Source organism: Pelagibaculum spongiae (genome assembly GCF_003097315.1).
GTDB classification, from domain to species: Bacteria; Pseudomonadota; Gammaproteobacteria; order Enterobacterales; family Pelagibaculaceae; genus Pelagibaculum; species Pelagibaculum spongiae.
In genome coordinates this window covers 1,268,774-1,326,444 of sequence record NZ_QDDL01000001.1, presented here as the reverse complement: position 1 = coordinate 1,326,444, position 57,671 = coordinate 1,268,774, and the positions used below count along the sequence as shown (strand labels likewise).

The window sequence follows — 57,671 nt, the reverse complement described above, 5'->3', positions numbered from 1 at the left end:
GACGCCTGAAGCGACTGAAGCGGTTTGTGATCGTATGATGCCCGGGTTTGGTGAATTGATGCGAACTGAGTCTTTAAAGTTTGTGCCGACCGCCATTTTATCTCGTCAAACTGCAGGGTTGCGTGGCAGTTCTTTAATTGTCAATTTACCTGGCAAGCCTAAATCCATTCGTGAGTGTCTGGATGCGGTATTCCCTGCGATTCCTTATTGTATTGATTTAATGGACGGGCCGTATCTGGAGTGTGATGCATCAGTTATTAAACCATTCCGGCCTAAAGCAAAATAATTATTAAGTATAAAAAGCTCCAGTAGGAATATAAAGGCTTGCTGGGGCGGGTCAGCAAAGGATAGTTTCATCAGCCAAGTTTTAAGGTGCTTTCTTTGATGTTATTGGCAAAGTATTTAAACTCTGATTTCTTCTTCTCGTTGCCTTATGATGGTTTGAAAATGCTCGTCGTTAAGAAGATTTTTGTATTTTATTTTGTCATGAGTTATTTCGTCTTCTCTAATTAAAAAGGCGTGAAGGATTTTATTTGATGATAGGTGGCTTTTAAGCTCGTTACCGGTGATGTGAGTATCAATTTTTTTGAGCTCGAGCTTACTTCTTTTGTGAACAATGGCGTCAATTAGCTTAATCATTCTCATGCTAAGATGAATGTTATTAATCAGCGGCTGAAGTATTTCATCACCGTAGCCAACGCTATGATAAAGATCTTCTTCATGCCTTTCATCATTGATTTGACTCATTAACTTCTCACCCAAAAGTATGATTCGTTTTTGCATTTTTTCATATGCCTTCATGGCCAAAATTTCATCGCTGCCAAACAATGGCCACAGGCTAGCTTCATTGTGGATTAACGTCTTGGTTTCAGATATTAGCAATGTTGATTTTGGTAGCATTCGAATATTGGCAGAAGCATTGGCGACATCTTCAATCCAATGTTTGTATTCACATATTGAATGCTGAAGTTCGGAGTAGAACCGCTGCTTAAGGATTTTTTCATTTCTTCGTTTGTAATACGCAGGCCCAAACAGTGCAACCAAGACAGCCAAAAAGGTTGAAATAGCAGAAATAGCACTCCATCCGGCATTAGTAAGCGCTTCGAAGACGGCAACCATCCAATTGCTCCAAACTTCCCATTCCATTGATTTTTACTCCATATCTTGTGTTTGTTAGAAGGTTTTTAGGTAAAGCATTTAATGGTAAAATAAAAACTAAATGCTCAGGCTGTTTCCTCGGTTATATTTCAGGAGTTGTTTCTAATTGGCTGCAGTTTTTTCATCTTAAATTTCATATTTAGTGATTCTTGCCAGAAAAATGGCTGAAACAGAAGTTTCAGCCATTTGTATTTTACTGCTTAAACACCCAATTTAAACCGCTACCCAGTCGCTCTACTCGTACCTGACCAGTTTTTAGCTTTAATTGTATTTTAGTAAAGCGCTTTTTCATTAAATACATCGACAAAAATTTACTGGTTAATGGGGTGTCTTCCAAATTGTCCAGTACATGCTGCGGTACTTCGATTGCACCCATCTGGCTCCAGGTTTTATCGGTAATGCCGCGTTCTTTTTTAAACTGACGCATACCGTCGGTGCTGTGCAGAATTAAAGGCAGAATTTCTTCATTGCCTGATTTGTCTTTCAGGGTAATGGTCATATCTGCCGGAGAACAAAAAGCGTTAAAGCCTGAAAGCTCGGCTGTCCAGTTAATGCCAGCCATGCGGGCTTTTAACGTACCGCTGTTTTTGAAGTAATCCAGATCTTCGTTATCGCCCAGTGTTAATTCAGTGGTATCACCCGGACGGTTGTCGATAATCTTTCCTTTCAAGGGCTGGCCAGTGACTTTAAAAGTCCAGTCGGTAGCAGCCATCAGGTTAATATCTTTTTCCCAAAAACCGCTATTGCCCAGCTCATCTTGTCCTTCAATGCGCATGGTGCGATAAACCGCGCCAATACCGACTTTGTGAATGGTGATTTCATCGGTAATGGTGCCATTAATTTTGGGCTGATGAATCCAGTCAGGAGCGGGTAGTTGCCGGGCAGGATTTTTCACACCGCGTTGATCTTCCCAGCTGTAGCGAAAGAATACCCAATCAGAACCGGCAATATCAAAATCATAAATCCGGCTGAAAATATCACCATATTTATTCATCACCATAATGCCCGAGCCACTGGTAGAAAGGCTGGTCATTTTGAACTTGCCTCTTAGCGGCCCGCACACTTCATAGCTGTAGTCGCTGGGCAGCCAAGGGTCGAGCAGGCTGATTCTTTGTTGGTCATCATAAACAGCATAAATACTGGTAACGCCGGTACCGATCCATTGTGGATTGCCTGCGGTATCGACGTGATGCTTATCCTCTGAAGGGGTCAGATAGCTAACATCCCAGTCCAGATATTTTTCAGGCATTTTCATACCGCTACCTAGCCAGAAGGGAGGGCCCCAGCGCTTGGTCCAGGTAAATTTAGATGGATCATCTTTTAAGCCTTTTTTCATGGTCCAGATACGTTGCTCGCTATCTATCGCCACGATGTATTCGTCATCTGAGGAGATTTCCTGAACATCACCGGCTAAATCTTTTGGCAATTCCAGTTGCTGCCAGTTTCCCATTAAGCCGCTTTGCCAGTAATTAGGTTTGATAAATATCTGGCCATCTCGCGCAGCTGAGTACCACATGCGGTTGAATGACTCGGTATAGGATTTCAGCCAAACATGTTCTGGCAGAGTACTGGTGTCTACGGCAGCGTAACTAATACCGGGGATGGATATTGAGAGTGCGATCATGCTCGCAGTGATCGCTAGTGGAAATCGCATATGCAGCTCCTGACGGCTTATTGTTATAGTTTGCCATCTAATATAGCGCCGAATTTGTTAATTGCCTTGGCTGAACCAACATTGATAATGGTAAAAACAGCGAAAGCGGTGAAAATTGAGCAGATACAACAAAATGATATGGGTGTTGAATGGTGTAAGAGAAGTATTTGCTTTGAGAGAAGTGTAAAAGTAATCTCTGTAGGATCTTGTGGTAGTTAGCCACAAGAGCTGCAGTGTATCTTTAAGATTTTGAGAAGAAAAATGAAGAACAAAAAAAGAAGCCTTCGAGCAAAGGAAGCTCATGCAGAGCAATTGCTGAAAATCAGTACATCATTGTTAATCGCATTTTTGCTGGTAGTTCTGGTGGTACCTTTAACCTCTATCGCTTCCATGATATTTAATGGGTCTATTAGCTTTAACTTTGCTCAGGATGGTAACGCACCTTGGCTAGCGTTTGTTTTTCTCGCCATAGAAACTACCTTGTTGGTGCTTGTCAGCAAAACCAAGAAGTGGGCGTTGGATATTTATGATGAAATCTATCCTGATGAAATCTATCCTGATGAGATTAATACCCAAACACCAACGTCTTAACAATCACTGGCAGCACCTTGTCATCAGCCAATGGTTTGCCGATATCGATATAGCCACCATCACTGACGTCGATACAATCGAGGCAGATAACGTCTTTAGTGCCATAACCCAATTTGGCCTCCAGAGTTTGCCCCAGCACTTTGCCGAAGTCATTTTCCAGAATGACAATTAAAGGCTGTGGCAGCTTAATCATTTGTTGCATGCCATCGATGATGGTATCAGCCAATTGTTGGATAAATGGGAATGACGGATTTTTTGGCCCTTTAAATGCCAGTGCAACATGTTGCGCACTGGTTTTCTGTGTACCGTTTTTTTGGTTAGCGGCTTGTTGGTCTGAAACATCTGCCAAATTAAACCAGCTGAGTTTCTTTTCAATTACCCGAGCCATTTCTGGTAGCGATAATTGTTCATCTTCGTCGGTTAATCGAAGTACCGGTACATTAATCAGCGGGAACACATCACGGGAAAAACTGATGGTACTACCAGAAATATCCGTGGCGTGAGAACCCGCGCCGATCACCGTTGCCCGTAAGGTTTCTGCCGGACAAAAAGATTTTACCTGGCTTAGGAGCAGTGATTTTTTAATCGACTGGCCGAGTAAAATGCCGATATCGTGATAAGCAAACTCGTCGGTGGCGACCACTTCTTGGGTTTGATCGGGTTGATCGTAAATATGAACCGCAACACCGCCAGAGGCAGAAAGATAATCTAATTTCCAATCTCGATTGAGGTCAGAAGTTCGACTAAGCATTAATGACAGTTGTGGCGATTCTGTTTTAAAGCCCATCACTTCTTCGAGAATGCCGGTCATGCGCTGAACTACTTTGTCGATTTCAGTGCGAGAAATTAGATCGCCCGCATTTAAATTCAAACCGATGCTGCTGGCCAGTTGTTGTAATTTGTCTGAGATATAAGCAATGGTTTTATGGTGGGTGCTATTGCTTGGTTCAAAGCGCATCAGTCGCCCGCCAATATCAAGGCAAGTAGTATCGAGCACATTGCCATGGTCAAACACCGCAATATTGGTAGTACCACCACCAATGTCGAGGTTGGCGACTAGGCAGTTTTGGTCATCAGAATATTTGGCTGCGCCAGCGCCTTTGCCGGCAATAATACTTTCTAGGTCTGGCCCGGCGGTCGCCACTACAAAATCTCCAGCAAAGTTAGACAACATATCTGCAACTTCACGGGCGTTTTCTTTGCGGGCTGTTTCGCCGGTAATAATCACTGCGCCGGTATCAATGTCATCGGGGTGAATGCCGGCTTTTTCAAATTCATTGCCAATTAGCGCGGCGACTTTTATCGCATCTATCTGGTGATGGGAAATGAGCGGAGTGAAATGTACTTGGCTGCGGAACAATACTTCACGCCCGACAATTTCAACCTTGGGGATCATCGCCCCGGGAGAAACGTTTTCTAAAGACATCTCTGTGAATACTAATTGAGTGGTCGAGGTGCCAATGTCGATGCCGGCGCTAAGAATTTTCTGTTTCATAAGGATTGAGTCAGATATGCCGCGAAGAAATTATAAGCAGAATTATCGCGCTGGATTGAGAATGATTAGCGGTCTTATATCAATAATGTTGGGATTTGTGGTCAAGAGTTTGATTTGAGCGATAGCGGTTTTTTTACGGTATCTATTGATGGGCGTAATACCATCGCTCTAAATCATTGAACCGCCATCCTGGCTCTTTATGACATACATTACATCCCTGTAAATCGTCATACCGCCATCCTGGCTCTTTATGACATACATTACATCCCTGTAAGTCGTCATACCGCCATCCTGGCTCTTTATGACATACATTACATCCCTGTAAATAAAATGCCGACCATGGAGGTCGGCATTTTTTCGCGCTTTTTAACAGTTAAAGCTGAGCTGAATTAGCTCAATTCAGCTTGTGCTGCTGCAATGGCTGCGAACTCTTCTTCAGGTGCTTGAGCAACCAAGTGCTTGCTGCTGTAGAAGGCAAAGTACGCAATCATGACTGCGTAGAATGCACCACTCCACAGAGCTGCTTGCCAGCTTACGAAGAAGGTAGAAATGAACGCCAGAATCGACAATACAAATGCGATACCGGAAGTCACCATACCACCTGGAGTTCTATAAGGACGCTCCAGATCTGGTTCTTTAACACGTAAAACCATGTGAGACAGGGTCATTAATGCATAAGAAATAGTGGCACCGAAAACTGCCATGGTGATCATCAAATCGCCTTGCTCAGTCAGTGACAGTACAAAACCAATGACACCAGGTACGATCAGCGCGCGCGCTGGTACATGCTTTTTGGTAGTGACTGATAACCAGCGAGGAATATAACCTGCACGCGACAGTGCAAATACTTGGCGGCTATAACCGTAAATAATAGAGAAGAAGCTGGCGATAAGACCGGCTAAGCCCACTACGTTAACGTATTTAGCGGCAAAAGAATCTTGGCCATAAACGGCTTGCAATGCTTCTACTAATGGTGCGCCAGAAACGCCCATAGCTGCTGCACCTGCACCACCTGGAGCTAAGAATAATACCAAGGTACCGGAGATCAACAGGAAGATCATCGCAGTGATAATACCTTTAGGCATATCTTTCGCTGGATCGTCTGCTTCTTCTGCTGCCAGAGGCACGCCTTCAACTGCCAGGAATAACCAGATAGCGAAAGGAATACAACTCCAAACACCCATATAGCCATTAGGCAAAAATGCGCTTGCACCGATAGCTGCTTCATTTACTGGAACATTAAATAAATTCGCAGCATCGAAGTGAGGAATCATGCCAATAACAAAAACCAACAAAGCAGACACTGCTAATGCGGTAATAACCATCATTATTTTTAATGCTTCACCGGCACCAAATAAATGAATGCCTACGAATAACGCATAAAATGCAGCATAAACAAATGGTCCGTTTAAGCCTGTTAATGCTTCAACATAACCACCGATGAAAATTACGATTGCTGCTGGAGCAATCATATATTCAAGTAGAATTGCTGTTCCTGTCATATAGCCGCCCCAGCGACCTAATGCACGACGAGCAAAACTATAACCGCCACCTGCAGTAGGCAGAGAAGCAGAAAGCTCAGCAATTGAAAGCACCATGAATAAATACATAATTCCCATTAGAATCATGCCAATAAACATACCGCCAAAACCGCCGACGCCCATACCCAGGTTCCAACCTGAGAAGTCACCGGAAATTACGTATGCAACACCCAAGCTCGCCAGAAGCATCCATCCGGCAGCGCCTTTCTTTAATTTACGTTGTTCCAGATAGTTCTGGTCAACTGAATCATAACCCGTATCAGACATACCCTTATAACCCCATGCTTTGAGAAGGATTACCGCACTAAAGTAAAATCATCCTGATTTCACTAGCATTTATTTCCCGATTGAACTTTTAAAGCAAATGATGAAAGTGCGATGAATTAAAGGCGCTTGCATTAAATGATTTTGACATCCAAGAGTTTAAATAAATATTTCGCATACTTTCATTTGAGAACATTTGTTTAAAATTCTTGTTGGCCGGAAAGAACAACGAGACCAACGCTGAGATTAACAATGCTAAATTTTCAAAATCTGACATGACTCAATGATTATGGAAACTTATAGCTAGAAATCGTTAATATTTTTTGCTTAAAAGTAGAGGGCCTAATGTTTTAATGTAACGCTTTGTAACTTTATCTTTTTCATTCATATGCTTGAGTTTGTTTCTAGCAATTATGTTACAGAACCATGATTTATCGATAAAAGCGATAGCTGAAAAGTGATTTTTAAAGATTTAGAGAAAAAGAAATTACAAACGAAAGATTCATTTGTTATGCATTTTAAGTAATGCAGAATAACTTAATTGGTTGTAGCGGTGAAATACGATGCTGTGATTGCTGTATTGATTTCTTGTGTATATAAATGATGGGCTGGCCGCATTAGATTCCTGTCAGTTGCATCTTAATAGTGGTTTTTGCTGCTTTGATTTTAAGAGGTAGGCCTTGGGTTAGATTAAGCTATTTAACTTACCTAGAAATAATAGGTGCTTAAATTAAGACACGGGTTAAAGTGTTTTGGCTTTTTCTGCATCTAATACAGTGACTGAGTCGCAGGCAGATGGGGTAAGGTTAAAATCTGCTTGTGAGCAGTTTGTCCGAATGGTCTGGTCATGATGGTTTCGCAACGTTATATTATAACAATTAGTCTATGTTGATGATTTGGAGTCTTGTTGATGAAAGCCTGTTTTAAGTTGGTAGCGGCTGTTGTTTTAATGACCACTGCATCGGTTGCTTATGCCGCCGACAATCTTTCTGCCCACCAACATGGTGCTGGCAGTCTAGATGTAGCCGTGGAAGGCAACAGCGTTTTAATGGAGCTGCGGGTTCCTGGTCAAGACTTACTCGGTTTTGAACAACTTAAAACAGATCAACAGAAATCTAAAGCGCATCAGGCGGTTGCACTATTAAAGCAGCAATGGTTCAGTTTCAACGCGCAAGCCAATTGCCAGCTAGTTGAGGCCGAGGCTGAAATTGAAACGGAAGGTGAAGATGATCATGGGCATGAAGAACACAAAGACCATGACGAACACAAAGATCATGACGAACACAAAGACCATGTCGATCACGAAGATCATGAAGAACACAAAGATCATGACGAACACAAAGACCATGTCGATCACGAAGAAGCTGGTCATATAGAATTTCATGCCAGCTGGTTGTATCAATGTCAGCAGCCTGAGCAAATCAACAGTCTGACCAGTAAGCTGTTTGAGCGCTTTCCGGGCAGTCAGCAATTGAAGCTACGCATCTTGTTGCCAGCAGGGCAAAAACTAGGTCAGTTAACGGCTAAAAATAACCAGTTCAACTTTTGAAAATGACATCATCTGTATTGGAAATTAATCAGCTGCGCTTTGCTTGGAATTCGGGCAAAGCAGCTGATTCAAAATCAGCAGTTAACCCTGAGTTAGCTGCGTCACTCTATTTGCTGGATATTCCGCATCTATCATTGGCGCGTGGTGAGAAATTATTCTTACGCGGGCCAAGTGGAAGTGGCAAAACAACTTTATTGAGTTTGATTGGTGGAATACTACAAGGCTATCAAGGCGAATTATCTTTGTTTGGCCAACCATTGGCTGATTTAAGCCCTTCGGCAAAAGATAAATTTCGTGCGGATCATATCGGGTTCGTTTTTCAGCAATTTAATCTAATGCCTTGGCTAACCATGCGTGACAATGTTTTGCTGAGTTGCCAGTTTTCTGCTCGTCGAAAAAAAGCAGCAATTGCTGAACATGGTTCGATATCTCAAGCCGCTTCGGTACTTTTAACCGGGCTTGGCTTGTCTGAAAACTTGCATGATCGACCGGTACAGCAATTGAGTATTGGCCAGCAGCAACGCGTTGCAGTTGCCAGAGCATTAATCGGCAATCCGGGTTTGTTAATTGCCGATGAGCCCACTTCCGCTTTAGATCATTCCAGCCGAAATGCCTTTATGGATTTGTTATTTGAACAATGCCAGCGCAGCGATTGTGCGCTGATGTTTGTCAGTCATGATCCGAGTTTGGAGAAAGGCTTTGATCGATGCATTTCTTTAGGGGACATCAATAAGAGCTTCCAGCCACAACGGGAGATTATTTGATGTTTAAACTTGCATTGCAAAGCCTGTGGAACCGACGATTGACCGCCGCTCTAACCATTTTTTCAATCACCATTAGCGTGGTTTTATTGTTAGGTGTCGAACGAATGCGTTATGAGGCGAGAGATAACTTTACTCGTACCATCGCGGGCACTGATTTGTTAGTGGGCGCTCGCTCAGGTGGCATTCAGTTGTTGCTGTACTCGGTGTTTCACATAGGAGATGCCACTAACAATATGCGCTGGTCTTCAATTGAAGCGATTCGCAAGCAAAAAAAAGTTGACTGGGTGGTGCCTTTGTCGCTTGGTGATTCGCACCAGGGTTTTAGGGTTGTCGGCACCGAAAAGAATATTTTTAAACGCTATAAATTTGGTAATAAGCAATCGCTAACTTTTGCTCAGGGGCAAACATTCGATGGGGTGTTTCAAGCAGTTTTAGGTGCTGATGTTGCCAGCCAGCTGAACTATCAAATTGATCAAAAAATTGTACTCAGCCATGGTGTTGAGAAAAATTCTCTGCAACAGCATCAGGACAAACCGTTTTCTGTTTCAGGCATTTTACAGCGAACAGGTACGCCGCTTGATCGGGCTATTTTGGTATCGCTACAAGGAATAGAAGCGCTACACATTGATTGGCTAGATGGTGCGCCAGCAATACCAGGCTTTTCGATTTCAGCAGATCGAGTTAAACAAATGGATCTGCAACCGAAAGCCGTTACTGCGGCTTTTGTTGGTTTGAAGTCTCGAATTGCGGCATTTTCGGTACAGCGTTGGATTAATGAATATTCGGGTGAGCCATTAATGGCTGTTTTACCCGGTGTTACGCTACAGCAGTTATGGCAATTGATTAGTGTGGTGGAAAAAATACTGTTGGCGATTTCACTGTTGGTGGTGGTAGCTGGGTTGTCGGGCATGCTAACGGCAATTTTAACCTCCCTGAATGAACGGCGTAGAGAAATGGCGATTTTGCGAGCAGTTGGCGCTAGGCCGCTACATATTTTCATACTGCTGGAATTAGAAGCACTTTTTTACGGATTGATTGGCTGCTTGGCAGGGCTAGCCAGTTTATATTTGTTGCTGGGGTTGCTCGGGCCGCTATTACAAAGCCAATACGGTATTACCGTCGGCTTTGACTGGCCTCGTCAGAGTGAATGGCTCATGTTGTCTGGTGTGCTGGCCGGTGCTGCTTTAGTTGGTTTTATTCCTGCTTGGCGCGCCTACCGAAACGCACTTTCAGATGGTTTAAGTTTGCATTATTAACGGCTGGTGATGACAAGCCTGCGTTGTTAAGTCGCGGGATTAAGTGGATTAAATGAATTCAAGAGTGAGAGGTTGATTGTGAGAGCTATTTTATTAAGTTTGCTGCTGTTGCCGCTATTTTCGTCTTTTTCGTTATTTGCGGCAGATGATGCAATTAAGGTTAAAACCCTTTACTGGGATCAAATGCGGCCACCGGTTTCAGAAGAAATCAAAAAACGTTTTGATGAGCAAAAAATTACACCGATAGAACTGCGAGACTATCTCCAAGAGCTCGGGCTCAAGGTGCTGCCAGAATTGAATGGGCAACTGGTTCGTATTCCAGGTTACCTAGTGCCGTTAGCTGCCGGTGATGCTGGGAAAGCAACTGAATTCCTTTTGGTGCCAACAGTGGGCGCTTGCATTCACACACCACCACCGCCAGCCAACCAAATGGTTTACATGAAGTATGCCGAAGGGAAGGCGTATTCTGACAAAGGTTGGGAGCCCTTTTGGGTCTATGGTGTGCTGAGCGCATCCAGCAAGCAGACAGAATATGCGGAAGCGCTCTATTCAATTGATGTCACCAAAATAGAAGCTTACCAACCTGAAATAAAATAACGCTTAGTCATCTTTTTGTTGCATAAGCCTCGGTTTGCCGGGGCTTTTTTATGAAAAAGAGAAAAACGAAATCAAGCTCAAGTCAACTTGTGTTAGTAAAACTGTTAGCTAGAGCTCATTTTTCAATATTGCTCGGTAAGCTTTAATTCTCCCTTGATCCGCATCCATGGCAGACGACCTATTTTGGTGAATATTCGCAGCCGCTCAAAAGGAAAGCCCATAAGTCTCTTAATGGAGGTTGCTTTTGAGTTATCTGATTGACCAACAATAAAACAGGTAAATAAAACTCATCTTATAGAGTTGTTTATTTTTTTGCTGGCTGAAAAAAACTATCAGTAATGCGAATTCAGGTTCAGTTGGTTTCTGCTTAAAAAACAAGTAACAGGAGCAAATTAATGTTAGTAACGTGGGGTTGTTATGCGGATATCTGATTACGGAAAATATAAAGGAATAATTGTCTCAGTTGCCTTATTTCTTTTACTAGATGCATCGGTTTTGCTGCTGAATTTCTATATTTCATTTGAAATTGCCGATGATGCGGTGGGTGTAAACGTTGCGGGTCGTCAGCGGATGCTTTCCCAGCGGATGATGAAGTCATTGTTGGATATTAAAGTATCGCAAGATGCCGATGAGTCGGTAGTAGAAGCAATCAATGAACTACGCAATACCACGGTTTTATTTGATACCACGTTAGAAGCCTTTCGAACTGGTGGAAATACTCTAGGTACTGCGGGTAGTCAGGTTGAAATCAATCGAGTGGACTCTGAAGAAGGTCGGCTGGCGGTAATTGATGCTGGGCAAATCTGGCAGCCTTATTTGGAAAAGGTTGATGACTTACTGTCGGTTAATCCGATAGAAAACCTAGGTTTTTTTAGTGAGCGGCTGGAAGAAGCCATTGAATATGGCAGCCAAAAAAACCTGGTTTTATTGAAACTGATGAACACCTTAACCACTGATTTGGAGCAAGTCGCCAGTTCCAAAGCCACTCGTTTGCGAATTATCCAGACTATTGGTATCTCGCTGGCAATCATCAACTTCTTCATCATCATGTTTCACTTTGTTCGGCAGTTAAGAGAGTCGGACGAGCGAGTTGATGCGGCGCGGGGTGAAACGCAGGAAATTCTTGATACGGTAAACGAAGGTTTATTTCTGCTGGATAACGATTTGATTATTGGTGAGCAGCATTCGCGAGAATTGAAGACCATTTTTGGGCGAGATGATTTTCCAGGTCAATCGTTTGATTCGTTGTTAAAAAATGTGGTTTCTGAAAAAGATCTATCAACGGCACATAGTTTTATCAAGCTACTGTTCCGGCCTAATGTTAAGGCAAGCCTGATTGGTGACTTGAATCCATTAAATGAAGTTGAAATTCATATTTCTAATGATGAAGGCGTGTATGAAAGTAAATTTATCAAGTTTTCTTTTTCGCGGGTTCATTCTGAAGATTCCAGCTTGAACATATTAGTTACCGTTAGTGATATCACGCGCCAAGTTCAGCTAGCTAAAGAGTTGGAGTCAGCCAAACAGCAAGGTGAGCAGCAAATGGAAATGCTGACTTCTATTATTCATGCTGATTTTGATATGTTACTGATGTTTATCGATAACTCTTATAAAACCTTTGAACAAATAAATGAGGTTTTACGAGAAAGCTCTAAGTCACGTTCACAACTGCAAGACAAAGCCAATGCGATTGGCGCTTTGGTTCATGGTTTTAAAGGTGAATCATCGGCATTAAGCCTTGATCAGTTTGTGTCGCTTGCCCATGACTTTGAAGATCAGATTGCAGCCTTGAAAGGCAAAGCTGACTTGACTGGTAATGACTTCCTTAAGCTAACCGTAATGCTTGATCGAATGATGGATCAGACCGAAGCAACTGAAAAGCTGGTCGATAAATTGAGGCTGGTGGCAGATAAATCTACTGAAGATTGTAATCAAAAAGTGGCCATGTCAGATCGCCATAATTGGGATCACTTACATGAGTTAACTGCTTCAGTAGCAGCGAGACAAGGAAAACAAGTCGAACTGATTCATGCAGGATTGAATGATCATGTTCTAGAACAGGATTTACTGCAAAAGCTTAATTCGATCACCATTCAATTTATTCGCAATGCAATCAGCCATGGTATTGAACTACCAGATCAGCGTATTCAGGCAAGTAAGAAACCGGTTGGAAAAATATTAGTTCGTTTTGCCAAGCGTAATGATGGTTCGTATGAATATGTATTCCAGGATGACGGTGCTGGTTTCAATTTAGAAGCAATTCGAGCGCGTGCTATTGAGGCAGGAATTGCTGACGAAGCACAAGCAGCAAGAATGGATCACAAGCAGCTTATCTCGATGATCTTCGAGCCAGATCTGTCTACTCAAGGTCAGGTTGATAGTGATTCAGGCCGCGGCGTAGGAATGGTTGCAGTTAAAGACATGGTCAATGAGTTGGCCGGAAAAATGACAGTTGGTTTTAGAAAAGGCGTTGGTAGTACCTTCTCGATTTCGATTCCACCACAACTTGCAGGCATTGAAATAGTTGATGAGATTGAAATGACGGGGAATATTGGAGAGATTGCTGTAAATGCTTAAATTAATGACGGTCGATGATTCCAATATCATCCGAAATAAAATTCAGCGAGCTTTTGATTCTGGCAGGTTTTCTATGGTTGCTTCTGCTTGCAATGGCAAAGAAGCAGTCAGTTTGTTCAAGGTGCATCAGCCTGATGTGGTGACCATGGATATCACCATGCCAGAAATGGATGGCATCGCTTGTATCCAGCACTTAATGGCAATCAACCCAAATGTTTCTATTCTGGTGGTTTCTGCTTTGTCAGACAAAGCGACGGGGATTGAGGCACTAGAAAAAGGCGCTCAAGGTTTTCTAATTAAACCATTTACTGAGCAACAGCTTAGTGAAGCATTAATCGAATTGACGGAGCATTTAGATGTCTGAAGCAGTGTTACAGGTTTTTATTGATGGTGTTATTCGGTATTTCGAACATACCTCCGATAAAGAAGTAAACGTTGGGACACCGTACTTAATTGATAATACTAAGCCAGCAGCGCTTGATTATACTGGAATTATCGGTGTATCAGGCCCGAGCAAGGGCTGCGTTTATTTTACTGCGCCTAAAGTTTTGCTGAAGCACTTGCTGTTGAGTATTGGTGAAAATGATACATCTGAAGGCAATATTATTGATATTGTTGGAGAAGTTGCCAATACCATTTCAGGCAATGCCCGGCGAGAGTTTGGTCAAGAGTTTATGATATCCGTTCCAGTCGTGGTCGAAGGTTACCCTTCAGCAATTCACTTGCCGCAAAACACACGCTCATACGTTATACCTATAAGCTGGAAGTCTTATAGCGCATCGGTAGTGATCTGCTTGCAAAGCAGTTAACCAGATTTGGTTGCTTTTGAATTAAAGCTTAGAGTTGCCAGCGCCATATTTTTTGTTAAAACAAAAGTATGGCGTTTTTTTATGCCTGACTAGCGCTTAATTCGTTCATAACAAATGAAGCTTTCGTTTTGTTGTTGTCGCAAGTGGATTTTTCTGACTATCAAACTGGTCTTACCAGTTCGTCGGTGTAAACTTTGTTTTATTGTTGTAAAAAATACACATAACATTCATGTTTAATTGCGTATAAATTTTATTTTTTTCTGATTGTTAATTAAAGTTTTTAAAAGCAATAGGTTGCATTTGCATCGTTTTAAAATTAAAAAGTGAAGAATAAATACCCATTAAATTTGTTGATTTACGGCAATTCGTGAGAGTTTGTCGGCTGACTTGAGTCAAGAGGTCTAAGTCGATAGTGCTCTAATTTCTCCTGTTATATCGGCCTATACCCAAACTACTTCAAAATCTGAATTTAAGGTGGTTTGGGTATAGGCAGATGTTGAATTTAGACTCCTATCACGAAGGCCGAAACATGCAACTCAAAACTAGATTGTTTGGCAAGGTATACCAATTTGCTAGCATCAAAGAGGTTCTCGCAAAGGCCAATGAGATTCGCTCTGGTGATATTCTTGCCGGTGTAGCAGCAGAATCCATTACCGAAATGGTGGCCGCTAAGGAAGTGCTCTCTCGCATGACCGTAGCAGATCTTCGAAACAACCCTGTAGTTCCTTACGAAATAGATGATGTAACCCGAATTATTCAGGATGACATCAACGAGAGAATCTATGCGGGGATGAAAAACTGGTCTGTTTCCGAACTTCGGGAGTGGATTCTTGATTTCGACACTACTGGCGAGATGTTATTACGTGCCAGTCGCGGCTTAACTTCAGAAGTGATTGCTGCCGTATGTAAATTAATGACTAATGCCGATTTAATTTACTCAGCAAACAAGATTGAAGTGTTGGCGACTTGTAATACTACGATTGGTAAACGCGGCACACTTTCAGCGCGTTTGCAGCCAAATCACACTACCGATGATGTTGATGGCATTCGCATCTCAACTCTGGAAGGTTTGAGTTACGGTATTGGTGATGCCGTTATTGGTTTGAATCCGGTTGATGATAGTGCTGATAGTGTTTATCGCTGCCTGCATCAATTTGAAGAAATCAAACAGCGCTGGGAGATCCCAACTCAGAATTGTGTATTAGCCCACGTGACTACCCAGATGGAAGCGGTACAGCGCGGTGCTCCAGCCGATATGATTTTCCAGTCGATTGCCGGTTCGCAAAAAGGTAATGAAGCTTTTGGCTTTAACCTTCAGAACTTGAGCGATGCTGAACAATTAATGCTAAGTCAAGGTACTTGTACTGGTCCGAATGTTATGTATTTCGAAACAGGACAAGGCGCGGAACTTTCTTCTGAAGCGCATTTTGGTGCTGACCAGCAAACCATGGAATCTCGCTGTTATGGCTTGGCTCGTCATTATAATCCTTTCCTAGTAAATACCGTTGTTGGTTTTATTGGACCGGAATATTTGTATGACGGCAAACAGGTTATTCGTGCCGGTTTGGAAGATCATTTCTGCGGCAAAATGCACGGCCTGCCAATGGGCGTGGACGTTTGCTACACCAACCATATGAAAACAGACCAGAACGATAACGAGTCGTTAGCGGTATTACTGACCGCTGCTGGGTGTACCTATTTAATGGGCATTCCTGCTGGCGATGACATTATGTTGATGTATCAGACTACTGGTTATCACGATGTTGCAACGATGCGCGAATTATTCGGCAAAAGACCTATTCGTGAGTTTGAGTTGTGGTGCGAAAAAATGGGCTTTATGGAAAACGGCCGCCTGACCAAAAAGTCCGGTGACGCTTCTATTTTCCTGAAGTAACTGCCGAGGAGTAATACTTGATGATTTCAGAACAAGAACTGAAAAGTCTGATCGGCAAAGTGCTTTCGGAAATTAACCCGGATGAACTCAAGCCAGAACTGCTTCAGTCCCAAATAGAAGCTGCTACTGCAAGTGTCGTTAAAAGCACTAATGAAAGTGCAACGATAATTGATGATGTAGCAGATGATCAATTAGTCGATATTACCGAGATAGATACTTCGGAATATATGGCGATTGATAATCCAGAAAACCGTGAAGAATACATGAAGCTGAAGGCTAAAACGCCTGCTCGCTTGGGTATTGGCCACGCAGGGCCACGTTATAAAACACTGACTATGTTGCGTTTTCGCGCTGACCATGCGGTAGCAATTGATGCGGTTTTTAATGATGTACCTGACGAATTTATCGAAAGAAATCAGCTGGTTTCTTTGCAAACCCGAGTCGATGACAAAGACATGTATGTCACACGTCCAGACCTCGGAAGAATTCTTAACGATGCCAGTATTGAAAAGCTGAAAGCAGAAATGAGTCGCGATGCACGATTCAATGAAGCCCAGGTGCAAATTGTTGTGTGTGATGGTCTTTCTTCAACAGCGATTACTGCCAATCTGGAAAACATCCTGCCTGCATTAAAGCAGGGTCTGGAAGGTTACGGGTTAAAAGTCGGCAAGCCGATATTTGTTAAATACGGCCGTGTCGGTGCAATGGATCATGTTACCGAAGTTACTAATGCCGATGTCACTGTTTGTCTGGTAGGAGAGCGCCCTGGCTTGGCAACCGGTGAGTCTATGGGCGCTTATTTGACCTGGCGCGGAACGCGCGGAATGCCTGAAGCAAACCGTACCGTAGTTTCCAATATTCATAAGCGTGGAACACCGTCTGCAGAAGCAGGTGCCCATGTGGCGAATATTGTGAGAAAAATTGCTGACCAGAAAATGAGTGGCGTTGAGCTCAAGCTCTAGCATTAAAAAATTGAGGATAAAAACATGAAAGGCGATCGTCTCGGTGCATCGGTACTTAGTGTAAAAATGATCCCAAATGTTGATGAAGCTATGGCCAAGCAGTTAAAACTGCCCCAGGGCTGGCGCTCAATCGGTTTGATTACTTCAGATTGCGATGATGTGACTTATTGCGCACTAGATGAAGCAACCAAGCATGCAGAAGTAAAAGTGGTGCTGGGTAAGTCATTCTACGGTGGCGCTGCCAATGCGAATACCGCATTAGCGGGTGAAGTTATCGGTATTTTAGCTGGGCCAAATCCAGATGAAATTCGAAGTGGATTAAATAGAGCAATTGACTGTATTGAAAATGAATTTGCGTTTTATAGCGCAAACGATGAAGACAGCATTTGTTATTACGCACAGACCGTATCTCGCACCGGCGCTTTTTTAGCGGACATGGCGGAAACCGAAGAAGGTGGCGCGCTAGCTTATTTAATTGCCCCTCCATTGGAATCTATGGTCGGTATTGATGCTGCATTAAAAGCGGCTGATGTTCAGTTGGCGACTTTATTTGAACCGCCTTCAGAAACCAACTTCGGTGGTGGTTTGCTGACAGGTTCGCAGTCTGCTTGTAAAGCAGCTTGTGAAGCATTTGCTGATGCCGTTATCGCGATCGCTGACGAACCAAAACTTTTTTAATCAATGCCTGAACCAGACGGAATTAATTCATGAGTCAAGCAGCAGGTTTAATTGAAACCTTGGGATATCCCCCGGCCATTGAAGCGGCAGACGCAGCTGTTAAATCAGCTTGGGTCACCGTGGAAAGTATTGAGCTGGCAAAAGCTGGTTTGGTGACAGTAATTGTTCGTGGTGATGTTGCAGCGGTACAAGCTGCTGTGGCAGCAGGCAGTGAAGCGGCGGCAAGAGTGGGTACGGTGGTTTCCACCCATGTGATTCCACGTCCATCAGAAGAGCTTTGCGGTATTTTATGGACGCCAGGTTCCATTGCCAATCAATCCGCATCCAGTGTTTCAAGTAATGTGCTGACGCAGGAAACAGACCTTCAAGATGCAGAGGTTCAAAGAACAAAGGCTAAACAAGTAGTCATTGTTAATACCCCTGATATTGAAACTGCGCAAGTTGTTGAAAAACAATCTGAGCAGGTAAAGCCTGAGCCAGTAGAAAATTCTAATGTAATTTCAGAGACAACAGTAATGGATGCCGAGCAAGAGCAACCAGTGACTGATGAAACTTTGAGATTGCAGAAAACAATTAAGTTGCGGCAATTAGCCAGAAACTTCGAAGATTTTTCAATGAGCCGAAATGAAATTAAGTTCGCTAAGAAAAATCAGTTAATCGAAGCCATTTTGGCGCATTTAAGCAACGGTAATTCTAAATAGTAGGTGAGCTGATATGGAAGGACTGGACAGAGATTTACTGTCGGTTCAGGAAGTCCGCAACTTGATTCGCCGGGCGACTAAAGCCCAGCAAGTTTTTGCAGATTTCGACCAACAAAAGGTTGATAGCATTTGTCGTGAACTGGCTTTAGCTGGTGAGCGTGATGCGGTACGTCTGGCAGAAATGGCAGTTGCAGAAACTGGATTCGGTAAGGTGGAAGATAAAACCACCAAAAACTTGTTGGCATCCCGCATTTTGCTGGAATCCATCAAGGATATGCGGACCATTGGAATTATCGAAGAAGTTCCAGAAAAGAAGCTGATTAAAGTGGGTGTTCCTTTTGGCGTTGTAGCGGCATTAATTCCGTCGACTAACCCAACCTCAACCACCATTTATAAAGCTATTATCAGCTTGAAAGCTGGTAACGCGGTCATCATGAGCCCGCATCCTGGTGCATTAAAATCTATTAGTGAAACGGTTCGTATTTTAAAAGAAGTACTGCATCGCTGCGGTGTTTCTGAAGATATGATCGGCTTGATGCTAACGCCTACGCAAGAAGGCACCAAAGAATTAATGAGCAATTCAGGTACCGGAATTATTCTGGCAACTGGTGGTTCTGCAATGGTTCACGCAGCCTATAGCTCAGGTAATCCTGCGCTGGGTGTTGGGCCGGGTAATGTTCCTGCATTTATTGAACGGTCTGCTGATATCGAAAAAGCAGCACGTCATATTGTGCTTTCCAAGACTTTTGATTACGGCACGGTTTGCGCATCTGAGCAGCATGTTGTTACTGAATCTTGCATTGCAGAAAAAGTGAAGCAGGCATTAGTAAATGAAGATTGTTATTTCCTGAATCATTGGGAAATTGCAGCAATGGAAAAATTACTGACCAATGCTCGCGGCGGATTAAATGCCAAGGTGGTTGGTAAAAGTGCAATGGTTCTGGCTGAAATGGCTGGCATTACCGTTCCTGAAGGTACTCGAGTATTAGTTGCCGAGCAGCCGGTGGAAAATGTGGGTAAAAAATATCCATTTAGCTGGGAAAAATTATGCCCAACTTTAGGTTTCTATGTCGTTGAAGATAGCCACCAAGCTTGTAATCACTGCATCGAATTATTGACCTATATGGGTGCAGGCCACACTTTAGCCCTTCATACTAAAGATGACGCCTTAGTCCGCGAATTCGCGTTGAAGAAACCAGTGTCCCGTTTAGTTGTAAATACGCCATCTACCCATGGTGGTGTTGGCGCAACGACCGGAATTTCACCAGCATTCACACTTGGTTGTGGCAGTGTTGGTGGTTCCGCGACCTCGGACAATGTAACTCCGCTTAATTTGTTGAATATTCGGTATGTCGCTTATGGCATTTGTGAGCCAGAAGAATTGGCTGCAGCGCCAGTATGCTCAAGCACTGCTGAATCTTGTAATCAGGCAGCTGAAGTCGATGTCGACCAGTTGACCAAATTGATTATGCAACGTTTACAAAATATCTAATTTATACCTGACAGGAGAAAATTATTATGTCAATTACTAACGCACTGGGAATGATCGAAACCAAAGGTCTGGTTGGCGCTGTAGAAGCTGCTGACGCAATGGTTAAAGCAGCTAACGTAACTCTGGTTGGTAAAGAGATGGTTGGCGGTGGTCTGGTAACTGTAATGGTTCGCGGTGATGTTGGCGCGGTTAAAGCAGCAACTGACGCAGGCGCAGCAGCAGCTGAGCGTGTTGGAGAGCTGATCTCTGTACACGTTATCCCACGTCCACATAACGAAGTAGAAATTATCCTGCCTCAAACTCAGGTTAAGTAATTTTTTAAATCGATATTTTATGCATGAAGCGCTGTGTGCTTAAAATTTCGATTAAAAAGAACACCTGCCAGGAAAGTGCTGCAGCTTGATGTTTTTTAAGTTGCAGCGCTTATTGGGTAGCTGTTGGTTTTTTCCAGCAGCTATCTAATTGAAGTAATTGAATGGCAGCTAGTGCTGTAAGGCACAAACAAATCATAGAAAATACTACAAAGCGCAAAAAGAGACTTTAATCTGAATCTTTAGTTTTAATCTGAAAAGGTTCAGGTCAATAGTTTTGGACTCAGTTGAATAGCACGCAGTTGGTTTCTTATAGGAATTAATTGCAGTACAGGCAAAGAAATGAATCAGCAGCAAATCGTTCAGATTATCGACAAGGTGATTGCCGAATTTCAGGGAAAAAACACTATTCCTGTTGAAGCATCAGGTCGGCATGTCCATCTTTGCCAGAAGGATGTAGATATTTTATTTGGTCGTGGCCATCAGCTAACGCCAAAAAGAGAATTATCCCAGCCAGGTCAATACCTGTGTCAGGAACGAGTCAATCTTATTGGCCCTAAAGGCATGTTGCAAAACGTTGCTGTGTTAGGCCCAGCTCGCCCAGAAACCCAAGCTGAATTATCACGTACCGATGCTCGAATTGTTGGTGTAGATGCCCCAATCAGGGAATCAGGTAATGTGAAAGGTTCGCCAGGTTTAGTAATGACTGCCGGTACTAATTTTGTCACCTTAAACGAAGGTGTCATTGTTGCACGCAACCATATTCATATGACGCCAGAAGATGCCGAACGTTTAGGTGTTAAGGATAAGGATGAAGTTGACGTGAAAGTACAATGTGGCCGCGGCATTACGTTTAATGATGTATTGGTTCGAGTTAATTCTCGTTTTTCATTATCCATGCACATCGATTTTGATGAAGCGAATGCGGTCGATCTCATGCCGAACACTGTTGGTGAAGTGATCGCGAGATCCTGCTAGTCGGTTCGTTTTAAATAAATTTTATTTTAATTAGGCCAGTGTTTTATTTGAAATCGCTGGCTTTTTTGAAAGTTTGATAAAGCGTATGTGGCTAGCGTAGTTTCTGCGTTAGACAGCTGCTTTATTAGGAGTATTTCAATTGGCTAGCAATTTTGATTGCGAAAAGGTAAAACGCCGAATTGAGGCTGTCGAAAAAAGCCTTGAAGAAGTGGGTGAAATTACTGATCCATCCAAACTGGTTGTTGGTGTCGATTTAGGTACCGCATATATTGTTTTAGTGGTGCTAAACGAAAATGGGCAAGCTGTCGCAACTGAGATGCAGTTTGCCCAGGTACTTAAAGATGGCCTAGTGGTCGACTTTATGGGCGCCCAAAGAATTGTTCGCCAACTTAAAGAAAAGCTTGAACAGCGTATTTGTGAAAAAACTGGCAGAACTAGTTTTGAATTGCAATATGCCGCAATTGCCATGCCTTCCAATACCGCAGAAGCAGAATGTAAAGCCCATAAGTATGTGGTTGAAGCTTGTGGCTTAGAAATTATCAATATGCTGGATGAACCGACCGCAGCAAACCGTGTGTTGGAAATTCAGAATGGCGGCGTGATTGATATTGGTGGTGGCACTACCGGTTTATCGATATTTAAAGATGGCAAAGTCATTTACACCATGGACGAGCCAACCGGTGGTACCCATTTATCTCTGGTATTAGCGGGTAATTTCCGTATTCCATTTGATGAAGCCGAAACATTAAAAAAAGACAGTTCTCGCCATAGAGAAATTGTTGGTATCGTGCGGCCAGTAATTGAAAAAATGGGCACTTTGGTAAAAAACCATCTAGTGGGCCACGAAGTTCATAACTTGTACTTAGCCGGTGGTACTTGTTGCTTACCTGATTTTGAAAATATTATTGAAAAGCAAACAGGTGTAGCAACTCATAAACCAGTTAATCCATTTTTAATTACACCGCTAGGTATTGCAATTAGTGCTATGGATGCAATGCAGTTGAAAAATCAGGCAGCTGGAGGCCGTGTTTAATCATGATTAATGAGCAATTAATAGATCAGATTACGCGTACCGTGATGGCGGCTTTGTCAGATAATAGTGTGTTACAGGCACTGCAACCAAAGCAGGCATTGCGCGTTTTAGGTGCTATTCCAGAAGATTTATCTGATTTTGATTGCTATGAACTGCAGCCATTTTCACAAGGTGGTGGCGAAGATCAGCAGCCGATTCTAATTAGTGAAATGGATTTGCCTTTCTTAAGCCTGCTGGCTGAAGCCAAAGCAGAAGACGCTCGAGTTGAAGCCATTTTAAATGCACTACTTAATGGTGTAGATGTTTGGATATATGAACCAGGCGTTTCTTTTTTACAATGTCAGCAAACGGCTAACCCGGTTGTATTCTCATTGTTAGAAAAACGACTTGAGTCAATTTTTGCTTTTGGTGTTAGTAAGTACGTGCGCCAAATCACAGAAATCGAAGCACAATCTGGCAACAATGCGCCCCGAATTGACTCGGGAAAAATGCAAGAGGTTGATGTTAAAAAACTTTCCTGTAAGGATAAGGTTTGTTCAATTAATCAACCAGAGCTCTTGATTTCTGCCAAAGCCATATTAGATGGCAAGCTGATTCAAGAAAAGCAACTTCGCAGGCTCCACGAGCAAGGGCATAGTCAGGTTCAATTATGCACAGGGGCGATCATTACCCCTTTAGCCAAAGACTATATCAAGCTGCACAAACTTCGGGTTTACACCGCCGAAGAGCTTTAAATAGCGTGGGCAAAAATAAAACGCCATTCCAGCTATCTGGGATGGCGTTTTTTATATGGCAAAAAAATACTCAGTAGTTTTCAGGTACAGATGATTGAGTAATCTTTCCAATTAATGATTTCGGTAATACTCGCGCCAACCGGATAAGCCAACGAAGTGTAAAGGGAAACAAGAAGTCATTCTTTTGTTTTTGCATACCACGAATAATGTAATTGACTGCTTGTTGCTCAGTTATTTCAAATGGTGCAGGAATACCATCAGAAGCGACTCGCTCCGTCGCAACGAACCCTGGGTGTAATGACACCATCTTGATGTTCCATGGCTTTAATTCAATTCTGCAAGAATCAAACAATATTCGACCGGCAGATTTAGCAGCAGAGTATGGGCCTTGCATGGGTAAGCCGACGAAACCGGCTAATGAATTGGTTTGAGCAATCAATCCATGTTTTTGCGATTTCATTTGTTCAATTAGCGGAATCAAATAATTGACCATAGTGTCGTAGTTGATCCGCATGTTCTGTTTGACTTCATCGGCGCTAATCGTAGCCATGTTCATTGATGGCCCATCTCCGATGTTGAGCAACGCAGCATCTATATTGCCAAATCTGGCTGCCGCGGATTTAACAATTGCGCTTGCTGCATTCTGATCCAAAGCATCAGCGGTAATAGCTAAGCATTGGCCGCCATCGGCTTCGATAATTTGCTGCACCTGTTGTAGTAAGTCGCTACGCCGGGCAGTAATGATGATTTGATTGTTTTGTTGTGCCAGCTTGATCGCTATTGCACGGCCAATTCCCGAAGACGCTCCAGTAATCAGTACAGTCTTGTCCCTAAGCTGCATAGTTGCCTCTGTGCTAGATAGTCATGCTATCCAGAATTTTCTTTTTTATTTGTAAGCAGGTTAGCAAATAGTGCCGGTTGAAAGCTATAGAAGCTCTTTTCAAAAAAAGCTGACACTTTCAATATTTTTTGTATGTTTTTATTTATTCTATAGCAACAAATTTTCATGATTTAATGTCACATTATATTTTCATCTTGTTAAAATGCTACGTCAGGCATGAAATCGGTGTATTTAAAAAACATACAAAAGCAAGGGTTGAATGACTATGCAAATAGTGACTTTATCTTTGAGATTTATATGTTTTCCTCGTTAGTAAAATCGATGATATAAAAAAGTATAGAGGTATGTTGTGTTTAAATTATCAAAAACTTCATTGGCGGTGGTGTTGCTTGGGTTGCAGTCTTTTTCTGTTTCGCATGCTTTTACTCAGAGCGGTGCTGGTGCAGCTATTGTTGGAAATGGAACGCCAATGGGCCATGAATGGCTGACTAAAATGTCAGCTTTTGAAACCATCGGCCAATCATATGAAGGTCAGTATATTTCTGATGACCCGAGACGTAGTTGGCAGAAAGGTTTAGCTAAAAAGCCCAACTTACATATTGCAGCTCAGGCAGAACTAAACCGGTTAAAGCAACAAATTGTTGATGAAAATCGTTATGACTCGAAGTATGAATTTATTCGATCGGCGATTATCGGCCAGCGTTGGGTTGATATTGGCGGCTTTAGTGTTGCCAAAGGTCTGATCGGAAAATATGATTGTTTTGACCTGGTGGCACAAGAACCAGCCGAATTACAACAAGACCATTTCATGCGTCGATATGATGATATCGGTGGCCAAGGTGCGATTAATGCAGCGACTCGTGGACAACAAAGATTTATCGATCATTTCATAAATGCAGCCATGGCGTCACAACAGCAAATCAAAGTATGGGATGGTGGTGGCTATTCGAAAAAAGTCAGCGTTGACTATCGCTACTTCCTCTTTGGCCGTGCAGTACATATATTCCAAGATTCATTTAGCCCTGAGCATACTGTTCGCTTACCAGTTGATAATTATGAAATGGTTCGCCAAGTAAAAAGCTACTTATGTGCTGAAGGCTCCGAACAACATAGCCATGCAATCAAAGATCAGCTGACTTATGAGTCAGGCGATGTGATCTGGAATGAAGGCACTCGTGTTCAAACTGGTTGGGATAGTTATAATCCAGGAAACATGAAAGCAGTTGCTTTAACAGCGACTGAAGCCAGTAAAGATTTATGGGCGGCTTTTTTAAGAACCACTAGTGTGCCAAAGGCACAGCGTGAAGCAGTTGCAATGCAAGAAGCACAATCATTAGTGAATAACTGGCTGTCATTTAACAAGGCAGAAATGTTGGGTTGGTATGGCAACCTTTCCAATCGAGATGATAGTTATGTATTAATGGCGATGGAATCAGTTAGCCAAGGCGCTAATCAGCAGCAATGTATGGTTGGCCTTGGAGTTGAATCAGGTAATCAGCAGGAAAAGATTGAGCAGTTTGAGCAAGGTCGTGAAACCTGCTTGTATAACATTGAAGCTGAACCTGGATACGAAGATCTTTACGACCCTTATATGGGAATTCCGCTGAACTGGCGTTGGAAATATTCTAGCTGGCAAGATGCGCCAGAAGGTTTTCAGCTGCCACAGCCGGTTGCCAATAGTGGTCGTGATGTGACGATCCGTAGTCAATACAATGGCCACGCTATAACTGCTCCAGACGGATTATCTGATAACAATTGGATTTATAATCAATCAGGCTCGCCGGTTGTTTTCACTCAAGTACCTAATGGATTAAATCCAAATAGTTATTATTTCCGTGCCAGAGATAATGCCGATTTATTCTTAAGTTACCGTGAAGCTACTGGTGCGGTTAAACTTGAAAACTCGCCTAAGGAAGCCAGTTTTACTACGCAGTATTTAGGTGATGCAGCTTACTTGCTCAATGATTATTGGCAAGATCACATGTGGTTGAACAAACGCAGTAAATCGCCATATGTTACCGATGAATATGGCCGAGGTGATAAAGAAGCTCGTTGGTCGATAGAGCAGGTTGACTAGATAATTAACGGTCAAGTTCTGATAAGGGGCTTGACCGTTTTAATTTTTTTATAAAGCTAAGTTATTTTTTAAATGAGGCTATTTCATTGGCCATACGGATTTTCTAAATCATGCTGAACAATTAACCTTTGCAGCCTTGGCCGAGAAACACCTAGAACTTCACAGGCTTTACCTTTATGCCAGCGAGTGCTTGCTAGAATACGTGCTACATGTTCTTTTTCGATATCTTTCAGGCTAAGTTCAGTGAGCGGTCGTTGCTCACTGCTACCAACGGATGGATTGTTATTGGACTGAAGTGATAAATGCTCTGGCATAATCACATCGCCTGGACATAGCGCAACAGCTTTAGTGAGCGCATTTTCTAGTTCACGGACATTGCCCGGCCATTGGTGGCCCATTAATATATTGGTTGCAGCATCGGTTAAATGAGTGACTCGCCTTTCCATATTTCGATTAATTCTTTTTAATAATGTTTCAGCTAACGGTAGTAAATCTGACATCCTTTCTCGCATTGGAGGCAAATGAATATTGACTACCTGCAAGCGGTAAAACAGATCTTCTCGAAAGTTTTTTTCTTGAACGGCTTGTGCTAGATCGACATTGGTTGCTGCAATTACCCTAGCAGTACTTTTCATAGGTTTGCTGCCACCCAGCTGAAAATATTCTTGCTCTTGTAATACGCGTAATAATTTCGCTTGAATTGTCAGTGATAATTCACCGACTTCATCGAGAAATAAAGTGCCGCCATCCGCTAAACCGAACTTGCCGGTTTGGTCTTGTACCGCACCAGAAAATGATCCTTTTTTGTGACCGAACATTTCTGATTCGAGCAAAGTATCTACTAATGCCGCACAGTTGACTGCAACAAATGGCCCATCAGATGTTGGGCCAGAGCTGTGAATTGCTTTAGCCACCAGTTCTTTACCAGTTCCTGATTCACCAGTGATTAAAACGTTAGCGCTAGTAGAAGCTAAGCGGCCAATCATTTTAAATACTTTCTGCATCGCCTTAGAAGAACCGACCATAATTGAGCATGGTTGCCCCGGTTCGCAGTTATTACTACTAAAAACTTCTTTATTTTCAGCCTGTCGATAATTTAAAGCACGATCAATCGCTTCGTCTAATTCATCCAAGTCAATGGGTTTGTGGATATATTCATCGGCACCTTCTTTCATAGCGCTGATGGTACTGTCCATATCATGATGGGCAGTAATCATAATCACTCGAGCGCTGTTAGCTATTTGTTTAATTTCAGCAATAGTTTCTAGGCCGCTGCGCCCCGGCATACGAATATCTAGAATAATAATTGCCGGATCAACATGCGCGGCTTTTTGCAATCCTTGCTCGGCGGTATGTGCTAATGCGACGCGGAAACCACTTTGTTTGAAGTGGAGCTCCAGCGTACGACAAATCGCCTGATCATCATCAACAATCAATATGCATTCAGACATTGAAGCTCCATTTTTCAAAAGAATATGAATTATAAATTAAGTTAAAAATTAACATTGAATCGATGCTACTTTTATCCAGCCGCAAGAGAAAACTCAATTTCCAATAATAAACCACCAGATGCTAATGCTTGAACCCGGCACTGCGCGCGATGCTGATCCAGTATACGCCGAACAATCGCCAAACCAAGGCCAGTGCCTTTAGCTCGAGTGGTGAAAAAAGGCTCAAACATTCGATCGGCTGTTTCACGATCAACCGGCTGGCCATTATTTTCAACTGAAATAATCAGTTTTTGTCCCTTGGGTGTAAAACGTAATTCAGATTTGACATTAACCCAGCCATTATCGACTTCTGACGCTGCTTGTACTGCATTTTCTAACAGGTTTTGTAATAGTTGGCGTAGCTTGGTCGGGTCGGCATAAATAGTTGGCAGCCCCAGTGCCAACGATTGGTTCATGGTTAAATTGTTTTGTTCGATTTGCCCTTGCAGAGATAAAATTTGTGACTCAAGCAATGGATTGATTGCAATCCACTCTGGTTGTAATTGATTGGGGCGGGAGTAGCTTAACAAATCGGATAATATATCTTCCATGTAAGTCACTTGATCCAGTGCAATACCAAAAATCTCTGCGGTATCTGGGTCGGTTGCATTTAACCTTTTTCGACCCATTTGCAGTGACATTTTTACCGAGCTGAGCGGGTTGCGTAAATCATGGGCAATCATATTTGCTGCTCGACCGACGGCTGCCATTTGGTCGTTTCTTTGGCGCATCGCTTGTTCTTCAGCAATCGATGCTTGTAGTGCTTTTTCTGCAGTAATGTCTTGCTCTACTGCGACATAATGAGTGGTTTCACCGTGATCATTGATTACCGGCGCAATAGAAACTCGAACCCATAAAGGATTGCCTGCTTTGGTGAGATTTTCTAATTCACCTACCCATTCGCGACCATCTTGTAGGGTTTGCCACATTTGCCGATAAACTTCGCTTAAAACTCGGCCAGATTTTAAAACACGAATCGTTTGCCCGATAATTTCACGCATTGAATAACCAGTGATTAAACCAAAGCTTGGGTTTACATACTCAACAATACCGTCGATGTTGGTAATAATCACCATCGATGGGCTTTGTTCAATAGCTCGGCTCAGGCGATGTAATTGTGCTTGTTGGGTTTCATGTTCGGTTAAATCTTCACCGATTAATGCCAGCCGTGGACCATCGCTGGTATCAATTAAACTGGCATGCCAGTTAATTAAGCGCCGCTCGCCAGAGACTTGTAAGTGCGCTTTAAATGCCGGTGGTGCGATACCTTTATCAAATGCCAAGTTGACTCGCTTTTCTACCAGTGGACATTCTTCAATATCAACCAAAGCAGCGAAATCATTTTCTGGTAATTCACCATCTCTTGGTAAATTAAATAAGCCTAAAATGGCATGGTTAACAAAGGTCAATTGAAAGTCTCGATCAAGAACGACCGCTGCTAAAGGTAGTCGCTCTAAGATTTTGCGAAAGCTTTTTTCTCTGTCATGCAACTGCTTAATCGTGCTGTTGCGAATGACTAGCTGGCTAATGCCAATGCTGCTTAATACCACCAACAATCCGAGTAATGTGTAAAACCCGCCTTGCTCGCGCCAGAAATTAGAACGTAATTGATTACGGAAACTGGGCGGTAATGCTGAAATAACGGTCCAGTTAGTTTGACCACGAATTTTATTGGGTAACCGAATGCCAATAAAATTCCAGCTGAAATCATTGTGTTGAATCAGCCCTCGTTGCTGGTTGGCCATTGCCTGAATCAGTGGAGAGGGTAGCGGATCGGGTTGACTAGGCAGCAAGCGAGCAACGTCATCGGACAGCATAAGTCGGCCACCTGGCCAGGTTGACTCAATTTGTTGCAAGTGTCGCTTTAGTCGATCGCCATCATAATTAACCAATAATAAAGCAACTTTTTCACCGTTGTCGTTGTATAAAGCGCGCCCCATACGAAGTACTAAGCGGTGCGGCGTTTCGACGACTCCAAATTCAATATTAAAATCTAGCGGTGATAAATAGACCTCACTCTCGGTGAGCTTTTGCATATCGTTTACATAGTAACGGCCAGATTTATCTTGTAATAAATGAGCTGGCGTTAACCCCGGCCCGAGACGACGGTCGACTCGAATCAGTTCTTTGCCAAAAGGGTTTAGCACTCGAATTTGGTCATAATGGTTTTTATTTTTAGCCACTGCTAGAAACTGTTGCGCCATTATTTGCAACGAGCCTTTCTGTGCAAGTGTATTAACCGGCGCCAGAGTAGCTAAAACCTGCAAGTCAGAAACCAACTCGCTTAAATCAGTTTCAATTAGTTGCTTGCCTTGCTCGGCAATTAATCGTTGTTGCTGAATATGCGACTGGACTTGAACCGCCAGCGTCAGCTGAAAATGGACAATAAATATCACCGCCAGAATGGTTAGCCCCAGCAGTGGATAGATGACTCGAATGCCCCAGCCTTTAGCTTGGCTCATTAAAATTCCTTCTTTAAAAGCGCGTTAGTCGTTGCTGTTTAACAGGTATCGCGCATATAAACCCGGGTGCGCCCACAGGCTTACCCAGGCGACGAGAACCAATAGGTTTTCATTGAATAAATGCCGAAATTTCAATTAAATACCAAACTAAAAGTAGGCTGGGTGAGCCTTGAGGCGCACCCAACAACGTACTTTAGCTGTATTTTGAAATTGATTTAACCGTAATTAACTGCGGCCATCAGTTCAGCCACTAACAAACGTTGGTTTGGTTTTTCTGATAACGTCAAAGCGCGATCCAGCCATTGCATAACCAAGCTGCTGTCTAAAAGTGCAATTGCTTTTCGCCCAGCCATTAACATTTCACCATGCGATTCCATTGATGCAGCCAATACTGCTTCGATAGCTTGCGGGTCACAGGCGGCCAACACTTGCAATGCTAATTGTTGAACGCCCATTTCTTTATGGCGCAGTAGCGGTTTTATCAGCTCAGAATTGGCGGCAGTTTTTAATTGGCTGTTAGCTTGAATCAAATGCAGCGCTTCTAAAATCACCAGTGAGTCAGGATCTTCCAAGCTGAGCAAAATACGAGGATGTTCCGGTGCAACCAATCCAATCACTCGCAAACTTAACTGGCGCAGATCGGGATCAGCAGATTCAATAATTACATCGAGTGCCGATAAAGTATCGTCAGCCAGCACGGGCAATTGATCTTGAGCATTTAGCAAACGATACAATGCGACCAAAGCTTCTTTTGCTTGGGGGCGAGATGCGGTTAATTGCTGAGCGATTTTTTGCAGTGCTTGTTCTAGCGGCAAGCCGGGTAATGCACGAATTGCCAAAGCCTGGTTATCGCCACCTGGCATCGGTGCCACGCGGTGTGGGCTAGAAAGTACTTTATCTGCCGCCTGCAAATGACCTTCAACTACATCGCGATATGGCTCTAGCTCTTCATCGAGGTGATCGAGCATTCTGCGCAACCGATCATCTTGTGATAATTCTGGTTCGTGCTCACGCAAGATGGCTTCTTGTGCCGACATGTTGATTGAATTAAGGGTTGATTCAGCACCCGCTTCTTCCACCAATGATTCGGTGTAATCTGGCATGCTTGCCATCATTTCTTCAACGGTTGGAATTTTCTTTGGCTTGGGATCGGTGTCTGGGGTTTCCAGCATTTGCACGGGAATATCACCGGTGGACTCTTTGAGCTCGATAATTTCTGGCAGGTCAGCTTGTGCAATTTGCTCGGCTTGTGCGGCGTCTTGCTCGCTGGCGCTAGCAAAAGCTTCGCCAGATAAGCAGCGATCTAACAACGCCAGCGCCAGGTTGTCGGTGGAATCAGGTTGCTGGGGATCGAGCACCACTGGTTTTTGCGAAATATTGATCAGCTCTTCAATCACAATCTGACGAATTGCCGGATCGGAGCTAGTTAACAATTTCGAAACCGATTGAATGTCTTGTTGGCAGTTATCTGATAAATCACCCCAAGCAACAATCAACGGCCGCAAGCAAAAGGCGGGGGCTTTGTAATGCTGCAATTGTTGTTGCAGCGCTTTATACCAGATTGCTTGTTGCTCAGGCTCGGCATTTTTCTGTGCTTGCAGAAATTGACCTAAAGATTGGCTCAAGGTCATTGGGTTTTGTGCCAATAGGCTGAGAATTCGCTGTTTTACATCGCCACTTAATGGTTGGCTAGAAGCCGATAATAATTGAATCGTGGCGGCACAAGCGTCATCTGGTTGGCTTAACAAATGCAGCATTTTTCTGGAATCTAATGCCAGTTGTTGTCCGGGAGATAATGCGGCGGCGGCTTTTAGTGCCGCAGCACGAACATCGCTATTGGCATCTTCCAGTAATTGCAGAATCATCGCCAAAGCATTTTTCGGTCGCAAGCTATCGCTTAATTGTGCCAAACCTTCAATGGCAGCAACGCGTACTTGCGGCTCTTTATCTGAAAGTGCTTTTTCTAAAACGGTGCTAGCTAATTGATCATTACTCACCGCTAATGCATTAAGAGCACGGCGTCTAACTGTTGGCATTTCTTTTAGTGCAATGCCAGCTAACAAGTCCGTGCCAGCTGGCTGAATGTGGGCCAGTGCTGCAAAAATTTCTGCTTCAATCGAATGGCCCTCTTCGCTACGCCATAACTGCTGTAATGTATCTGCAGCGGCTTTGGCACCGGTTTCTCCCAATGCTTTAATCGCCGCCAATTGCATGTCCCACCAATCATCCCAATCTTCGTCTTGTTCAATATCAGGACGATTGCAGGCGATATCTTGCAGGCAGGCCAACGCTTCTTCAGCAGCATTACCCGCCAGACCACGAATGGCTTCTAGACGAATTCTTGGCAGTGGGTGCTCGTGAGCACAACGCACTAGCCATTCAGTTTGTAACGGCCCTTTTCCTGATTGAGCATGGCTTTGCAGAATTTGCAGCGCTTCTAGAGTGATTTGCTCGTCTTCATCCCCCAACCGTTGAATTAATGCTTCGGCTATTTCTGGTGTCAGTTGACCAAACATTTTGCTGGATAGGGCTCTAATTGCCGCCAATCGATCAGTGACATCGTCGCTGGAGCATAAAGCCAACCATTGCTGTTGCATCTGCTCGGAAACGGTGACCGCTGCTGAAGAATTGCTCATAGGAATCTCTGGTTGGTGAAATCAAAAATGTGCGTTGCACAAGGTTATACCCAAGCCACTTTAAAATGTCAGTTGAGTACCTCACCTTGAGGTGCCTTGGCTATATACAGAATCCGTGCCGGAATTAACTAAAGCGAAAAGTTAAATAACAGAAGATTTGAACAAGGAAGATAGAACAGTAGTTTGCAAGATTTAACGATTTGATCAAATACCTGTGCCAGTGCCAATTTTGAACCGACATTTGGCGCGTCTCGTTAAACCGTTTGAACGAAATGTTCACGGGGTAATATCTAAAAATAATTCACACAAAAAAAATTACTGCTAAACCATTGGTGGGGCGAGCTTTGCTAAATATAAAAACCAACCAAATAAGTCTGGTATGAACTGTGCTCTATAAAAATTGCATTCAAACATTTAACCAATAATCTTGAAGGAGCGGCGGATGGGTACCCTACCTTTCTACCGACTGATTCCGTTAGCTGGCGTTATGGCACTGGGTCTGTGTCAAACGTCGCAAGCTGCGGATAATTTCGGTCCACTGCCTGATTTGAAAATCAATCAAGCAAAAGCTGAACTAGGCAAGCGACTATTTTTCGATGCGCGCTTATCTGGAAACACTGCACTTTCTTGTGCCAGTTGCCACAACCCTGAATATGGCTATTCAACCAATACAGAATTGTCTCCTGGTTATCCGGGTAACGGACATTTCCGTAACAGCCCAACGCTGATTAACACCGCCTATAAAAAGGTTTGGTTCCATGACGGGCGATTGGGTACCAATCTCAATGATGTGACTCGGGAAATGATCACCGAAGATTACATTATGAACATGGATATGCGTCTGATGCAGGAGCGCATCAAACAAGACCCAATCTATGTCGCTATGTTTAAAAAAGCCGGTTATGGCGAGCCATCGAATGGTTCAGTTCGTAAAGCGATACCGGAATACCTGAAGACGCTGACTTCTAAAAATGCACCTTTCGACAAGGGACAAATGTCAGCTTCTGCCAAACGTGGTTTTGAAATCTTCAAAGGTAAAGCAGGGTGTGCATCATGCCACTCAGGCCCAACCTTCTCCGATAACAAACCGCATAACACCGGTGTTGCTGAGAATCTAGATATCTTCCGTGACCCTATGAACCATCAGGCCTTCATCGCTTTCAATATGTTCATGGGTAATGAAAATTACATGAATTTGAAACGTGATGTGGGTGCTCACGTACAGAGCCATAAGGCTGACGGCAGTGACATGGGTAAGTTCATGACACCGACCTTGCGTGAACTGAACTACACCGCACCTTACATGCACAACGGTACCATTGGTTCTCTGGAAGAAGTGGTTGCTTTCTATAACCGCGCCGGTGGAGCTGATTCGAATAAGTCTGCCAAGATGCGTCCTTTGTTTTTGAATGATAAAGAACAAAAAGACCTGGTGAGCTTCCTTAAATCTCTGTCGGGTGATCCGCTAACCAGCGCTAAGTATGTCTGGAAGCGCGATGACTATGACTACAAGCTAATCGCCAACTGGCGTGAAAGCCGGAATTAATAGGAGGCAACATGAACCAGTACAAAACATCTCTGGCGTTGCTGATGGCTACTGGCCTGATCGCTTGTGTCCAAACTGCAGATCAGGTCGCGCCAGTTGCACAAAACGTTCAAGTGCCCGCCGCAACAATTGCGCAAGCACCTGCGGTAGAGCCAGTAACAATTACAGTCGCAGCAGAAAGCTATTCGGTTCCACCGCTAGCTGCATTGGGACCCGTTCCCATTCCAGCTGACAACCCGCAATCACCTGAAAAGATTGAGCTAGGTAAAAAGCTGTTCTTTGATGGCCGTTTAGGTGGCGATACATCGACTCCGTGCGTTGCATGTCACTTGCCAAGTCTTGGTTGGGATTTTCCACAGGACATTTCATTAGGCTACCCAGGTACTATTCACTGGAGAAACTCTACAACTGTTGTTAACACAGGTTATTACAACAAGCTGTTTTGGGATGGATCTTCTCGTAGCCTCGAAGCCGAAGCAAAATCAGCAGGTAAAGGTGCCGTTGCTGGTAATGGTGAAGACGACATCATGGAAGCACGATTAGCATTGATTCCAGAATATGTTCAGGGATTCAATGCCGCTTTCGGAGACACTTGGCCAAAAATTAATAACGCTTGGCGAGCACTTGCTGCATTTCAGCGAACGCTGGTTCAACGCGATGCGCCAATCGATCAGTATTTCCTTGGTGATAGTAATGCGCTGAGTGTGGCTCAACTGCGTGGCAAAGAACTGTTTGAAGGTAAGGCGAATTGTCTTGCTTGTCATAATGGTGCATTTGCAACCGATCAGCAGTATTACAACATCGGTGTTCCACCAGTGAAGCGTTGGGAAGATGATTCCTTGGCGCAAATCACTTTCCGTTACGAGCTTTATGCCAAAGGCTCCACCGAGAAAATGTATCGCCATACCAAGGCAGATCCAGGTGCTTATTTCACCGGCAAGATCAAGTCTATGAAGGGTAAGTTCCGTACTGCGACTCTGCGCTATACCAAGTTCACTCCGCCTTATATGCACAATGGTTCATTGGCTACTTTAGCCGATGTGGTGGATTTTTATGATCGGGGTGGCGTCGCTGCTGATGGCAGAACGACCGACTTCCCAGAAAGTAAATCTAAATTGATTCAACCGTTAGGTTTAACCGAACAAGAGAAAGCCGATTTATTGGCATTCCTTGATGCCTTCACCGGTGAAAAACTGGATATGGCCTATCCAGACCTTCCACCTTACGAGCCATTGTTTACTGATCAGGAAGTGCTGGAGGCGACCAAATGACAGACAAGAAAAATGAAGAACATAGCTGCCAGATTAGCCGTCGGCAGTTCCTGAAATACTCAGGCGCCGGTGCCGCAGCAGCGAGCACGGTGACGGTTTCCTTATTCCCGGGTACTGCAGCTGCGCAAAATGTTCGAGCACGCGTGCAGCCTTATCCACGAATCAAGGTTGCTCAGTTGAGCGACTTAAAGGAAAACCAACCACTAGATTTCAACTATCCAGATGACCACAACGGTTCCAGCTGTATGGTCGTCAGAACCGGTGTTGAATGCGGTGGTGGTGTCGGTTCCAAGCGTGATGTGGTTGCGTTCAGCCAGTTGTGTACTCATCAGGGCGGACCTTTAAATGGCCAGTATAAGGCAGTCAGTGAGCACCGGGTGCTCGGTCCTTGTCCTTTCCACTTATCGCTGTTTGATGTGCGTCGCCACGGCATTATTGTTTCCGGTCAGGCCTATGAAAGTCTTCCGCAAATTTTGTTGGAAGTTGAGGGTGATGACGTTTACGCCGTCGGCATCATGGGGCTGTTGTTTGGCCGTAACGAAAACGTGATGGCCTAGGCCGGGAGCAAAACTCATGACAACTAACTTTTATATCCCGGAAGACTCGGCCCTGTTACCACCGGCCAATGCAGAAGTGTTAACCACTGCCTGTGATTACTGTGTGGTGGCTTGTGGTTATAAAGTCTATCGCTGGCCGTTGGAAGCGGCTAATGGTGGCCCAGCCGCTAAAGACAACGCTTTTGGTGTCGATTTCCCAAGCTATGCATTGCAAGCATGGGTTGCACCTGCACAGCACAATGTAGTGATGCACGGAGGCAAACCACATAACGTGGTGATCGTGCCAGATAAAGATGCCACCTCAGTAAACAAGTTTGGTGACTCTTCAATGCGTGGCGGTTTGTTAGCGCAGAAGTGTTACAACCCGGGTTCAGAAACCCGTGACCGTTTAACTCAGCCACTGGTTCGGATTGGCGGCACTTTGCAGCCAGTTCCATGGGATTTCGCACTGGATATTGCCGCAGAAGTCGGTAACTACGTGCGTGAAACCCATGGTGATAATGCATACGGTGTTAAAACATACTCTTACCAGTACATTGAAAACACCTATGCGATTACCAAGTACGCATTGCGTCACATCAACACCGCTAACTTTACCTTCCACGATACCCCGTCTGACGTAACGTCGACCCCGGGCTTCCGTGATGCAGGTTTTGATAACTTCGGCCCTAGCTATGAAGATTGGGGTAGTGCTGAAACCTTGATGTTGTGCGGTACCGACCCGTATGAAACTAAAACCATTATCTTCACCCAGTACATTATGCCGGCAGTGCAAGGTGGCATGAAGGTCGTGATGCTGAACCCACGTGAAACCGCCGGTATTGCATGGCTGAAGAAACATGGCGGTTTGCACATCGACCTTTATCCCGGCACAGATAACCTTGTGTTAGGCGCGATTGCTCGTGTGATCATGGAAAATGGTTGGCAAGATGAGCAGTGGATCAAAGACTGGGTTAACAGCAAGTGGGAATCCAATTCCGGCTTTGGTCAGGGTACCCGAAACACGCCTTGGCAGTGGCGCACCACTTGGGGCAAGTTCCAAACTAACGGCTTTGATGACTACCGTAAGTGGAACTACGAGCAGGACGAATTTGATCCGAAATATGCGGCTGAAGTTGCCGGCATCGATCTAGAGAAAATCTACAAGGCAGCAGAAATGCTGGCCAAGCCTAAGCCAGATGGCACCCGGGTGAAAACCTCAGTCGGTATCGAAAAAGGCTTTTACTGGTCAAACAACACCGCAAACACCAATGCGATTTCTACCCTGTCGACCATTGTTGGTGCCGGTGGCCGTCCAGGTCGTGTGGTAGGACGTTTAGGTGGTCACCAGCGTGGTGGCCAGTCGGGCGGTAAATATCCAAGAAACAAGTCTCCTGAGAAAGTACCAGGAAGGCGTAGACGTTCATTGGATACCGATCGCTGGATGTATTCAGGTCATACCCGTTTTGCCCATGTTATCGGCACCACTTGGATTCAGGCGATGTGTGGTAGCCAAGGCTTGCAGAAGAAATTCTGGGAACTGACCACAGCAAATCCGCACCAGGTTTACAGCGGTGATAAGCAAGAAATCATCAACACCTTAAAAAGGCGTGCAGATTCTGGCGGCATGGTGGTGATCAACCAGGACATCTACCTGCGTGATCCAATCGGTGCTCGCTTTGCTGATATCGTTTTCCCGGCGGCAAGTTGGGGCGAAGAAGACTTCATGCGTGCCAACGGTGAACGTCGTTTGCGTTTGTATCAAAAATTCAATGACGCACCGGGTAATGCCAAGCCAGATTGGTGGATTATTTCCCAACTAGCACGTCGTATGGGCTTTGAAGGTTTTGACTGGAAAAACTCTAACGAAGTGGCAGAAGAAGCTTCACGTTTTAGCCGTGGTGGCCGCAAGGCATTCCATATGGTGAAAATTGCGGCGCATAAAGAAGGTAAAACCTTGCATCAAAAGATGCGTGAAATGGGTACCGAAGGTATTCAGGGGCCAACCTTCTACAACTACAAAACCGGCGAGTTGGTGGGTAGTAAGCGTTTGCATGACACCGAACTGGCGAATGACACGGCTCAGTTAACCAAAATGGGCCTAGAGAATGGTCCGGTTGGTGCCAACGTGCTGGGTAAGAAGATGACTCACTTCAACTCCCAGACCGGCAAAATTAACATGCAGAAACACCCATGGAATCTGTTCAGTGATTTCTATGAGTGGTTGAAGCCTGAAGATGATGAGCTGCGTTTCAGTAATGGTCGTATTAACGAAATCTGGCAGTCAGGTTTTGATGATGTTGAACGCCGAGCCTATACCATTCAACGTTGGCCAGAAAACTGGGTGGAAATTCACCCGGATGATGCCAAGGCGCGTGGTATTGAATCGGGCGATCAGGTGATGATGTACTCGAATCGAGTGGCTAACTTCAAGGATACAATCCTTGGTGTTGATAGCGACGAATTCCAGTTCTCAACCTTGATGAAGAAGGGCCATATCAAGTTGGACACAGCTGCAGTAACCGGTGTTGCCATCGTCACTCCAGCAGTCAAAAAAGGTGTGCTTTACGCCAATATGATCGATATGCGTCAGCCTTCCAACTCGTTAACCACCCGTGTTGTTGACCAGATTTCTGGTAACTACAACTTTAAAATGGGTGTTGCCAAGATCAAAAAGCTGGGTGAATCACGCTACAAGCATGAATTCCGTAGCTTCTCGTTTGCACCACGGAATATTGTTTAAACAATGTCCGTAGCGCAAACAAAAAAAGGTAGGCCGCATTTAATTTAAATAGCGGCCACCGGAGAGCATGCAAGAGCAAAGCCCCAATCAGAAATGGTTGGGGTTTTTTTTGTTAGGTAGAATGATAGTTTGTCTAGATGACGGTTTATTTCAAACAAATAATAGTCAATGGCAAGATGTTTTAACTAAATTAATGTTTTAGTGGTGACGCATTTGAAATGAGACATTTTAAGATGAAATTGTTTATATGCTTTTTTCGTTATATTAAAAAATTCGGTAGAGCTCCTTTGGTCGGGCTAATACTTGCTTCTGACTAAAATATTAACAATTTGTATTAATTGTAGCTCTAACTCTGTTTGATATTTGGTATCGGAATTTTCAAATTATTTGAAAATTCAATTTATCTAAAATAAAGACAGGCTCTGCAGTATGAATCCCAGTTCTCTTGCTCGTTTACAGCGAGGCGATATTCTTCTGATGAGTGATGCTTCTAGTACGTTTAACCACTTTGCAATCGCCTTTGGCCAGGCGTTGATGACTCATAATCGAGGTAGCAGTAAGCTGACGCATGTAGGAATATATGATGGTCAAGGTGGCATCATTGAGGCATCGGGACAGGCCGGTTTACGAATAGCTAGTTTAGCCAGCAAGGCCGGTTTAAAATATAAAGTATTTCGACTAATTGGCGAATCTTACCAAGCGACCTGTGAAATGGCTGCAGATATTGCCGCCCAGTTATGTCAACGAAGAGCTGCCAATCCAGATTTATTAGTTGACCAAGGTTTCGGCCGTTTTGCCAAGAAAAAATCAATTTCAAGTGTCTTTCGTCTTTCTTTTATGTCAACTAAGGCGCAAATGCATCTTGAATCGTTAAAACAAGATCCAACCATAGACCGCGGATTTTACTGTTCAAATTTAGTGACTGAATCTTATAATCTTGCTTGTTTATATGAAGAACAAGATTTGCTTTTTAATGTCGATACTCGAATCGTTTCACCTAAAAAAATCCATTCTCAAATTAAGTCAGATGCAAATAATAATTGGCAATATGTAGGTAAGTTTGTTGTTGAAGAAGACACGTTGGATTGGTCGAATTAACAATCAGTAATTCAATTTTTATTCGTTAAAATAGTAGGGTATCCTCCGTAGCAACGAAGATACTTTCAGGTAGGATTAAATCTATGACTTTGCGGTAGTCGGGCGAAAAAGGATAGTGAAAAGATGTGCGGAAGGACAAATGTTATTTATTGGTAGGATAATTGTATTTGAATAGGGGAGCTTTGGAGGCTGCATGGCAACCTCCAAAAAATATTTTACCGATCGGTAAAAATGATCTGTGAAGGATATAAACCCTCGGTACTAATTCTTGAACCAATCTGGATATCTGTAGCTGGATCGATTCGATCTATACCTGCATCAGAAGGATGTGCAATGCCTAGCCATAAATTCAGGTTAGGCGATGTCTCGATATAACGAAGGTCTTGATTAATATAGCCTTGTACTGGGTTGGTCAGGATATCACCGGTGCTAGGGTTAAATTTAACTAGAGACACATCTTGATATGCGTTATACGCCAGAATATATCCAGTATTGCTATCAACTAGCGCGATACCGCTTACCTTAGCGCCAAGATCATCGTCATCAACCAATAAATTGGTTTGGTAATTACTTGGGTCAATAGTCTCAATGCCACCAATAAAAGTGTTTGAGGCAAAGCTACCAATGCTAGAAATATACAGTTTTCCTGCAAATTCTTGAATGCCATTTGACCATGGGTTTACTGTATCTAATTCAATGCCTTTAAGAGCAGCGGGATCATCTGTTGGGTTAGTATCGATTTCTATATCTGTCAGAGTATCAAATACTGCAACATAACTACTTTGACTCGGAGCGAAACTAATTAAGCGCTGCATAGTTATAAATAATTTTCCGTTATAAATAACACCAGAATGTGCTTCAGGCCTTCCGTCAGTATCTGCTTTAGAAATATAATGAGATAAATCGATAGTACCGATTCGATAATCACTTTCTGTGGTTGCAGACGGATTAACGATCCAAACTTTAGGGCTGTTGTTACGAATTAAATACGCTTTTTTATCATTTACGAAAACAAGTTGGTGTGGATTGGATGACGAAACATCTACTTCTGAAGATGAAGCATTAGCGCCGAAACTCCAAATTATATTGCTTTGATCATCTAAATGATATTTTTTAATGCGATCAATGCTGAGTCGACCGATATGGTAAAAATGATCGTTAAAGGTGTTTACTGCATAATCAGATGCAGAGTTACTAACAGCAGTCGAAATAGTTAAATTATCAAGTGAAATGGTTTTTAACTGACTTGCAGAAAAATCCGGAGTGACAGTTTGAATTAAAGCAAAATTGATCGGATCAACTGGGTCGACTGGATCGACTGGATCGACTGGGTCGACTGGATCGACTGGATCGATTGGATCAACTGGGTCGACTGGATCAACTGGATCAACTGGATCTACAGGGGTTACTAGATCTACAGCGCCTTTATTGTCATTGTTCGAAGAACCACAGCCTGTTAGAGCTAAAGCAACAGATAGTAAGGTAAGAGAAAATATGTTTTTTTTCATTATATCAATCCGAGTGAATTAAAGTTGATAGCGCCATGAAATACGAGCTTCTAGTCCTGGAGCGATATATCGATTAAACAAAATATATTCCTTGTCCAGTAAATTGAGTAATGAAGCATCAAAAGAATGTCTGCCAATTTTTAAACTAGCAAAAGCGTTCCATAACTCTATGTTTGTGGTTGGTTCAGCGATTTCAGCACGGTTGTGGAATAAATTATCACTGAGGTCGTAGTCTATACCTGCAGCCCAGTTGCCTTGAGCATATTGAGCAGAAATTGTTTGTTTGAATTCAAACAGTCCAGGTAATCGTTTGTTATCAAAAGAAAGAAATGGACTTTTTTGTCGAGATTTTTGCCAGGTGTTTGCAGAAGCTAGGATCAGGTTTCCCCATTGGTAATTTAAGTTTAGTTCCAGTCCATTGATGTCTGCTCTAGCGATATTTTCACTGCGACCAATGCCACGACTATCATAAATTGTTGCAATTAAATTAGATATTTTCCTGGAAAATAAAGAAGTAGAAATGCCAATATTGTCTGCATCATATTGCCAAGCGAGTTCACTGTTAATAGCAACTTCAGGCTCAAGATCAGAGTTAGCAATGGAATAGCCAAGATTGCCAAAGAGTTCTCTTTGCCCAGGGAGTCTGTGACTCTTACTGATGTTGGCAATAATTTGGTGCGAATAATTCGGCTGGAACTTTAAAGAAAAGTGACCGCTATAAAGCATGTCACTCTTTGTTGGTTGCGCCATACCTTGAGCTTGCTGATCTTTATAATATTCCATGGCAAGTGTTGCTTCAGATTGCCATTGTGGATTTATTTCGATCTGGCCACTAAATGCACTAGCCAACTCAGTTCTTTCCCATTGAGATCTTTGGGCGTCTGCTATGTTATGGCTGTTGTATTTCTCGATAGATGCACGATTCACCCAAGTTAACGAAATATCTTCAATATATTCGTTGTACCCAGCAGTTACTTCAAAACGATTGTTTCGGTCTAGCTGATTTTTAATTTTAGAAATCCCAATGTTCATCGAGGGATCTCCGAAGTGTTCTGAGCGATTATAAATTGAAGCCTTGACGCTCAGATCGCCATTAAACAACGGCTGGCTGTAAAGCATGTTAGCAATGGCTAGTTTAGTTTTTAGATAAGCATCATTTGTAATGACATTTTGTAATGTAGGCTGGTTTTTGTTTTTGTCAGACAATAATAAAGAGTAATCAATAAACTTCTGATCTGAGATTGTCTGTCGATAATACGCATAACCTTGATATTGGCTTAACTCATTGTTGTATCTTTTTTGATTTTTATTATCAATAAAGTTTCCAGTGCTATTATAAAATGAATAATCATTGTCACTTGTAATGCCGCTAAGGGCGAAGCTACTGTTGGTTTCTCCGTGATGAATGGCCAAATTTTTAGTAGAAAAACTACCTAGGCCGAGAGAAATATCTGTTTGTGGCTTGGCTTTAAGCGTGACAATGTTAATTGCACCGCCAATATTAGAGCGGGCAAAAATAGCAGGGGTATAATTTTTATAAATTTCGATTCTTTCGACAGATGACAGGTTGATCAGCGAAAGATCTAGGCTAGCTCCTGCAGCATCGTTTAATAAAGAGCCATTGAGATAAATGCCTATTTGAGCGCCAGAAGCCCCGCGAACGGAGTAACTGGAATAACTACCATGCCCGCCAAGAGTTCGAATCTGGATGCCCGTTTGCTGTTTTAACAGTTCGGGAATAGATGTGATCTTTCCGAGAAATTGATCCCGGTTGATAACGGTAACTGATTGAAGGCTGTTGTCAGGATCTGTCTCAAACACAGATGTTTGCTGACCAATAACTTCAACTGTAGGGAGTTTTTGACGCTCATCTTCTGCATATGCAGTGTTATAGACTGCGAGAAGAGCAACTGAGCAAATAATAGATTTCACAATTCACCGCGTTTACCGAAAAAAATTTCAGTTACGAGGGAGCAAACTGCAAATGGCTATGAGGCCAAAATACCAGTCTGAACAAGTCGCCCGCCGCAACTGTGACTATGCCCAATTAGTTTTGCACTAAAAGGAGCTGGATTTAGGCCGGTCTCCGGGCTCTTGACGGGGGAATTCCCACAACTGAACCTTCCCATGAAATCACAGTGGTTATTTTCAGTCTTCGTCAATTACCGTTGCGGGGGCAGCTCAGGTATTTAACCTGATTCCCGATTATCCCTTTGCAGGGCACCTGTAATCGTGCGGCATTGTCGCGGTCAAATTGGGCCTTGTCAATCAAGTTAAAGATTCATTAAAAATCTTCAACAGAGTTAGTGGTAGCATGGTTATACGTGTCAAGTTGACCTGAAATTTGCAGGAGCGTGCTATGAATAATCCACTTTTAATCCAACCAGACTGGCCTGCGCCTGCCCATATCAAAGCTTGCTGCAGCACTCGCATTGGCGGTTGTAGTTCAGCGCCTTACGACAGCTTGAATTTGGGCGATCATGTTGCTGATAATCCACAAAATGTAGCGAAGAACCGTCAATTGCTGGCGCAAGTTGCTCAGCTTCCAGCGGCACCTGTTTGGTTACAGCAGACGCATTCTACGGTGGTAGTTGATGCTGCAACTGTCGCTGCGGGTGTTAATGCGGATGCGTCATTCTCCACTGACAAGGCCCAGGTTTGTGCGGTAATGACCGCAGATTGTCTGCCAGTGTTGTTGACCAATCAACAGGGCTCTGTGGTAGCTGCGATTCATGCCGGTTGGCGTGGATTGGCCGATGGCATTATTGAAGCGACGGTTGAAAAGCTGCGAGTTCAGTCTCCTGATAGTCAATGGATGGCCTGGCTCGGCCCAGCAATTAGCCAAAGTGCTTTTGAAGTGGGTTCTGAAGTTAGAGAATATTTTTTGGAAAAGGAAACCGGCTGTGCTTGCGCATTTATTCCTTCTGAAAATGAAGGAAGGTGGATGGCCGATATTTACACCTTGGCCAGACGCCGATTGGCTCATATCGGCATTGAAGATATTTATGGTGGCGATTTTTGTACCTATAGCAATCCAACCTGTTTTTTCTCTTATCGAAGAGATGGGCAATTTACCGGTCGAATGGCCAGCTTAATCTGGATCGAACCGTCAGTTAGGGCTTTGGAAATATAACGCCTCCCGAAAACCTGGGTGTGCTTGAAGTTTGCTCAGCTTACAACAAGCTCGGGTAAGCCTGTAGGCGCACCCGACATGATTTTCAAAAGAGCTTAACTTGGAATATCTATTAAATTCCGAGTTTCTAGCTTTAGAATGTTTATTTAATTTTTCAGATTTAACTATTGGTGGTTTTTATGATCAATCGAGTATCGAAGTTGACTGTAACAGTGTGTTCTTTTTTATTGTTAATAACTTCAGTTGCTAATGCCAATGAAGGAGATGTTGTTTACTTTAACTTTGATCAATTTTATGAGCACTCAAAAATAATCAAAGATGTGCAAACGAAAATATCAGACCAATTAAAGCAAGCACGCATGTCGCTGATGGAGAAAAACGAAAAAATAGAGCAGCTACGGGAAGAATTAACTAACAGTAATGACTACAGTAGCTCAGGATTGAAAAAAAGAAGAAAAAAACTTGAGCAATTGCAAGATAGTCTTAGTAAAGAAAGCAGTAAGTTTAAAAACAATGCGAGAATTCTGATTCAAGATAGTCGGAGTCAAATTAATTTAGCAGTAGAAAAAATAATTAAAGCAGTTGCTAAGCAAGAGAGATATAGCCTAGTCATTAACGCATCGCCCGAAGGAGATGTTAAGCAGCGCTTAACACCCGCAAAAAAAGTAGTCTTGTTCACTGATGGTCAGCACGACATCACACCTTTAGTAGCTGATGTATTCGATCAGCAATCATCAGTTAGCCAGTTTATTAAATAGCTTTTAGAATAGCTTTATTTGCAATGACAGTATGGCTGCTTGCAACGGATGGTATGGTTCAAATGTACGATTGGGTAATTATTGTAGTCGCCTGTTTCTTCTGGCTAGGTATGGTTTTTTATAAAATTGGCAACCGATATAATGGTGCCGATTGGGGTAGTCGATCAATTAATTTGATTGATGGTTTTTTACGTTGGTTTTTTATTCGCTGGCACAGGTTGAAAGCCAAACCGGTCATTTTACCTGAAGGCGCAGCACTGGTGGTTGGCAATCATATTTCCGGTATGGATCCGTTGCTGATGATTGCCTGCTGCAATCGGCCGGTGCGCTTTATTATTGCCCGGGAAGAATATGATCGCTGGTGGCTGCGTTGGTTATTTGACCGGGCGGGTTGTATCCCGGTAGACCGAACCGGAAAGCCACACATTGCCTACAGAGAAGCATTAAAAGCGCTGGAGCAGGGTGATGTTGTAGGAATTTTTCCATCGGGAAGAATCGTTCGTCCGAATGAGACCACCAAGCCAATTAAAGCCGGTGCAACCCGTTTGGCATTTCAAGCCGAAGCACCGGTTTATCCACTTTATCTGGATGGCGTGAAAGCTCCCGGCAGTGTTTTTTTATGTTTGGTGCTGCGAGGAAAAGTCACGGTGCAGCAGCAACAAGTGTTACAGCCAAATTTGCTGGACAAAAAACAAATGACGGAAGCAATTTTTAATTCAATTTATAAATAAACGTAATGAACCAGATTTGGGTGGAGATATTAGTGTGAAATATTTAAAGGCCTATGCCTTGATTTTTTTGGGCTGCATCAATAGTTCAAGTCTGCTGGCTGCAGATGGAAAAATGCAACTGCTAAACAATCACCAGCTTGAATTACACAATATTAGCAAGCCTCAGCAGAAAACCGTTAATGCACTAAAACCGTGGCAAAACCTGAGTGGATCCAGTTTTGCGCAATGGGCGCAGCACAGTCAGGCAGTTGCCAGCGCTGGGTTGTATTTTACCTCACGGCACAACAGTCAGACCCCACAGTTATTCTTTCAGCGCAAGCCAAATGCCCAAGCTGAAACCGTTAGCCAGTTTGATGACCCAATCCGTTCGGTAGTGAGTAATGGTCAGGGGCTGTTGGCGATCACTCGAGATCGTGGCGGTAATGAAGATAGCCAAATCTGGTTGTATGGTGCAGAAAAAAAACAGTTTAGTCAGCTAACCAGTCAGGCGAGAAATACCGACTTACTTTTTTCAAATCAGCAACTTTATTTCACCAGTAATTTACGAGATAAGAAATTTAATGATATTCGCCGTATCAATCTATCGACGCAAGCTGGGAAAAAAGCCAAAGAAAGTGAATTGATTTTTAGAGCGCCAGATAATTATTTGTGGCGTGCGGTTGACGTTTCTACAGATGGTAAGCAAATGTTGCTGAGCCATTATATTTCCAGTGTTGAGTCTGAAATCTGGTTGTTAAATATTCAAAACGGGCAGTATCGAAGATTATTACCATCAAAAAAATCGTCTGATATATCAAGCAGCAGCGAGCAGCGCAGTTTTCCAATTGGCTTTTCAGAAGATGGTCAATCAGCCTGGCTAGTCAGTGATGCCGGGCAAGATTTTTTAAGGTTTTATCGACTCGATTTGAAAACGGGTAAGCGGTTTGAGCAGGGGCCACAGCTTGACTGGGATATTGAAAATGTCAGTTTGTCTGCCGATAAAAAGCTGGCAGCGATTGTGGTTAACCAGAATGGTTATTCCAGGCTGTATCTGATGGACTTACTCACGAGTAATTTTCAGGAATTACCGCTAGCTGAACAAGGAAGAATTGCTGGCACTAAATGGGGTCGCTTTGGCTCAGGAATAGCTTTCTCTGGCGATAATCAACAACTGGCTTTTAGCTTGATTAGTGATCGAACGCCATCACGGGTGATTAGTTTGAAGGTTGCCCCGTTAGCATTGAAAGCAAAGCAATCTGAATATTGGACTCAGCCAAACCTTGGGCAGTTGAGTGGAGCCGATATGATCGTGCCTCAGTTAATCAGTTATCCGAGCTTTGACGGTCGAAAAATCCCGGCGTTAGTGTTCAGCCCAATTGCTGAGAAAAATACAGAAAAACAAAAATTACCAGTGATTATTTATATTCACGGCGGCCCAGAGTCGCAAACCCGTCCGGGCTTTCGCTCCAGTTTTCAAATGTGGGCGAAATCACTCAATGCCGTCGTTATTACACCGAATGTGCGGGGTTCTCGTGGCTATGGTAAGCGTTGGCTAGCATTGGATAACGACCTGAAGCGAGAAGATTCAGTAAAGGATATTGGCGCATTACTCGACTGGATTGAACAACAGCCTAACCTGGATGCTTCGCGTGTAGCAGTCTATGGCGGTAGCTATGGCGGTTATATGGTTTTGGCGAGCGCGGTTCGCTATAGCGACCGTTTAAAAGCGGCAGTTGATGTGGTGGGCATCAGTAATTTTGTGACTTTTTTACAAAATACTCGCGGTTATCGTCGAGATTTACGACGAGTGGAGTATGGTGATGAAAGAAACAGCAAAATGCGTGCTTTTTTACAATCAATCAGTCCGCTGAACCAAGTTGAAAAAATCAAGATTCCAATGTTGGTGGTACAAGGAAAAAATGACCCGCGTGTGCCTGAGTCAGAATCTCAACAACTAGTTGATCGATTAAATGCCAATGGCCAAGTGGTTTGGTATATGCTGGCGCGCAATGAAGGGCATGGTTTCCGCCGTAAGGAAAACCGCCAAGTTTATCAACAGGTAGCGATTGAGTTTTTCCAGCGCTATCTGATTAATTAATAAGTTATTTTTTTTCGGAGTAAAATTCGTGGCGCTTAAATCGACCGTTATTCGGGCCAGAGTTCAGTTATCTGATATGGATCGCCATGTCTATGAAACCTTGAGTTTAACTCTAGCTCAGCATCCATCAGAGACCGAACTACGTCTGATGACACGCTTGTTGGCCTACTGCATTTGTTATGAAGAGCGGTTGGAATTTACCAAGGGTCTGTCTGAAGATGATGAGCCTGAAGTATGGAAAAAGAGCTTTTCCGATGAGATTGAACATTGGATCGATCTAGGCAACCCAGATGCTGATCGAGTTAAAAAAGCATCGGGCCGTAGTCAAAAAGTGTCAGTGTTTAGCTATGCCAACTCAGCCGATGTTTGGTGGCAAAAAAACCAGGTTAATTTCACTAAAGCGAAAAAAGTTACTTTTTGGCGTTTTGATCCAGCAGAAATTGAGCAAACTGTGGCGATGTATTCTCGTCAGATGGATTTAACGCTCAGCATTAGTGAAGGCAGTTTGTTTTTGTCAGACGCGGATCGTTCGTTTGAATTAAGCCCAAAGCTTTGGGTTGATTTTTACTAATAAATACCATGAGTTATTTAAATTTATCGATTGAGCCGACATATTGTTTGTCGGCTATTCGTCGCTATCCCCGAAAGTTGTAGGTCGCGTTTATGGCTGCTTCGTACAACCTACGCGGGCCAATAATTTTGCACCGTAGGTTGTTTCGAGTGGAGCGAAAAACGACTTGACCATGGTGCAATTAACTTCAATGGTTGATATATCTACCAGCGACCATGATGCACTTTAAATTTTGCGGATTAATGAAATCCGGAGCACAAAAAAACAATCAATCTCTTCCTGGATCCATGCCTAATTTCTTCAATCGGTAACGTAAAGCTCTAAATGAAATGCCCAGTAATTCGGCTGCTTTAGTTCGATTACCACCGGTGCTCACTAAAGCTTCATTAATAGCCTGACGTTCTACTTGATCGATATATTCTTCTAAAGGCTGGTTGCCACGTCCGGCAGGGCGAGCGGTTTGCCCAGAAGGCCCTTTCACTGTCAGTTGCAGGTCGAAGGTGTTAATGGTGTCATTTTCACAAAGTGCTAACGCACGTTCTAGAATGTTTTCCAATTCACGCACATTTCCCTGGTAGTGATAATTTTTCAGTGCATTTAAAGCATCGGGAAGCAGCGAAGGTGTTTGTTGCTGATTGCGTCTCGCTAGTTTTTGTAGGAAATGCAGCGCTAATTGTTCAATGTCTTGCGGCCGCTCACTTAATGAAGGCATGCTCAATTGAATAACGTTAATCCGGTAAAATAAATCTTCCCGGAAGGCACTCTGGCTAATCAGCTTGTGTAAATCTTTATGGGTTGCCGACAGCAGGCGAACATCGACTGGAATTTCTCGCTCAGAACCGACTGGGCGAACTGCTTTTTCTTGAATGGCTCGCAACAGTTTTACTTGCATTGCCAAAGGTAAGTCTGCCACTTCATCTAAAAATAAAGTGCCGCCATTGGCTGATTGAAATAGACCTTGTTTATCTTGATGGGCACCGGTAAAGCTGCCTTTTTTATGGCCAAAAAATTCACTTTCCATTAGCTCGCTGGGAATTGCGCCACAGTTGACCGGTACAAAAGGTTTTTCAGCTCTTGGCCCCAGCGCATGAATCATTCGTGCCGCCATTTCTTTACCGGTACCCGAAGCACCGCTGATAAAAACCGGTGCCTGACTGCGGGATAGTTTACGAATCGTCGCCCGTAATAGCTGCATTGCTGGAGATTGGCCAAGCATGGTGCGTTCAATATCGCTGGCTTGTTTGCTGGCGGTTTGTCCGCTGGGCAGTTTCAGTGCAGCTTGCACCAATTCACGCAGCACTTTTAAATCAACCGGCTTGGAAACAAAATCAAACGCGCCTGCTTTGAGGCCGCGAATAGCAGTTTCCATATTGCCATGAGCAGTAATAACTGCCACTGGCAATTGTGGATGGTTATTTTGAATTAACTCAACCAGTTCCAGTCCATTGCCATCGGGCAATTTCATATCGGTTAGGCAGATCTGGAAATTATGACTGCGCAACAATTGCCGAGCATCAGAAACGGTTCCAGCGCCGCGGGTTTGTAATCCCATTCGGCCTAAAGTGATTTCCAATAGTTCTCGGATATCGGGTTCGTCATCAACAATCAGTGCCAGTGGTTGAGTCATTTAACAAATAATTCCTGTCATTCACGAAAGCGGATTCTAAAACAGCTGCCACCGGCAGTAATTGGGCGATAGCTCAAGCTGGCGCCATTTACTTGACTGAGCTTACGAGCGATATACAGTCCAAGCCCAGTACCAGTGCTTTCACTGGTGTAAAAAGGATCAAATATTTTTTCAGCACTGTCGGCTGCAATCCCAGAGCCGTGGTCGATTACATCGATTACCACACCTTTTTCATCCAGCCTGATGCCCGCCATGATCGAAATCTTGCAGATTCCTTGGCCTTGCAAGCTATGGCGCAAGCCATTCTCGCACAAGTTAGTTAAAATCTGCACCAGTTGCACAGGATCGGCTAACAGGCGGGTATCTTTAGGTTCGACTTGTAAATCGATAATCACATCAGTTGCTGTGACTTTAAGTTTTTCTGCGGTACTGGCAGGCAAATCATCACAAAACGCCTGTAACCATTCATCGAGTTTGAGCCATTCTTTTTTTGGTTCACTGCGACGGGATAACTGCATGACATTTTCAATAATTCGATTCACTCGCTGGCTATGACGCTGAATAATATCAGTAAAATGTTTATCTTCATCGAGCAAATCAGGAGACTCAGCCAACAGCTGTGCCGCATGGCTGATTGCAGCTAATGGGTTGCGAATTTCATGGGCAATGCCAGCAGTTAACTGCCCTAAAGATGCGAGTGATTGCTCCTGAGCAGATTGTTTTTGCATCGTAATATCGTTAATGAATACCAAAAAACTAGGGCGTAATTCTTTGACGACTTTTTTAAAGTCTGCCACCAAATCAGCACCATCATTCTGCACTCTAAAGCTGGTATGAATTGGCTGGCCAGCTAGCCAAGCTGTTAGGCGTTTATCCAGTTCAACCGACAAGGTAGACAACTGCCGGTTGATTGGGCCAGATGGCATGTTTAGCAACAGCCAAGCTGATTCATTCATGGTTTGTAAAATGCGTTTTTCATCAACCACCAACATGCCTGTAGTTGAGTTTTGAATAATCATTTGGTTCAGTTGTTGCAGTCGTTGCAAGTCTTGGCCACGGGCATAAGCTAGTCGTTCACTTTCGGCCACCCGCCGTGACAAGCTGGTTCCTAGCATGGCTACACCAAGAAAAGCAGCACACAATAAAGCGGGTTGATCGAAGTTGATTGCCGGGTTGGCTTGGCTGGAAACATAGTGTTCAAACATAACTGCCAAGCAGGCAATACTGGCGAGAAATAAAGATACCTGACCACGTAATAATACTGCGCCGGCGGAAATAGAAATAATCAACAGCATTCCTAAGCCGCTTTGCACACCGCCACTGGAGTGCATTAATAGTGTCAGCAGTAAGATATCTAAAATAATCTGGCAAACTGTTTGCGCTCTAAATGTCGGCCAATTTCGCGCAATGGTGACAAATTCAATTGCCGATACCAAAAAGTAACTACTGATGCTAGCAAGGAAAAGTTGCACGCTTGATGAGCCGACTTTTGAGCCAATGTTATTGACTATCTCTGGTAGCCAGTCGGCATTAATGGGGATTCTAGAAATAACAAATAGCATTGCCAGCAAGATCACTAGCAGCAGGCGGAAAGTATTCAGCAATAGTAGCGGCTGCCAGGTTTGGCGATAGCTAATATCTTGAATTTCCTGGTCGGTCAGTTTTCGCTCAGACATTGTCGAGCTACTGTGCTGAAGAGAATGTTGATACGAGTGCTGGTTAGTGTGTGTATTGCTCATGGAACTCTGTACAAGTTTTCAAGGTTGCAGTCGCCGCTACTCTTAGTCAGCGGTCAGGCGTGGATTAGTGCTTATTCAGTGTAACACTCTAACCGGTGATATCTTTGGCCTGCATCTTTTTCTAATCAATCGATAGAAACTCCAAGCTTTGGACGCGATGTATTAAACAATACGGAATGTCTTAAATTTGCATCGACAAAGACGGTTAAATTATCTTATTAAGATGTAAAGTCTTTGAAATATTAGTTAGTATGTGGCGCAAAACATAACAGGCAGTTCTCAATGAAAAATTTTCTAACTTGTATCCCACTGGTTTTGGCTGCAGGCAATGCTGCTGCATTTGATTGGTCGCCAGTGGCTGCGGTTGGCTTGCAGAAGGGTGGTCAGGATCTTGTTTTTGTGGTTGATGCTGATAGTGGCGATCGTATAGAAAGTATTAAGTTAGGTGGTTTTTATGTCATTGAAGCCGGAGCAAGATTGCATAGCTTTGATTTGCCAGTTGAGTTTCAATTAACTGTAGGTGACATTTTTGATTATGTTGAACCTACGGTAAATGACCACCAAACGGGTAAGGCGAGAGTTGACCGGATGTTTGTTGAAGGCTTAGCATTTTGGCGCAACGGAAAACTGCGCTTGGGTGGTGGTGCATCTTATCATTACAAGCCGAACTATAATTTGGAATTAGATAGTGGTGCTACCACTGATATTGATTTTAAATCAACTGTAGCTGCAATACTGCAAGCGGATTATTGGTTGACTGAGCATTTCAATTTCGCTCTGAAGGCAACGTTAGTTGATTATAAAGTGGATAAATCTACCACTGGAGATGCAGCACCAGATGATAAGATGGGTGCTAGCAGTTTAGGTGTTCGTTTACTTTATAGCCTTTAGACATTGCGATGAATTTAAATAACCGGAGGGTTTGACTATGCGCAAATCAAAACCCTCCGGTTCTTCAATATCAACTCGCGGTACTTTTCCAGCCAATCGCGAATAAAACTCTTTTCACCAGTAATGCAATTACTGGCCCCATCACTAACATGGCGAGTAAAGTAATCAGTTCAAAATCGAACAGCAGCCCTGTTACCAAAATAACGCCTATGGCTGAATCCAATTGATCGGCAATCAAAAATAAAGTGTTGTGTTGCTCAGGCCTAGCGCCCGGTGCAACACCCAAGCGACGCTTGATAAAAGAGTTCGGCAGTTCTGCCAATACATAAGCTAACCCAAGTACTAGGCTGATCAGCCAATATTCATAGATTTCTGGAATTAAAACATTTGGATTATTTAATAGCCTTTCAAAAAAGCTTGTGAACCACAAAGGGGTGAATAATCCGGCAGAAACCAGTGCCAGTAGCGGCATGGCTAAAAGCCCCCGCAGGGTTTTATTGCTGCCAAACCAATGCCTATGGATTGGAATTGCCAACCACGGCAGCCAGTTGTTTGAAACCATTCGCATGTGAACGCTACCGGCAATCACTAGTGGTGCGATTAAAATTAGCGGTGTAATTAACAATTTAATCAGGGTGCTGCTATCTAAAACAAACAAGCCATCCAGAGCGAACACACTGCTAAAAGCAATAATAGTAAACAGAATATGTTTAGGATTTTTGAATTTATAAAAGCGCCGATTGAGCAGCATTGCTAATGAGAATGCACTAAAAACGACAGCCAATGCTGGAGCCAATAGTGAAGTTACCCAAGCTGGGGGTAAAAACCAACTAGCAAGCCAAGCAGGCGCGAGAAATAACAAACTCCAAAAAACTGGCATGCCAAGATAAGACGATTCATTTTGCTCATTTCTAACATTGCCAACTTGGTTAAATACCGACAATCGAATCACGCCGCAACCCATAAAAACCACTAGCAATAAAGGGTACCCGCCATGGTTAAAACACCACTGCCAAAGAAATAATGCGGGCAAAACGAGATAAGTAAAAACATCGACAAAGCCATCAAGATAACGGCCAAAATCTCGTTCAAGTTGATATTTTCTGGCTAAAATCCCATCAAAAGCATCGGCAAGCATTGCCAGTAGCATGAGACTAAGCGCAAGTGAGAATTGTTGTTCAAATAATAACACGGCAGCAAGGCTATTAATTGCCAACCCAGAAAGGGTTAGCCAATCAACCGGGTTGAGTTTGATAATGAACAGCGAAGGTTTTTTTTGCTGTTCAATTACCGTTTGGGATGGGTTTTGCTCCATTGTAAAATTGCCTTTCTGTCTACTTTACTGTGGTGGCGGCTATCCATTGGAATAGACGGATGTACCAATACTCGAGCATCGGCAAAACCGGTTCGAATTAATAATTGTTCCAATAGAGATATGCTTGCCTGGGGAATATTCTTGTTTTCTGATTCGAGCACCATTAATGGGTATTTTCGCGCCGACTGTTGTACCAAAATAGCGCGGGCAATTCCGGGTAAATTTTCTGCTTCAGACTCAATTGGGTAAACATCAACCATTCGACCATCACTAAATACTCGCTGCTTTTCTCGTCCAGTTAGCCAGAGCCTGCCTCGCGCGTCGAGGTAACCCGTGTCACCGGTTTTATGCCAGCAAAAACCATTATCACAAAATAATTTATTTTCAGCGGTTGCTTTAACATCATTGAGATAACCATTTAACACATGGCGGCCGCATACCAATATTTCACCTAACTGATTAGTGCCTAAACTGGCTTGCAATACCTGCTCACCAGATTTTAATTGGGTTTCTGTCGGTACAATTGCCAGCAGGGTTTCTGAAACTGGGCGGCCAACTAAATAGCCTTGGGATGGGAATTCAGAAAGCCAATCGCTAGCGGTAACAAAGGCGATGGGCTCGGCTTCGGTTGAGCCATAAACCACTTCAACTCTGGCTAGAGGAAATACTTTTTCCAGTCGCATGCACAGCTTTTGTGACACAGGCGAACCGCCAATGCCGATATAGGCAACACCGGGAATTACGGTATTTTGTGCTTCCAGAGTTTTGGCTAATCGTTCTAATAATGCGGGAAAACTAATAATTCGACGGACTCGATGCTCGCGAATTTGTCGTACTACTTTTTCTGCATCGGCTTGTGGATTAGATAAATCAATATCGGGTGGTAAGGTACAGCAGCCGCAAACCATAAAATGCAGCGCCATAACCGGCATGCCACTGAGAACCACTTCACCGGGGTGTTCATGCCAGTGGTTATGTAATGCCATGTGTTGTGCTTGTAAATGTAAATGCTGGCGAATAGCGCCTTTGGGATTTCCAGTGGTTCCTGAGGTCCAGCTAATTAATGCAGAGAATTCTCTGGCAACCGGAACAATGGCTGGTTGTTGTTTGTCATCAGCGGGCGTTAATTTTGACCAAGGCGACTGGTCGATCGAAATGCAATCAATCATCCATAAATCAGGTACAAATATTTTGTATTTAAGTAGCCGCTGATAACTGATGATTGCCTTGGCTTTACTGCGTTTAATTGCCCGCAGCATTTTAAGTTTGCCCATTGACGGATCAATAAAAACAACGCTCATACCACTGGCAAGAATTGCCAATAGCAAACTGTATAGTTCAATGCCGGGTAACACTAATAAAACAATCCGGTCGCCAGGCTTATAACTCAGTAATAGCTCTTTTTGCCACATCGCAGCATGTGCTAATAAATGACCAAATTTAATCGGTGCTTGGCCGGGTAAAATCATCGCCGGTGACTCAGGCTGACGCATTGCCTGTTCGACTAATAAGCGTGCCACATTATTTTCGGCACTAATGGATGCTGATTTTATCTGTTTGCCTGGTGCTTTACCGGGATCAGAATTCTCTAACTGCTGCTTTTGTTGCCGTCGATTTGCTTGACGGTTCGCTTGTTGTGCTAACTTATCGACGTTTTTATAGCTGCTTGGTGCCGACGAATTATTTTTCTTATCACGCTTGTCGAGATAGTTATCTGCGACAGTTTTATCAGAGTTAGAGCTGTTTACTGAATAGACCATATTGCCGCTCCCTGATTATATTGCCTGTTTTTTCACTATTAGTTAGTCGTGGCACTAGTTTTAATGAAGGATTATCTGCGCTAGCCAGTGCGCCGATTAGCTGATGATAATAGCGATGCATGTTGATAGATGCTGATAAGTTCATCCAGCTCATTAAGCCTTTACCTTGGAATTGAACAAGCGTACCAGCAGTTTTTATAATCGCTGTAGGTGACTTTAAGTATTTAAAATCACGCTGGAAATCGATATCTTCAAGTGGCTTCCTGATGCTTTCAGCGCTTGGATTACTCGTTGTTAATTGACTCCAATCAGGAAATACTAAATAGGCAGCGACTATTAACTGATCTTTTTTATCTCGAACAATCAAAGAACAGTGCTGACAAAAGCGCTTAGCTAATGGCTTGCTGACCATTTGAAAGAAGCTATTACTGTCAATGTGCTGATATGCCGGGTTGTTAGAAAAAACCATCTCAGTTATTTGATGAAATTCGACCGATTGCTCTAACCAAACGGGTTCAGTTAATTGTTCTAACAAAAAATCATTGCCTAATGATTTATCCAATTGCTGTAATTTTTCAATCGATGCTTGCGGTGGCTTTCCGCCAAGTTTAACAAATTGGCTTTGATATAAATTACACGGTTTACTATCAAATTTCGCATTGATTAATAGTTGCGCATAATAGGCGGGATTACTGGGTTCGCCAGCAAAGTTATTGCCGTTAAAATCATCTAGCTGCAACCGGTAACTGCCAAAACTATTGAAATTGATCGGGCCGACTAATTGCTGTTGTTTTTGATGTTTTAACCACTGGCTAGCCAGCAGAAATGCTTGCCGGTTGAGCGATGGATTATTGGTGGTTCGCCAAAATCCAAAATAGGCAGTATTAGGGCGAAAAAATCTAACCTGAGGATGAATAAATATCACCAACCGAAATGTTTCAGTCGGTTTATTATCTAACGTTTGATCGCTATCCTCATCTCCACCCCCGTCAGAATCAGACAATAAAATAGTGCATTTTCCCAGTTTAAACCACGGATTGTCTGAAGAAAATAACCAGCGCAACTGATCGGCAGAATCATCTTCACCCATAAAACCTTCAGGCAATCCATATTCTGGCTGCCAGTCATGATAAACCTGCAGCAATTCTGCTACGGGCTTTGTTTTCTGTTTTACTAGATGCTGTGGTTTGTTCGCTACGTCCATCTTGGCTCTCTTAATCTTGGTGTTAACCGTTGCGTCTGGTGTTACATTAATCAGCTGAAACAAAACATATGAGTTCGGCTGTGCCTACAAATATTTATCCAGTCCGAACCCTTGGTTCCCGGGTGCGCCGTAGGCTTACCCAGGCTACGAAAACCATTTGGTTTTCATTAAATCAATATCAAATTTTTAATTAACACCAAGCCAACCCATTAAATTGACCTCGGGTTTTTAATTCACTCTAAACCAGAAGTAGGTTGGGTAAGCCTGTAGGCGCACCCAACAATGTGAGTTAAGCCTTACCATGCTGGGCAGGTAATCTTTAAGCGCTCGCTTTTTCTTGCGGCACATCCAATCGGTCGATGATTCCACTGGCACCATCCATAATCACTTGCTCGCCATCGGCAATTTTTTGCGTTAACCCCGGTATATTAACAATCGCAGGTATGCCCAATTCCCGGGCCACCACAGCAGAATGAGAAAGAGTTGATCCGCGCTCTACCAATAAGCCAGAACAGGTAGGAAATAATGGTGCCCAACCTGGGTCGGTTCTCACGGTACACAAAATTTTCCCATTGAGATTTAACTCGTCGTCGGGTGAGAATATTTTGCGAACTTGAGC

General features: G+C 43.4%; 47 protein-coding genes and 1 riboswitch (2 of these 48 running past the window's edge). Of the genes, 31 read left to right on the top strand and 16 right to left on the bottom strand.

The genetic code is table 11. The features are described from left to right. Positions 1 to 286, top strand: the 3' portion of a protein-coding gene (gene mog / locus DC094_RS05710; RefSeq protein WP_116686087.1) for a molybdopterin adenylyltransferase. It extends 248 nt beyond the left edge of the window; the window shows 286 of its 534 coding nt (coding positions 249–534); its start codon lies beyond the left edge, outside the window; its stop codon occupies positions 284 to 286. A gap of 116 nt (positions 287 to 402) precedes the next feature. Here mog and DC094_RS05705 read toward each other — a convergent pair whose 3' ends face one another. Then, positions 403 to 1,146 carry a hypothetical protein gene (locus tag DC094_RS05705; protein ID WP_116686086.1) on the bottom strand — a complete coding sequence of 248 codons (744 nt, stop codon included), beginning with the start codon at positions 1,144 to 1,146 and terminating at the stop codon, positions 403 to 405. 205 nt (positions 1,147 to 1,351) lie between these two features. Next, positions 1,352 to 2,812, bottom strand: coding sequence for a hypothetical protein (locus tag DC094_RS05700; RefSeq protein WP_116686085.1), 1,461 nt, complete (start codon positions 2,810 to 2,812; stop codon positions 1,352 to 1,354). Here DC094_RS05700 and DC094_RS05695 point away from each other — a divergent pair, their 5' ends adjacent. Continuing rightward, on the top strand, positions 2,813 to 3,031 hold the full coding sequence (locus DC094_RS05695; RefSeq protein ID WP_116686084.1) for a hypothetical protein: 219 nt from the start codon (positions 2,813 to 2,815) through the stop codon (positions 3,029 to 3,031). A gap of 42 nt (positions 3,032 to 3,073) precedes the next feature. Next, positions 3,074 to 3,403 (top strand): hypothetical protein, encoded by a 330-nt coding sequence (locus tag DC094_RS05690; protein ID WP_116686083.1) that lies wholly within the window; start codon positions 3,074 to 3,076, stop codon positions 3,401 to 3,403. Here DC094_RS05690 and eutA read toward each other — a convergent pair. Further along, complete coding sequence (eutA, locus tag DC094_RS05685) at positions 3,378 to 4,898, bottom strand: ethanolamine ammonia-lyase reactivating factor EutA (RefSeq protein ID WP_116686082.1); 1,521 nt, start codon at positions 4,896 to 4,898, stop codon at positions 3,378 to 3,380. The two genes, DC094_RS05690 and eutA, sit on opposite strands and share 26 nt — an antisense overlap. 389 nt (positions 4,899 to 5,287) lie before the next feature. Further along, positions 5,288 to 6,706: an ethanolamine permease gene (gene eat, locus DC094_RS05680; RefSeq protein ID WP_116686081.1), complete on the bottom strand. Its 1,419-nt coding sequence runs from the start codon at positions 6,704 to 6,706 to the stop codon at positions 5,288 to 5,290. A gap of 907 nt (positions 6,707 to 7,613) precedes the next feature. On the opposite strand from eat, the gene DC094_RS05675 reads away from it, so the two are divergent. The 16 genes from DC094_RS05675 (at position 7,614) to DC094_RS05600 (ending at position 23,038) form a co-directional block, all read left to right on the top strand. After that, positions 7,614 to 8,252, top strand: a complete 639-nt coding sequence (locus DC094_RS05675; protein WP_116686080.1) for a ZrgA family zinc uptake protein — start codon at positions 7,614 to 7,616, stop codon at positions 8,250 to 8,252. 2 nt (positions 8,253 to 8,254) lie between these two features. Then, positions 8,255 to 9,016 (top strand): ABC transporter ATP-binding protein, encoded by a 762-nt coding sequence (locus DC094_RS05670; protein ID WP_116686079.1) that lies wholly within the window; start codon positions 8,255 to 8,257, stop codon positions 9,014 to 9,016. Then, positions 9,016 to 10,272 carry an ABC transporter permease gene (locus tag DC094_RS05665; RefSeq protein WP_116686078.1) on the top strand — a complete coding sequence of 419 codons (1,257 nt, stop codon included), beginning with the start codon at positions 9,016 to 9,018 and terminating at the stop codon, positions 10,270 to 10,272. The genes DC094_RS05670 and DC094_RS05665 overlap by 1 nt, the downstream gene beginning before the upstream one ends. Positions 10,273 to 10,350: 78 nt before the next feature. Beyond that, positions 10,351 to 10,869: a DUF3299 domain-containing protein gene (locus DC094_RS05660; protein ID WP_133245470.1), complete on the top strand. Its 519-nt coding sequence runs from the start codon at positions 10,351 to 10,353 to the stop codon at positions 10,867 to 10,869. A gap of 417 nt (positions 10,870 to 11,286) precedes the next feature. Beyond that, positions 11,287 to 13,446: a type IV pili methyl-accepting chemotaxis transducer N-terminal domain-containing protein gene (locus DC094_RS05655; protein ID WP_116686076.1), complete on the top strand. Its 2,160-nt coding sequence runs from the start codon at positions 11,287 to 11,289 to the stop codon at positions 13,444 to 13,446. Further along, on the top strand, positions 13,439 to 13,810 hold the full coding sequence (locus DC094_RS05650; RefSeq protein ID WP_116686075.1) for a response regulator: 372 nt from the start codon (positions 13,439 to 13,441) through the stop codon (positions 13,808 to 13,810). The genes DC094_RS05655 and DC094_RS05650 overlap by 8 nt, the downstream gene beginning before the upstream one ends. Then, positions 13,803 to 14,255, top strand: a complete 453-nt coding sequence (locus DC094_RS05645) for a chemotaxis protein CheX (RefSeq protein WP_116686074.1) — start codon at positions 13,803 to 13,805, stop codon at positions 14,253 to 14,255. Before DC094_RS05650 ends, DC094_RS05645 begins: the two co-directional genes overlap by 8 nt. A 529-nt stretch (positions 14,256 to 14,784) precedes the next feature. Beyond that, the gene (locus DC094_RS05640; RefSeq protein WP_116686223.1) at positions 14,785 to 16,149 is read left to right on the top strand and encodes an ethanolamine ammonia-lyase subunit EutB; all 1,365 of its coding nucleotides are present in this window, start codon (positions 14,785 to 14,787) and stop codon (positions 16,147 to 16,149) included. Between the two features lie 20 nt (positions 16,150 to 16,169). Next, positions 16,170 to 17,111, top strand: a complete 942-nt coding sequence (eutC, locus tag DC094_RS05635; protein WP_116686073.1) for an ethanolamine ammonia-lyase subunit EutC — start codon at positions 16,170 to 16,172, stop codon at positions 17,109 to 17,111. A 24-nt stretch (positions 17,112 to 17,135) separates the two neighbouring features. After that, a complete protein-coding gene (eutL, locus tag DC094_RS05630; RefSeq protein WP_116686072.1) occupies positions 17,136 to 17,789 on the top strand; it encodes an ethanolamine utilization microcompartment protein EutL in 654 nt (217 codons plus the stop codon). A 29-nt stretch (positions 17,790 to 17,818) separates the two neighbouring features. Continuing rightward, the gene (locus DC094_RS22830) at positions 17,819 to 18,490 is read left to right on the top strand and encodes a BMC domain-containing protein (protein ID WP_116686071.1); all 672 of its coding nucleotides are present in this window, start codon (positions 17,819 to 17,821) and stop codon (positions 18,488 to 18,490) included. A 13-nt stretch (positions 18,491 to 18,503) separates the two neighbouring features. After that, positions 18,504 to 19,982, top strand: coding sequence for an acetaldehyde dehydrogenase (acetylating) (locus DC094_RS05620; RefSeq protein WP_116686070.1), 1,479 nt, complete (start codon positions 18,504 to 18,506; stop codon positions 19,980 to 19,982). A gap of 26 nt (positions 19,983 to 20,008) precedes the next feature. Continuing rightward, positions 20,009 to 20,296 carry a BMC domain-containing protein gene (locus tag DC094_RS05615; RefSeq protein ID WP_116686069.1) on the top strand — a complete coding sequence of 96 codons (288 nt, stop codon included), beginning with the start codon at positions 20,009 to 20,011 and terminating at the stop codon, positions 20,294 to 20,296. A 339-nt stretch (positions 20,297 to 20,635) separates the two neighbouring features. Then, complete coding sequence (gene pduL, locus DC094_RS05610; protein WP_116686068.1) at positions 20,636 to 21,271, top strand: phosphate propanoyltransferase; 636 nt, start codon at positions 20,636 to 20,638, stop codon at positions 21,269 to 21,271. A gap of 139 nt (positions 21,272 to 21,410) precedes the next feature. Beyond that, positions 21,411 to 22,304, top strand: coding sequence for an ethanolamine utilization protein EutJ (gene eutJ, locus DC094_RS05605; protein ID WP_116686067.1), 894 nt, complete (start codon positions 21,411 to 21,413; stop codon positions 22,302 to 22,304). A gap of 2 nt (positions 22,305 to 22,306) precedes the next feature. Continuing rightward, complete coding sequence (locus tag DC094_RS05600; RefSeq protein WP_116686066.1) at positions 22,307 to 23,038, top strand: hypothetical protein; 732 nt, start codon at positions 22,307 to 22,309, stop codon at positions 23,036 to 23,038. 70 nt (positions 23,039 to 23,108) lie between these two features. Here DC094_RS05600 and DC094_RS05595 read toward each other — a convergent pair whose 3' ends face one another. After that, positions 23,109 to 23,879, bottom strand: a complete 771-nt coding sequence (locus DC094_RS05595) for an SDR family NAD(P)-dependent oxidoreductase (RefSeq protein WP_116686065.1) — start codon at positions 23,877 to 23,879, stop codon at positions 23,109 to 23,111. Positions 23,880 to 24,228: 349 nt separating this feature from the next. Here DC094_RS05595 and DC094_RS05590 point away from each other — a divergent pair, with 349 nt between their 5' ends. Continuing rightward, on the top strand, positions 24,229 to 25,956 hold the full coding sequence (locus DC094_RS05590) for a hypothetical protein (RefSeq protein ID WP_206605572.1): 1,728 nt from the start codon (positions 24,229 to 24,231) through the stop codon (positions 25,954 to 25,956). Between the two features lie 83 nt (positions 25,957 to 26,039). Here DC094_RS05590 and DC094_RS05585 read toward each other — a convergent pair whose 3' ends face one another. From DC094_RS05585 to DC094_RS05575, 3 genes are all read right to left on the bottom strand, one after another. Then, on the bottom strand, positions 26,040 to 27,407 hold the full coding sequence (locus DC094_RS05585; protein ID WP_116686064.1) for a sigma-54-dependent transcriptional regulator: 1,368 nt from the start codon (positions 27,405 to 27,407) through the stop codon (positions 26,040 to 26,042). Between the two features lie 71 nt (positions 27,408 to 27,478). Then, entirely contained in the window at positions 27,479 to 29,908 is a 2,430-nt protein-coding gene (locus DC094_RS05580) for a PAS domain S-box protein (protein ID WP_116686063.1), read from the bottom strand. A 215-nt stretch (positions 29,909 to 30,123) separates the two neighbouring features. Continuing rightward, the gene (locus tag DC094_RS05575) at positions 30,124 to 32,544 is read right to left on the bottom strand and encodes a HEAT repeat domain-containing protein (protein ID WP_116686062.1); all 2,421 of its coding nucleotides are present in this window, start codon (positions 32,542 to 32,544) and stop codon (positions 30,124 to 30,126) included. Positions 32,545 to 32,986: 442 nt separating this feature from the next. Between DC094_RS05575 and DC094_RS05570 the strand changes: the two genes are divergently transcribed. The 5 genes from DC094_RS05570 (at position 32,987) to DC094_RS05550 (ending at position 39,738) form a co-directional block, all read left to right on the top strand. Further along, positions 32,987 to 34,090: a cytochrome-c peroxidase gene (locus DC094_RS05570; RefSeq protein ID WP_170114589.1), complete on the top strand. Its 1,104-nt coding sequence runs from the start codon at positions 32,987 to 32,989 to the stop codon at positions 34,088 to 34,090. Between the two features lie 11 nt (positions 34,091 to 34,101). After that, positions 34,102 to 35,361, top strand: coding sequence for a cytochrome-c peroxidase (locus DC094_RS05565; RefSeq protein WP_116686061.1), 1,260 nt, complete (start codon positions 34,102 to 34,104; stop codon positions 35,359 to 35,361). Further along, entirely contained in the window at positions 35,358 to 35,918 is a 561-nt protein-coding gene (locus DC094_RS05560; RefSeq protein ID WP_116686060.1) for an arsenate reductase (azurin) small subunit, read from the top strand. The genes DC094_RS05565 and DC094_RS05560 overlap by 4 nt, the downstream gene beginning before the upstream one ends. Positions 35,919 to 35,934: 16 nt before the next feature. Continuing rightward, positions 35,935 to 38,640, top strand: coding sequence for a molybdopterin-dependent oxidoreductase (locus tag DC094_RS05555; RefSeq protein ID WP_116686059.1), 2,706 nt, complete (start codon positions 35,935 to 35,937; stop codon positions 38,638 to 38,640). A gap of 429 nt (positions 38,641 to 39,069) precedes the next feature. Next, the gene (locus DC094_RS05550) at positions 39,070 to 39,738 is read left to right on the top strand and encodes a C40 family peptidase (protein WP_116686058.1); all 669 of its coding nucleotides are present in this window, start codon (positions 39,070 to 39,072) and stop codon (positions 39,736 to 39,738) included. Between the two features lie 215 nt (positions 39,739 to 39,953). Here DC094_RS05550 and DC094_RS22525 read toward each other — a convergent pair whose 3' ends face one another. After that, positions 39,954 to 41,246, bottom strand: coding sequence for a hypothetical protein (locus DC094_RS22525; RefSeq protein WP_116686057.1), 1,293 nt, complete (start codon positions 41,244 to 41,246; stop codon positions 39,954 to 39,956). Between the two features lie 18 nt (positions 41,247 to 41,264). Continuing rightward, positions 41,265 to 43,178: a TonB-dependent receptor gene (locus tag DC094_RS05540; protein WP_116686056.1), complete on the bottom strand. Its 1,914-nt coding sequence runs from the start codon at positions 43,176 to 43,178 to the stop codon at positions 41,265 to 41,267. Between the two features lie 128 nt (positions 43,179 to 43,306). Beyond that, a riboswitch (cobalamin riboswitch) is annotated at positions 43,307 to 43,490 on the bottom strand. Between the two features lie 115 nt (positions 43,491 to 43,605). On the opposite strand from DC094_RS05540, the gene pgeF reads away from it, so the two are divergent. The 5 genes from pgeF (at position 43,606) to DC094_RS05515 (ending at position 48,516) form a co-directional block, all read left to right on the top strand. Beyond that, entirely contained in the window at positions 43,606 to 44,379 is a 774-nt protein-coding gene (pgeF, locus tag DC094_RS05535; protein WP_116686055.1) for a peptidoglycan editing factor PgeF, read from the top strand. A 179-nt stretch (positions 44,380 to 44,558) separates the two neighbouring features. Further along, the gene (locus tag DC094_RS05530) at positions 44,559 to 45,137 is read left to right on the top strand and encodes an OmpH/Skp family outer membrane protein (RefSeq protein ID WP_116686054.1); all 579 of its coding nucleotides are present in this window, start codon (positions 44,559 to 44,561) and stop codon (positions 45,135 to 45,137) included. A 62-nt stretch (positions 45,138 to 45,199) separates the two neighbouring features. Continuing rightward, positions 45,200 to 45,868, top strand: coding sequence for a lysophospholipid acyltransferase family protein (locus DC094_RS05525; protein WP_158527225.1), 669 nt, complete (start codon positions 45,200 to 45,202; stop codon positions 45,866 to 45,868). Positions 45,869 to 45,902: 34 nt separating this feature from the next. Then, positions 45,903 to 47,945 (top strand): alpha/beta fold hydrolase, encoded by a 2,043-nt coding sequence (locus DC094_RS05520; protein WP_116686052.1) that lies wholly within the window; start codon positions 45,903 to 45,905, stop codon positions 47,943 to 47,945. A 28-nt stretch (positions 47,946 to 47,973) separates the two neighbouring features. Then, positions 47,974 to 48,516: a YaeQ family protein gene (locus tag DC094_RS05515; RefSeq protein WP_116686051.1), complete on the top strand. Its 543-nt coding sequence runs from the start codon at positions 47,974 to 47,976 to the stop codon at positions 48,514 to 48,516. 268 nt (positions 48,517 to 48,784) lie between these two features. On the opposite strand, the gene DC094_RS05510 is transcribed toward DC094_RS05515, so the two are convergent. Beyond that, positions 48,785 to 50,143, bottom strand: a complete 1,359-nt coding sequence (locus DC094_RS05510) for a sigma-54-dependent transcriptional regulator (RefSeq protein WP_116686050.1) — start codon at positions 50,141 to 50,143, stop codon at positions 48,785 to 48,787. A 17-nt stretch (positions 50,144 to 50,160) separates the two neighbouring features. Next, positions 50,161 to 51,819, bottom strand: a complete 1,659-nt coding sequence (locus DC094_RS05505; protein WP_158527224.1) for a sensor histidine kinase — start codon at positions 51,817 to 51,819, stop codon at positions 50,161 to 50,163. 345 nt (positions 51,820 to 52,164) lie between these two features. Between DC094_RS05505 and DC094_RS05500 the strand changes: the two genes are divergently transcribed. Continuing rightward, on the top strand, positions 52,165 to 52,773 hold the full coding sequence (locus DC094_RS05500; RefSeq protein WP_116686048.1) for a hypothetical protein: 609 nt from the start codon (positions 52,165 to 52,167) through the stop codon (positions 52,771 to 52,773). A 70-nt stretch (positions 52,774 to 52,843) separates the two neighbouring features. On the opposite strand, the gene DC094_RS05495 is transcribed toward DC094_RS05500, so the two are convergent. The 4 genes from DC094_RS05495 to DC094_RS05480 form a co-directional block, all read right to left on the bottom strand. Beyond that, the gene (locus tag DC094_RS05495; RefSeq protein WP_116686047.1) at positions 52,844 to 54,088 is read right to left on the bottom strand and encodes a CDP-archaeol synthase; all 1,245 of its coding nucleotides are present in this window, start codon (positions 54,086 to 54,088) and stop codon (positions 52,844 to 52,846) included. Next, on the bottom strand, positions 54,061 to 55,848 hold the full coding sequence (locus tag DC094_RS05490; protein ID WP_116686046.1) for an AMP-binding protein: 1,788 nt from the start codon (positions 55,846 to 55,848) through the stop codon (positions 54,061 to 54,063). The genes DC094_RS05495 and DC094_RS05490 overlap by 28 nt, the downstream gene beginning before the upstream one ends. Continuing rightward, a complete protein-coding gene (locus DC094_RS05485; protein ID WP_116686045.1) occupies positions 55,823 to 57,052 on the bottom strand; it encodes a hypothetical protein in 1,230 nt (409 codons plus the stop codon). The genes DC094_RS05490 and DC094_RS05485 overlap by 26 nt, the downstream gene beginning before the upstream one ends. A gap of 319 nt (positions 57,053 to 57,371) precedes the next feature. After that, a protein-coding gene (locus DC094_RS05480; RefSeq protein ID WP_116686044.1) for a phosphoenolpyruvate synthase crosses the window boundary here: on the bottom strand, positions 57,372 to 57,671 show its 3' end. The gene runs 2,541 nt beyond the window's last position; only the last 300 of its 2,841 coding nucleotides appear in the window; the start codon falls outside the window, past its right edge; the stop codon is at positions 57,372 to 57,374.

Excerpts from the sequence above, each read along its gene's own strand:
- DC094_RS05705 (WP_116686086.1), bottom strand. The coding sequence starts at position 1,146 with ATGGAATGGGAAGTTTGGAGCAATTGGATGGTTGCCGTCTTCGAAGCG.
- DC094_RS05700 (WP_116686085.1), bottom strand. The coding sequence starts at position 2,812 with ATGCGATTTCCACTAGCGATCACTGCGAGCATGATCGCACTCTCAATA.
- DC094_RS05695 (WP_116686084.1), top strand. The coding sequence starts at position 2,813 with ATGCAGCTCCTGACGGCTTATTGTTATAGTTTGCCATCTAATATAGCG.
- DC094_RS05690 (WP_116686083.1), top strand. The coding sequence starts at position 3,074 with ATGAAGAACAAAAAAAGAAGCCTTCGAGCAAAGGAAGCTCATGCAGAG.
- eutA (WP_116686082.1), bottom strand. The coding sequence starts at position 4,898 with ATGAAACAGAAAATTCTTAGCGCCGGCATCGACATTGGCACCTCGACC.
- eat (WP_116686081.1), bottom strand. The coding sequence starts at position 6,706 with ATGTCTGATACGGGTTATGATTCAGTTGACCAGAACTATCTGGAACAA.
- DC094_RS05675 (WP_116686080.1), top strand. The coding sequence starts at position 7,614 with ATGAAAGCCTGTTTTAAGTTGGTAGCGGCTGTTGTTTTAATGACCACT.
- DC094_RS05670 (WP_116686079.1), top strand. The coding sequence starts at position 8,255 with ATGACATCATCTGTATTGGAAATTAATCAGCTGCGCTTTGCTTGGAAT.
- DC094_RS05665 (WP_116686078.1), top strand. The coding sequence starts at position 9,016 with ATGTTTAAACTTGCATTGCAAAGCCTGTGGAACCGACGATTGACCGCC.
- DC094_RS05655 (WP_116686076.1), top strand. The coding sequence starts at position 11,287 with ATGCGGATATCTGATTACGGAAAATATAAAGGAATAATTGTCTCAGTT.
- DC094_RS05650 (WP_116686075.1), top strand. The coding sequence starts at position 13,439 with ATGCTTAAATTAATGACGGTCGATGATTCCAATATCATCCGAAATAAA.
- DC094_RS05645 (WP_116686074.1), top strand. The coding sequence starts at position 13,803 with ATGTCTGAAGCAGTGTTACAGGTTTTTATTGATGGTGTTATTCGGTAT.
- DC094_RS05640 (WP_116686223.1), top strand. The coding sequence starts at position 14,785 with ATGCAACTCAAAACTAGATTGTTTGGCAAGGTATACCAATTTGCTAGC.
- eutC (WP_116686073.1), top strand. The coding sequence starts at position 16,170 with ATGATTTCAGAACAAGAACTGAAAAGTCTGATCGGCAAAGTGCTTTCG.
- eutL (WP_116686072.1), top strand. The coding sequence starts at position 17,136 with ATGAAAGGCGATCGTCTCGGTGCATCGGTACTTAGTGTAAAAATGATC.
- DC094_RS22830 (WP_116686071.1), top strand. The coding sequence starts at position 17,819 with ATGAGTCAAGCAGCAGGTTTAATTGAAACCTTGGGATATCCCCCGGCC.
- DC094_RS05620 (WP_116686070.1), top strand. The coding sequence starts at position 18,504 with ATGGAAGGACTGGACAGAGATTTACTGTCGGTTCAGGAAGTCCGCAAC.
- DC094_RS05615 (WP_116686069.1), top strand. The coding sequence starts at position 20,009 with ATGTCAATTACTAACGCACTGGGAATGATCGAAACCAAAGGTCTGGTT.
- pduL (WP_116686068.1), top strand. The coding sequence starts at position 20,636 with ATGAATCAGCAGCAAATCGTTCAGATTATCGACAAGGTGATTGCCGAA.
- DC094_RS05600 (WP_116686066.1), top strand. The coding sequence starts at position 22,307 with ATGATTAATGAGCAATTAATAGATCAGATTACGCGTACCGTGATGGCG.
- DC094_RS05595 (WP_116686065.1), bottom strand. The coding sequence starts at position 23,879 with ATGCAGCTTAGGGACAAGACTGTACTGATTACTGGAGCGTCTTCGGGA.
- DC094_RS05585 (WP_116686064.1), bottom strand. The coding sequence starts at position 27,407 with ATGTCTGAATGCATATTGATTGTTGATGATGATCAGGCGATTTGTCGT.
- DC094_RS05580 (WP_116686063.1), bottom strand. The coding sequence starts at position 29,908 with ATGAGCCAAGCTAAAGGCTGGGGCATTCGAGTCATCTATCCACTGCTG.
- DC094_RS05575 (WP_116686062.1), bottom strand. The coding sequence starts at position 32,544 with ATGAGCAATTCTTCAGCAGCGGTCACCGTTTCCGAGCAGATGCAACAG.
- DC094_RS05570 (WP_170114589.1), top strand. The coding sequence starts at position 32,987 with ATGGGTACCCTACCTTTCTACCGACTGATTCCGTTAGCTGGCGTTATG.
- DC094_RS05565 (WP_116686061.1), top strand. The coding sequence starts at position 34,102 with ATGAACCAGTACAAAACATCTCTGGCGTTGCTGATGGCTACTGGCCTG.
- DC094_RS05560 (WP_116686060.1), top strand. The coding sequence starts at position 35,358 with ATGACAGACAAGAAAAATGAAGAACATAGCTGCCAGATTAGCCGTCGG.
- DC094_RS05555 (WP_116686059.1), top strand. The coding sequence starts at position 35,935 with ATGACAACTAACTTTTATATCCCGGAAGACTCGGCCCTGTTACCACCG.
- DC094_RS05550 (WP_116686058.1), top strand. The coding sequence starts at position 39,070 with ATGAATCCCAGTTCTCTTGCTCGTTTACAGCGAGGCGATATTCTTCTG.
- DC094_RS22525 (WP_116686057.1), bottom strand. The coding sequence starts at position 41,246 with ATGAAAAAAAACATATTTTCTCTTACCTTACTATCTGTTGCTTTAGCT.
- pgeF (WP_116686055.1), top strand. The coding sequence starts at position 43,606 with ATGAATAATCCACTTTTAATCCAACCAGACTGGCCTGCGCCTGCCCAT.
- DC094_RS05530 (WP_116686054.1), top strand. The coding sequence starts at position 44,559 with ATGATCAATCGAGTATCGAAGTTGACTGTAACAGTGTGTTCTTTTTTA.
- DC094_RS05525 (WP_158527225.1), top strand. The coding sequence starts at position 45,200 with ATGTACGATTGGGTAATTATTGTAGTCGCCTGTTTCTTCTGGCTAGGT.
- DC094_RS05510 (WP_116686050.1), bottom strand. The coding sequence starts at position 50,143 with ATGACTCAACCACTGGCACTGATTGTTGATGACGAACCCGATATCCGA.
- DC094_RS05505 (WP_158527224.1), bottom strand. The coding sequence starts at position 51,819 with ATGTCTGAGCGAAAACTGACCGACCAGGAAATTCAAGATATTAGCTAT.
- DC094_RS05500 (WP_116686048.1), top strand. The coding sequence starts at position 52,165 with ATGAAAAATTTTCTAACTTGTATCCCACTGGTTTTGGCTGCAGGCAAT.
- DC094_RS05495 (WP_116686047.1), bottom strand. The coding sequence starts at position 54,088 with ATGGAGCAAAACCCATCCCAAACGGTAATTGAACAGCAAAAAAAACCT.
- DC094_RS05490 (WP_116686046.1), bottom strand. The coding sequence starts at position 55,848 with ATGGTCTATTCAGTAAACAGCTCTAACTCTGATAAAACTGTCGCAGAT.
- DC094_RS05485 (WP_116686045.1), bottom strand. The coding sequence starts at position 57,052 with ATGGACGTAGCGAACAAACCACAGCATCTAGTAAAACAGAAAACAAAG.